Source organism: Companilactobacillus kimchii DSM 13961 = JCM 10707 (assembly GCF_001435445.1).
Lineage (GTDB): Bacteria > Bacillota > Bacilli > Lactobacillales > Lactobacillaceae > Companilactobacillus > Companilactobacillus kimchii.
In genome coordinates, this window is record NZ_AZDH01000020.1 from 1 (window position 1) to 57671 (window position 57671).

Here is a 57671-nt window from a genome sequence, read left to right on the forward strand (position 1 = left end):
GTATAAAAAAATCGTGTCCGTAGAATTAATCTACCAACACGATAAAGTTTAGAACCATTATTCAAAGTCCAATTGATGGTCCCCGTATATTTACCACTGGAAACCGAATCACCATCTGAATGCAACAAGATTCCGGTACTCTTCGACCAATCTTTTGTCACATCAAAAGTACCAGTCTCCGAGTTTTCAATTTCTGAATTACTAATGAGTGTCGGCGATTCCAAATCAGCTACCTCACCCTGATCATCTCGATAAAACATTTCACCGTCAAAAGTTTCATTCTTGTCATTCACTAAAGAAGTAGCGCTGGCTAATAGGGACCACGGTGAATCTTTAGCAATCACATTAACTTGCCAATCGCTATTCCGAATTACATCCCCGGAATAATATGATTGGATATTAGCAAATGAAAAATTACCATCGCCTAAATCAAGTTTCAACGATTGCGCATCAACTGTGACCTTAAAAGTCTTTGTCTCTGACTTATTGTTGTAGTGATCATTGGCCGAGATCGTTATTGTATGTGTACCTGGGCCTAGAATCTCTTGTTCAGGTAAATCATTTCCAGCATCAGAACTACCGTAAAATGGAATTGAAAAATCAATCTTCTTACTATCATCAGTAGCCGTAACCGCCATTTGACTCAAGCTTTTGCCATCGACTGTCACGTTTAGAAGGGCTCCTTCACTCTCAAAGGCACTACCATCGGCATAAGTAAGTGACCCTTTCAAATTAGTGCTAGTAATAGTTGAAATCTCAGTCGATGACAAACTAGCATCCAAATTGAGAGTTTTAATTTTAGGATTACGAATAACAAAATCAGTCGCCATCGCATCACCAATATATGTATCACTGGCAAAATGAGCATGACTAGATGGTACCTTCGTATTATCAGCAACCGTTGTCGGTGTCGTACCAGTTAAAGTAAGTGTTGCCTGATTATTAGTTGTATTCAACACATTCGTAACCAAACTGATTGTGTGGGTCAAAACTCCGGTCTTATTAGCTGTGTCAATTTCTGAATTAGAAATATTTTCCGTATTGCCATTAGCAAATTTAATTGAAGCCCCATAATTTAAAGTAACGTTTTTGGGCACATCAATCGTCGTTTTGATTTTACCAACGTCTTCTTGTCCACCATTATATTTCAAATCATATTGTAGCTTCAGATTATCTCCTGCATTGATTTCATTATAATTAGAAGTCAATTCACGATCATTTTGAGTAGTATCAAAAATTTTAGCACCAACTGAAACATCAGCCAACGAAGATAATTGTTCATAAATCAACTGAGATTCACTTGCTACCGTATTACCAGCACCAACAAAACCCCAAGTAACCTTTTTATCACTGCCTAAATTAAATTTACTCAAGTCGATTTCAACCGTTTTATCTGCCTCGACTGGATTTGTAGCAGAATCTACTCCAGTATTAGTGTTCGGTGTACCATCAATATTCTTATCATTGAATTTATAAGTAACATTAGCTGTCTTACCATCATTATTCGGATTATACAGAATTGAAACATGATGCCAACCGCTATTTGTACCAATCGTCCGATAGATTGGTGACTGATGGATCAATGAATAAGCCCCATTACTCAAAGGTAAATAAGATTGTTCATCATCCGGATATCCTGAAGCAATATGAATTTTGTCACTGCCTAATTGAGTGCTATCCAGACTCGAATCTTTGTCAAAGGCATTATTCACCGTCCCACTAGTATTAGGATAATTATCAAATTCTAGTGCCCAACTATTTTGAATAGCGTTCGCCAAATGGGATGTGTTCTGATCCGCTGCCCAAACACCTAATGTTTCCATCGGTGCCGTCGCATTGCCATTCAAAGTTGACAAGGCATTAGTGCCATTAGGATCGTTTTGCATAACGAATGCTAATCCACCACCACTAGCAGTGTCTACAGGAATTTTTATCCAGAATGAAAAATAAGCATTCTTAGTGACATCCATCTTATTATTCTCATTTGACCATAAAATCCCATTATTATTTTTACTACTCCAAAAAGTCATGTAAACCGTATTACTCAAAGTATTATTAACAACAGCGGCTGCATTCGTTCCACCATTGATCAAACTGGATGGTTTAGTAAAAATACCATCCTTTGCCGGTCTACCTATGATAGAACCGTTCGGTGTATATCCCAAGACATCATCATTACTTAGCCCAGTTGGCGTATCATCAGCTTTAACTGTCACTCCACTAACAAAAACGACCGCAACATTAATAAGAAGGAATAGAAAACCTCGCCAAAGATATTTAGTCTTCAAATTAAACACCCTCTTTCAAACCACTTGTAAACCTTATTATATTCTCAATAAGAAAATATCTCTACTTCATAAAAAAAATAATAAAAAAATACTTCAAGCACTATTCACTTGAAGTATTAATAGTTATTTCTTATGACGAGAGAATTTTTGTAATCTTAAATTTTAGTTTTATTTATTAATCGTCCAGTAATTCGACTTATCAAAAACTCCTTGTTGAACGAGTTTATTATATTTTGCTCGTACAGACACAAATGAATCTAGTTGTTTATTAATACCATCTATATCATTATCATTACTATATTCATATGGAACTGAATCTTTGGATAAATCCTCTTTCAATTGATCTACATTTAATCCCAGCTCTTGAGCCTTAGCGTTATTTACTTGTAATGAACCAATTGACTCATGTGCTTTTGCCAGTGAATCATGCATTACTTTAATGAGTTCATTATAATTATTGGAATTGTATGCATAATCCAAAGCACCATATATTGATCTACCATTGAACTCATCTTTATACTTCAGTGAATTACCAGGTTCAGAATTGAACATACCAGCAGAATAACTAATTGCTAACTTTACATCATTATAAAGGTCTTTTATATCAGACACATCTTTACTCTTTTTTGCCCATACATAAGTTCCTGCCCTATCTGGTGTGTAGTTTGTTAAAAGATCGTCTGAGGTGTAAGTACTTCCGTTATTTATATTATCTCCATTTATATCCTTGACATTTCTCCACTTTCCTAAATAATCACCTGATTCCTTAACAGCAGGCAAACCTGTATTTGATCTAAATTTATTCTTTGATCCAAGAACCAAAGTATTTAATCTAGAGTCATCTTCAAACATTCCCTCCGTTTTACTTACATTAGACATATCAAAACTACTTAAATCTAAATTAGTTAAGCTAAAATTCCACATAAACATATGAGACATATCAGTTACTTTTGATGTATTAAAATGACTCACATCTAATTCATTTAAATCATTCAGACGGCCAAACATATCGGACATATCAGTTACTTTTGATGTGTCAAAATGGCTTACATCCAAATCGGTTAACCTAAACATAGCATAAAACATATCAGACATATCAGTTACTTTTGATGTATTAAAATGACTCACATCTAGATTTTTTAGTACAAATGTATCAAAAAACATTCCACCCATGTTAGTAACATTCGATGTGTCAAAATGACTCACATCCACATACCTAAGTAACCTGTCATCAGTAAACATATCATCCATTCTATTGACTTTAGAAGTATCGAAATGGCTTACATCCAAATTAGTTATACTAGGCATATTAAAGAACATATCACTCATATTAGTTACATTTGATGTATCAAGATTACTCATACCGTTCATAGAGGTGAGACCTGTTAAAGCACTAAATAAATTTTGACAATTAGCAGGTAAGATTAATTTCCCTGTGAAATTAATCTTCTGTAATCCAAAATTGGGTCTATTCCTATTCCATGGCGCATCAGATGCTTCACCTGCTTGGCCTCCACTTACAGTTATTTCGCTAGCATTTTGATCCCAGCTCCAGGTAGCTGTTCCCCAAGTACCCGTTTTGATATTGCTGTTGGTCTGCACCTGATTGTTGGTATTTACCACACTGCTATCACTAACTGTATCCGCATGTACTGTAGATACATTATTAAGAGTGGTTGCTGCTGACATTATTGCTGTTGAAACGGCAGCGACTATTAAAATACGTCCCAATTTGAACCTATAACTTTTCAATATTAATCCCTCCTAAAACATATCGTGATCCCGTAATCGGTTCCATTCTAACACTCAGATATTTAATCGCAAAAAAAGCCCTCCACCTGACCAAACAGATAGAGAGCTAGAACATATTTTACTATTTCTTATAACGTGAAGACCTTGTATTACCGGATCTAGTAGCCTTATTAGGATCATTCTTTGGTTTTCCACCGAATCTCAATCCACTACGACCTTTAGGTCCTTTACCGTTCTTGTTACGTTGTGAGTAGTACAAGTACATCCAAACGACAATTATGATTAAAACAATAATTCCAATGATAATACCAATCCACTGTTTATTATTACTCTTCTGCTTAGGACTGATAGCTTCTTTAACACTATCGACTTCTTTTTGTTGAACCGATATATTTTTATCAAATGATTGTGAGAAACCAGAATCATTTTTCAAAGTAATATGTGCTTTGTAAGTTCCTGATGTCAATTTACTAATCGGAATAAAGTAATTGAATTGTGAATTAGGCGCAATTTGCAAATTGTCAGCGTTGTATTTAATCGTCTTACCATTATGCTTGATACGAGCAGTCAATTTAACTTTATTAATGTTAATTGGAGCTGTGTTATCTAACATGTAAGAAATACCAGTTGACCCCGCTACAGCTCTTGGTGCAGCTGAAGTTAAATGCATACTAGGCATTACTCCGTCATCTTTTGAACGTAAAACGACACCCTTAACGTAACGCACTTGATTCTTAATATTGATATTTTTTGACTTAGTAGGACTGACTGAAGCTGTAGTAGTAACACCACCAAGAATAATTCCAGCGTATTCCGAATCCGGCGACTTAACTTTGAATTCAACTGTCTTATTCTCACCAGTATCCAACTTTACAACTTGCTTTCTCGAACCATCAACCAATGACGTCAATGAAGGAAGTTTTGATTTGTACAATTTAGCATTATATTTGTCATAGCCAATCACACCCGAATCAGCTGTATAAGCATTATTGATTTCGGCAGTGACTGTAATTGGTTTCGTACCAGTATTCGCAATTAAAACTTTTAAGGTTTGTTCCTTCTTAGGAGTTATCTTCAAATCAAAATATGACTCGTTCTTGTCAATCTGATTGTCAGGTAAAATTGCTTGAATCGCATAAGATTTGTCTGGTGCAGCCTTCACCGTTGTCGCTGGTAAAAAGGCAATCAATAACATCAACAATGTTGAGAAAAATAATATTATTCGTTTTTTCATATTTTTAACTCCTACCTGAATACCAAATAGCCCAAAAAATAAGGAAAATCAATGATACTAAGACACAGACAATCAGAATATAAGTTGTAGTCTTGTTATAGATCAAACCTTTACAACGTTTATTAATATCATTTGCCTGATCTTGCGTAATTTTATACGTCTTATGGAAAGTCCACGTGGCTTTTCCACTCCGGGCCGCACCCTTAACAACGTAAGTTCCAGCTTCGATTGGTGTAGTATTTTGATCAAAATCTACTGGAATACGCGAATTAGGAGCGACTTTAGGATAAGTTAAATCTGCGACCATTTCTTTGGGTCCAAGATTAAATCTATCTAGCCAACTTTTACGCTTTACAGTCATATGAATAATAACATTTTTCATCATTCCTGGTTCTTTATTTTGAAGATTTACTATCATATGAGGTTTTTTATCAATAACATCTAGGCCCAAATTACGGAGACTCAAGATTCCCCCGACCGGTTTATTATCATCAGTTATCCATACTGGAACATTAGCATTTCCTGAAGAATTTCCACTAATATCATATACGTTAAATCCACCCAGAATCAAACCATTAATTTTACCCTTAGGTAGTTTAACTTTAAAAGTCAAATCCTTCGTGCTATTTGGTTTGATAGTTATTGTCTGTGGCTTGGTCATATCGGAAAAAGAATACTGTAGTCCATATTGACCAGCTCTAACTACATTTTTATAGACTATTTTCCCATCCATCGAAGTTGTAGCATTGGTAGGTTGGATTCTCAATCTCAACCTTTTAATACCAAAGTTACCAATAGATATACGCAATGTTCTTTCAGAATTTGCTTTACCCACAATTTGGAAACGATCAGTAACACCACTCGAATCGTCTTCAATTAATGGAGTTACCGTGATGCCATCAATATCAGCCTTAGCTGTTTCCTGATCAAAAACAACAAAACTCATTAAACACAGTATAAATGACAGAACAAACATAACTTTTTTATTCATAAACATACCTCTATACTCTATAACATCAATGATACTAAAAAAGCCGCTCCAAGTCTTGGAACAGCTTAATTTATTTTTTTATTATAAATATTAACGACGACGTCTTCTTGAGGTATTGTTTGAATTATTATCTTTATTATTATTTCTTCTATCTAAGTAGATACCCAAACCAAGAATAATTGCTAATGCTAAAATACCAAGAAGAACATATAGCCATAAGTAATTAGGCTTTTGCCCAGCTAGCTTATTATATTTAGCAGCTTGATCGTTGGTAATTGAGAAGTCCTTATTCAAGACCCAACTCTTAAGACCACCGGCTGTTTTGTAAGTAACTTTCAAATGATATTCACCAGATTGAAAGCTTCTCTTACCCCATGAAATCCCTAAATTATAATTGGTTGTTGGAGCAATATCTTGAGCTTCATAATTCTGTTTAATTTTGAAACTTTTGTCACCTTTTTTAGTAACAACAGCAGTTGCACTCAAAGCACCTGCATAACCATTTGTTGAATTATGGACATTGGCATTCACACCTTGATGACTTCCACTTGAAGTAAGTACTAAAGCCGGTCTAACCGTTCGAACAGAATATTTAGGGGCTTCATTCTCTGCACCCTTTTGTTTTATCTGAATTGGAATTGAATAACTAAACTTATTCTTGATTAACGTACCATTGCTTGAAACAGTTCCCTTTGCTTTTTCCTTATATGGTGATACTGTTACACCACCCATTATCGTTCCATTATACTTTGACTTAGGGACTGTAACTTTAAAGGTCAAAGTTGCCGTTTTATTGCCTGGAACTTTGAAAACGGCATCCTTTGGAGTTGCATAATTTCTAAGTGGGTACTTCAATGAAGGATCAGTAACTTTTGTTTTATCAAAAGCTAACGTTCCTTTGTCATTTGTATAGGCTGTAACAACTTGAAATTTAAATTGACGAGTGTCACTAGACTTATTTACTACTAACAACTGAAGATCAACAGTTTGCCCAGGATCACCGGTTACGTAATAATTTCCACCATCTATATTCAAATTATCACTGTTTTGACCACCAACTTTTAAAGCATAGTCACCGGAAGTAGCGGCATTGACCACATTGCCACCAATCCCAAAAGTAAGCAGAGCAAAAATAAACGACAACACTAATAATAAACTCGTTTTTCTTTTTCCCATCATAATCCTCCGATAATACTTTTCTGATAACAGTTACATTATAAAATAAAAACCACTACTAATGTAGTAGTGGTCTTAATTTATAATGTATTATTTATAAAATTAAAGTTCTGCTTAAGGTTCTACTGTAGGTGTAGCTGTCAATGTCCAAGTAATCTTAGCATTATATGACTTAACACTTGGTGTTGTTCCACTAATTTGTGAACCCTTTGATAGATCCAATGAAACATTGTCATCCTTTGGAGCATATGATGCATTAATAACACCAGTCTTATATGTATCCTTTGCTAGGGTTGCAATTGTTCCTGGATCACCAACAGCATCAGCATCTTTACCTGAAATTGAGATTGCATCTGTATTCAAAGCATCATTTGCAGCTGATCCTGTATTAGCAGTTGTAATATTAGCACCATCGCCATCAAGTAAAGCTGTCTTACCTAAGTTCAATGTAAATGGTTGAACTGCAGCTGACTTATCGGTTGATGAGAATCCTGTAATACCTGCTGTTAATTTGAAACCAGCAGCTGACTTACGTGAATCAATAATTTGAACAGCACTGTTATTGTTTGATTCTGATTCTTGATTAGAATACTTGTTTTCTTGTAGATTTACTTTTGAGCCAATTGCAGCTGTACCGAATCCAAAGTCAGGAACTTCATTCAGCATTAGGACACCATCGGCAACCTTAACGTTAGCATTTGAATTCATTGTTGCTTCACTAGTAGTTGTTGTTTTGCCACCATCTTCATAAGCAATTGCCAAACCACCATGTTTAGCAGCATCATCTGCTGTTGCCAAACCTGTAACATTACCGTTATCGTCAACACTACCAGTTGTTGTTGCAGCTTGTGCTGTCAATGCTGGTGCGATTGCTCCTAAAACGATTCCTGCTGTTGCTAATGATCCTGCTAAAACACTCTTAGATAATTTCATGATATATCCTCCCTGATATAGAAAATTATTTTTTTGTTTTTGTCTTTCTTGATTACAATTAGATAATACCAAATTTTACGAACCGTACATCTCATAATTTGTAAAAGATATTTATCGGAATTGAATCATTTTGAAGCTCTTAAATCAGTTGAAACCATTAAGCTTTTGCGGAGCTTATAACCGTAAAAAGCGAATAGACCAATCAAAATCGTAAAGCCGGTGATGATCAATCCGGTATCACTTGCATCGCCTGTCTGCGGATAAGTTGACATATTGTTAACGTTAACTGAGGGAGTGTATCCAGATTCAGTCATCTTTGACTGAGTCCCTGTACTTGTCCCTGTATTATCGCTACTCAATACCACATTAGCATTTGTACCACCGCCGCCATCTACGCCAGATGACTCTGACTTGCTAGCGACGACCGCCATCGGTGCTGATCTGTCAACGCCACCTCCTGTTGTACTGTTAGATTCAGCTATTACACGAGTAAAACCAAATCCTCCAATTACGCCCAACAATATAACGGCAATCGCGAAGAAACCGACTATTCGCTTTTTGACTGTGAGACTTTTTCTAGTTCTCGTTCTTTTTTTCATATAAAAACCTCTCATCAAAAGTCAGTCTATTTTCTCCTTACAAGTAGTATAGTACCATCCGTATACCATTCACTTGCTCCGAAATAATTAAGAATTTCTTACAAAAAGTGAACTATTTCTTCAGAAGGTAATATCTGACTATATTGCTCTGGGTTGCGAATGGAAGCGCTTGGTCGGCACTGTAGATATATTTGAACCCTAATTTCTCTAAAATCTTCTGAGGAACTTGATTTTTCTCTTCAGTGGATGCCCAAACTTCTTTCAAGTGCAACTGGTTGAATCCATAATCAATCACTAACTGCATTGCTTCTGTTGCAAATCCCCTTTGTCGATACTTTTGATCGATAGCAAAACCTATTTCTCTTGTCAGAGCAAGGTCTGCAGACTCTCCACGATGATTGATCTCGATAATTCCTACCATTGTATTATTCTCTACTTCAGCAATGACATTGGCATCATCTCTTTTGCGATACATTTCAAACAATTGATGAACATAATCTGAATCGGTACTGTACTCCAATCCCGCCAATTCATGATTGGCTTTATCACCGACTAATGCTTGAAACTGGGGAAAGTCAGTTTCCGTAAAATCTCTTATCTTAATATCTTTTCCTACTATTAACATGGCACCACCTCAATTTGCAATCTAATTTCTAGGTTTTTATTTTGCCCTACCTTATAATAGGTCTAGCGTCAAAAAAGAAAGGGTGAATATTCGTATGAATTTGGAATTTAAAGGACAAACTGTTGCCACAATTGGTCAACCTCTATCTGTTGGAGATAAGTTCCCTGACTTTACCGTATTAAATAAGAACAATCAAGAAATCAAGCTCAGTGATCTACTAGATAAGCCATTATTGATTAGTGTCGTTCCTAATATCAATACTAGTGTCTGCAGTATTCAAACTAAACATTTCAATGAAGAAGTCGATGGTCATTCAGCTATCAACTTCGTTACCATTTCTACTAACACTGTTGAAGAACAAACTCACTGGTGTGCAGCTGAAAATGTTAAGAACATGCAGATGTTAGCTGATGTCAATCGTGACTTTGGTAAGAAATCCAATCTTTGGATCAAGGACTTGGACATTTTGGCACGTTCAGTCTGGGTAGTTGATCCTAACGGCGAAATCACTTACTCTGAAGTAGTTCCAGTACAAACTGACGAACCAAGTTATGATAAAGTACTGGATCAGATTGACCAAATGAATTAGATTCAACGAACCATTTAACATTTGTAACATTCCTATACAAATGTGAAGAACCATTCCTGATAATAATACATTTCAACAAGAAATCTCGACCAATTTACAATAAATTGACCGAGATTTTTTTAGTTTAACGACGACGATGTTTGACAAAAGTTACAAAGTGCAAGATACAGGCCAGCAAGACAAAGAATATTATCGTAAAACTAGCATAATTCAACCAAAAATTATTACCGATCCATCCCGAGAGTGGTAATTGAATCCCCATTGTTATTAGTGCCATTATGGCAATCATAAAGAATAGCTGTATATATCTTTTCACGGTTGAATCATCCTTTCTCTTTCTGACAGAAATCTTTTTAGCATACTTTTGACACAGTTTCTTCTTATTATATGGAATGGTTTTCATGCCAAAGGTATTAGGTAAAACTATTTCCCCTACTTTAATTACTCCAGCGGCTGACATTACTCGATCAATCGTCTTAAATGAATCGTCGGTCACACCAGTAACAAAGTTTTCTAATGTAGAAACGTAGCAAGAAGAAATACTCAAGTAATGTTTATTCTTGAATGGCCCGGGTATCGTATCACCATTTTGTTTGAAATAGACAAACTTAGGTCGCATACAGTCAAAGAAATTCTTTAGAACCCCTGACAATTCTCGCCAATAAGTTGGTGCAGCAAAGACCCAGACATCACTGTCCATCAGTTTTTGCGCTAACTCGTCCAAAATGGGATTATCTTCATGATATTTATGCGGCGTAATATCATAGTTCTCTAAAAAGATTGTTTCTGTTTCGACTCCACTATCAACATTTTTCAACACTTCATCCAACATTTGGGCATTGAGACCATGTTCTTGATGGGAGGCCAAAATTCCTAATATTTTCATATCTTATTTCCCCTTTGTATATAAGTCTAATATACTCAAATATAAGATTCAAAACACTAGCATTATTAAAAAATTGTTGCTACAGTATGTTTAACTAAGGAGGTTTTGAATTTATGAAAGTTCTTATTATTGGTGCCCATGGTAAAATCGGACACCTACTAATTGGTGAATTACAATCAAGAAACATCGAATTTGTTGCTGGATTGCGTAGTCAAGAACAAATCAAGGCCTACAACGAAAACAATATCGAAACTCAATTTATCGATCTAACAGCTTCTCTAGACGATATTAAGAATTCAATTGAAGAGTCTGGAGCTGACGTTATCGTCTTCTCTGCTGGCGCTGGTGGTGCTAGTGACGCTTTGACAGTTGAAATTGATCTCGATGGTGCTATCAAAACAATGATGGTTGCCGAAGCAATTGGAATCAAACGTTATATTATGGTTAGTTCTGTCTTTAGTGACAATCGAAATAAGTGGGACGCAAGTGGCATCAGGCCTTACATGACCGCAAAACATTACGCTGACGATCATCTGCGTGGCACTAGTCTCGATTACACAATTATCCATCCCGGAACACTAACTAATGAAGATGGAACTGGTAAGATCAAATTATTAGGACCTAATGAAAACGACACAATTCCTCGAGTTGACGTTGCTAAAGCTTTAGCATTAATTATTCAGAATTCATCAACAATCGGTAAAGAGTACACCTTTGCCAGTGGTGATCAGCCTGAAGAAGATATATTTAGTTAAATATCGAAAATAATAGTCAGTGACTCAGCTTGAGTTGCTGGCTTTTTTAAATATAATTCGTTATTTGATTATTCATCATGTACTTTTTAGATAATAATTATAATTATATAGATATAAATACGAACAATTATACGAATTGTAGCTTGAATTAATCGTATTTCACTTGCTATTTTCCATAATTTTTGTAATACTTTCTAAGTAATTAAAAACTTAGGGGGTTATATCATGGAATCATCAACAGATTCAAATCGTAGCTTCATTGAAAAATTATTCCATCTCCAAGAAGCTCAGACTACTGTTAGACGTGAAATTCTAGCTGGTTTGACGACTTTTGTATCAATGGCCTACATCCTCTTTGTCAATCCGCAAGTTCTAGGGGTCGCGGGTATGAACAAAGGTGCTGTCTTCACAGCTACTGCTCTTTCAGCAATCTTAGGTTCTATTTTAATGGCATTATTAGCTAATTATCCAATTGCAATAGCTCCAGGTTTAGGTGATAATGCCTTCTTCACTTACTCGGTTGTACTAGCCATGGGAATCCCTTGGCAAACCGCAATGGCTGGGGTCTTCATGTCCAGTATCCTTTTTCTCCTAATCTCCGTTCTTAAATTACGTGAATTGGTTATTGACTCAATTCCACATGATTTGAAATTGGCTATGGCATCAGGTATCGGACTTTTCATCGCCTTTGTTGGACTACAAGGTGGTGGCCTAGTTGTTGGTAGTAAATCAACCCTTGTCGCTATGGGTTCATTAACAGTTCCCACAACTTGGTTGACTATCTTCGGACTAGTTGTAACTGGTTTACTAATGGCTAAAAAAGTTCCTGGTTCAATCTTTATCGGTATGGTACTAACTACCATTTTAGGATTAGTAACCAAATTGATTCCTTTGCCAAAACAAGTTATCTCTACTATTCCAAGTATGAAGCCAACTTTTGGTGTCAGTATCGCTCACTTACCTGATCTTTCCGATCCAAAACTTTGGGCAGTCGTTCTAGTCTTCCTACTTGTAGCCTTCTTTGATACTGCTGGTACTTTGATTGGTTTAGCCGAACAGGCTGGTTTCATGAAGAACAACAAGATGCCTAGAATTGGACGTGCTTTGATGGCTGATTCAATTTCAATGTTAGGTGGTGCTGTTATGGGTACTACTCCAACTGCTGCTTACGTTGAATCTTCTGCTGGTATCGCTATCGGTGGTCGTACAGGATTAACATCCCTCGTTGTCAGTATCATGTTTGCCATTGCCATGTTCTTCTCACCACTACTGACTGTGGTAACTTCAAATGTTACCGCACCAGTATTGATTATTGTTGGTATCTTAATGGCTCAATCAATGAGACAAATTAACTGGAACAGATTTGAAATTGCTATGCCGGCTTTTCTTACTATTGTAGGAATGCCTTTGACATACAATATCTCTTACGGATTTGCTTTCGGAATCCTCTTCTACCCATTAACAATGTGGGCTGCAGGTCGAGGCAAAGAAGTTACACCTATTATGTACATCCTCTTCTTCGTCTTCGTAGTTCTACTTTACTTTATTAACATTTTGCCAGGTTAAAAAATGAATCTTAGTATGAAAAAGAGGCTCTAATTACGATTAGAGTCTCTTTTTTGTCTTAAATTTTACTATGATTTACTTCTTCAATTATTAGCTCCATAAGATTAGATATTATTGAAAAATTGTTTTCACCTTAAGATCATACCTATTATCCTCAATCAGAAACAACCATCTTTTATTAATTTGATATGCCACAACATGTCATTAATTTAATAAAATTCAAATTATTATAATTTATATCTTATATATAGCATATATTATATTTTGATATTATAATAATCGTGAAAGCTTACGGATAATGTATTTTTAAGGGGAAATTAATATGAATTATCACAAGTTATGGCATAATTTATTACCTATGATTATGTTCTTTTTGACGTTAACAATTTTTTCTATATGTACGACCAATGTTCATGCGGTTGTTGACTTTTCCAATGTGGCACCATCAAATGATTCTGTCCTGAAGGCTGCACCGAATGGAATGAAGATTGGTAATCTGTTTGAATATCCTACGGTTTATTCAGGTTCCAAGAATATCAACAACTCTGTACAAATTCTAAAAGCTGGTGGCTCGAATCCTAATCCTGTCGATGTAATTCAAATGACAGGTAAAGAGGATAATGCAGTAGGCTCTATTTGGGGACGTATGACCAATCCCGATGATTCCACTGAATCATACAACTACTTTGATTTGACTAAAGAACAAACTATCACTGGTTGGATCTACGTTGGACCAACGTTCAATGTTTCTGGTGATGGGATTGCTTTAGTCTTACAAAACGACGATAGAGGTATCAACGCAATTGGACGTTACTATAAAAAGGCTGGGTTACTTTCATTTATTGATCCCGAAAAGAATTATGCAGCTTCTGGTGAATCTCTTGGTGTTTATGGAGGAACTTCTTCACCTGCCACTGTTTCTGACTCAACTGAGTTTGCTGGTAATGCTATTCAGAACAGTTTTGCCCTTGAATTTGATTCTTTCAATAATTCAAGTTCAAGTGCTGGTCTTAAAGATGGTGTTGAACAATTCAATGACAAAAAAACAGATGACCTATTCGATGGTTTATACGATTCTCATCTAACACAAGAAGCTAAAGGCCAACATGTTGCTTGGGCCTATCCAGGTGATCCAGACACATACGTACGAAAGATGGCTCTAACTTATTACTTCTTCGGCATGCACCATAATAATGTTATATTCAACGCCACTATCGGTGGTTATGACTCTCTTACTGGTGCTACAGGTAAAGATGCTTGGCATCACTTTACTTTCACTTACAAGCCTGATAAGGATGATAGTAACTATGGCTACATCAATTACGTCTACAACGATCGTGAAACTGACGGAACTGTTAAGCCATATCATACTTGGGACAAACGTCCTCGTGATATTGATGGTCCCATTAAAATCGATTTGAGAAAGTTTAATTTAAAAGATGGTCAGACTAAGATTCGTTGGGGCTTTACCAGTTCAACTGGCTCCCCTAATTCATTGCCTGGCTATAATGACATCATCCTTGAAAAAATTCCGGCTGTTGCTGATGTTATTGATGCATCCAGTCTTTATGATGTTACTCAAAATCGTGCTATCAAAGATCTTGATCGTCGTGATACAAATCCAACTGATAGTGATTCAGACTATACGGTTGATGATGGCGATAAATTAGCCTTTAATTACAATTTGAAATACAATTCTGGTGCTATTGGTACAGGTGATATTACCGCCGAATTACAACTACCACAACATGTACTTTATCAAAATGATAGTAACAATCGAATCGGTGAAATTACCTATCCCGACAATCCTGATAGTGTTACTTACATCAGTGCTTCACAGTTGACCACGTCTAAAAATGCTGACGGCGATGAGGTTCAAACACTCAATTTGGATCTTGGTGCTCTCTCCAAGAAGAGTACCGAACTTAACATCAAAATCTACGGTACTGCCAACGCACCTACTAGTAATACACTTACTTCAACCACCGTCAATCCTGAACATACTTCCTATAAGAGTGATTACTATAACGCCGATGTTATGAGTTATGGTTTCAAAATAACTAATCAAAAACTACAAATTGCAGCCTCAAAAGACAGCGAGACACAAAAAGTCAAAAGTTCTGATGGCTTCAAACTAGAAGGAACTGCTAGTTACCTATTTAGTTCTAAATTTAGTGGTGACGACCTCTCAGCTTATGGCGAAGTCTTTGATGCCGACGGTAAAACTACAAATATAAAGAGTACTTGGACCGTACCGGTTTCTAAAGATGCCACGACAGGTGACTATTCACTAGATGTTCCCCAAGGCACCTTAGATCCAGGCGATTATAAAATTAAAGTTTACCTAACCGACAGCCAAGGCCTTGTTTCTAATACCGTAACCTATAACATCACCATAACCGATAGTGAACTGGTCATCACTCCTGACAAAACTGATATCACAGTTAATGATAATAAACCAGTCACGCTATCAGGAAGCTACAAATATTCTGATGATTCTCAATTCAAGGATGAAGATGCCACCAAAACTTATGAGATTACCAATCCTGATGGCACCGTCCATAAGATTACCAAAACTGTGGCCCATGATAAAAAGATCGATATTGCTTTGAAGCCAATTGCTTATGATAAGCCTGTCACTCAAACTTTAGATGATTATCTAAAGAATCCTGCTGAAGACAACGTCTTAGCTGAAGGTAAAAATACTGTTAAAGTCACAGTTCAAGATGGAAAATACGCTAGTGCAAGTACAACAATCACTGTCAATGTGCCTAAACTTACGCCAAAAATCACTGCCAAATCTACTGACTTAACTGTCTTAGGTCCTAGCGGTAATGTCTACTTCCCAATAGATTTCACTTACGGTAGTGACTACGCCCTCAACTATCATGATTTAACTGGTATCTTCACAGTTGACGATCAAACACCGATTAATCTCAAATTGCCTAACCCAACTGAAGCTCAAACTTCAAGTTTTGATATGAGTTTCAACTTAACTGGTGATCAATTGAAACTACCTACTACCAAAGATACTTCTGTGGTATCCGTCTACTTCACTGATCCGTATGGGCGAAAGACTAACACAGAATCCTTTAACTTGAAGATTTTAGCCAAAGCTTTGGAATTGGACTTCAACAATTATCGCTTCAAAACAATTGATCCTAAGTCATTTAAACCGGGATATATCGCTCGTTCTGGCAACTGGGATTTGAATGTTACAAGTTACAAATCCGGTTGGATTCTAAGTGCTCAAGCTGGCAATTTAGACTACGCATCAACTGACGAGCAATCTGGTCTCTCGATGGCATTCGTCAATAAAGATGATTTAGCTACTCCATTGAGTATGAATCCTATGATTGCTAAAGACAGCAGTTTAGCAGCTCATACAGTTGATATTAGTGATCAATGGAAATCTGATAACGGCATTCTTTTGAAAGCTAACACTGTGCCAAGAGCTGGTGATTATAAAGGTCAAGTTCACTGGAATTTAACTGAAAGTCTATAGAAAAAGAGACCCTTGCGGGTCTCTTTTTTGTACTCACTATTAGTTATCAAAATTGATAAATTGTAATCGAATCGCATTTAGAACAGCTATGATTGTTACCCCAACGTCGGCAAAAACGGCTTGCCACATGTTGACCATCCCTAAAGCCCCTAATAATAGGAACAAAATCTTGATAATCAGAGCAAATGAGATATTTTCAACCACGATACGACGAGTCTTTTTAGCTATCTTCATGGCTTCAGAAACTTTTGATGGTTCGTCACCCATGATGACAATATCAGCAGCTTCAACGGCCGCATCTGAACCTAATCCACCCATTGCAAATCCTACATCGGCGGTTGCTAAAACGGGAGTATCGTTGATTCCATCACCAACAAAGGCGACTTTTTTGTTATTTTTATGTGATACTTTCAATAAATCATTGATAATTTCAACTTTATTTTCTGGCAAAAGGTTCGTATAAACGGCGCTCATCTTCAATTTCTGAGCCATTGTCTGACCAACTATTTGATTATCCCCGGTCAACATGACATTCTTGTGAATTCCTCGATTGTTCAATAATTGAATTGCTTTTTGAGCATCACTCTTAGGTACATCAGCAATCACAATATCACCCCAGAATTGATTGTCGACAGCCACGTAAACGACTGTTCCAACGGCATCTGTTTCAGTAAAAGTAATATTATTTTGTTTGAGAGCTTTGGCATTTCCAACGATAACTGATTGACCATTTACTTGAGCTACCAAACCATGTCCGGCTTTTTCATCGGCTTTAATAACAGTCAACAGCTCGCCTTCATAAGCTTGAAGAATTGATTTAGCAATCGGATGAGTCGAGTTTTTCTCGACACTAGCTGCCATCTGTAACAATTTTTGTTTCGAAACATTTACCGGATTGACTTGCACAACTGAGAATTGACCTTTAGTTAAAGTTCCTGTCTTATCAAAAGCTACTGTATCCACGTCATTCAAGGCTTCTAAGTAGTTACTCCCTTTAACCAGGATTCCTTGCTTGGATGCTGCACCGATACCACCGAAGAAACTTAATGGCACCGAGATAACTAAGGCACAAGGACAAGAAATTACTAGAAAAATTAATGCTCGGTAAATCCAAGTATTCCAATCACTCGTCATAAGAGATGGTACGATTGCCAAGGCTACCGCTAGAAAGACTACGATTGGCGTATAAATTTTAGCAAACTTGGTGATAAACTTTTCCGTATCGGCCTTCTTGTTGCTAGCATTCTCAACTAAATCCAAAATCTTAGCTACGGTCGAGTCATTGTAAAGCTTGGTAACTTTAATTTGTAACGTTCCAGTTTGATTGATCGAACCACTCAAAGCGGTATCGCCCACCTTGATTGATTGCGGCATTGATTCACCAGTTAGAGCTGATGTATCAACTGCTGAGCTGCCTAAAACAACGGTCCCATCCAATGGAATCTTCTCCCCCGGTTTAACCAGGATTGTTTCACCAATCTGAACTAGATTAGGATCAACATTTTTGTTCTGATTGCCTGAAATCAAGGTTGCGTAAGCTGGCTTCACTTCTAGTAGAGCTGAAATAGAACGTTTTGATTTATTGACGGCGATATCTTCAAAAACATTACCTAACTCATAGAAGAGCATAACCGCAATGGCTTCAGGATATTGCTTAAGGATGATTGCCCCAATCGTGGCGATACTCATCAGGAAATTCTCATCGAAAATTTCTCCGTGAAAAATATTCTTGATAGCTTGCCAAACGATCCGTGCCCCAATAACTAAATAGGCTCCGACTAATAAGACAATACTAAAAGGTTCCGATACAAAGGAACTGGACCCAACTATCAACAAAATGAAAGCAATCAATAGTCGCGTGATTGTCAGTTTTGTTTCCGAACTCATTTCATTTTTTACTTGTTTAGCTTTCTTTTTAACTTTGTAATCAGTTTGGACATTATATAATTTCATAACGTTGTCCTCCTTGAAAGAGTTTACATGTTCAAATGAATATATGAGCATTCATTCATATATGAATTATAATATAATGAAGTATCAGTTTGCAACCTAATTTTGATAAGAGGAACAAAAAATGTCAGAACAAAATTTTGAGATGGAACATCAACAAGCTCTCCATAATTTAAAACAAGGTTTACCCGATGATACCGATTTGGAAGCCATGGTCAACATCTTCAAAGCTTTCGGTGATATGACCAGAGTTAAGATCATCTTAGCTTTGTCTGAAACACCTTTAAGTGTCGGTGAGATTGCTGATACCTTGGACATGAGCCAGTCCTCCATCTCCCACCAACTCAGCATTTTAAAACAACTAAACTTGGTCTCCAACGCCAGACGTGGTAGAAATATTCATTACCGTTTGAGTGATCAACATATTATTACCATCTTCAATCAAACTAAGGAACATATTATTGAGGATGACAATGACTTTTAACGCAAAAAAATTCCACTGAAATAACTTGATTAGTTATTTAGTGGAATTTTCGATTTTCTACGATAATGACTGTTGAGAATAGAACTACTATGACTCATTTCCCAAAAGATACTTACCTATTTCTTCTTTTTGAAAAGAATTACGATATTTTTTTATCACCTTTTTATCTTTAAATGGGTTCAAATGTTTTGGAATATAAATGATTTCACCGTTATTTCCCTAGTGAAATCATAAATGTCTGCTTGAGGTTTTATATAAGAAGGGACAGTTAAAACGGTTGAATGCCCAGACTTTCTTATTTTTACAGTTCTATCATTAGACATAATTGTTACTTTCCTCTCTCAAAAATATTATATCTTACACTATCATTAGTATTATAGATAATATAAAGTCATGACTTGAAGAAATCTTGTTTGAACAATCGTTCTCATTATTCTATTCCAAACACATTTTCTGGATAAAAGTGTTCTAAAATGATGGTATGTCATTGAAAAATAGCTATATAATTAAAAATAGTGTTTTTAATAGCAAAAAGGAATATTAAAATGACAAATAGACTAAGGTTACTAGATATCAGAATACGAAATTATCCTTTATTTGAAGAAAAAATTGATTTTTCCCTATTAACTTCAAGCTGTGTCGCTCGGGACAAGGCTGATTCTCTTAATCATTTATACGGTAATAATTACACAAACAATTTAACAACAATTGTAGGAAAAAATGCTACAGGTAAAACAACGATTATGAAATTAGAAATGGGAATTTTATATTTATTGTTTGGTAACAAATCAATTAGTGAAACAGGTCTAAATGAGGTATTATTCGACAATTCCACGGTAGATTTTGATATTTTCCTATACGGAACTGACAGCATACTAATTAAAGATGAACTGAGCATTTCACAGGTTATTAACAACGAACAACCAGAATTTGTAATAAGCAAAGAAAAGATTTACACGAAAAAAGCATTACTATCTGAGAGTAAAAAGAATTTGTTGAATTTCAAAAAATCAAAACTTGTGCTAGATAGAAATAACTTAAAACCTGAGGTCTCGTCCATTTTATCACCTGATGACTCTCTGTTTAAGTCATTGATCAGCAGTCATAAATATCAAGCACCAAGAATAACAGATAATACTATTTTCACCAATCCTAATAGATCTGTATCTAATTTGGGAAATGTACCCACAGAAATTCTGAATTATTTGGATTCTTCAATTGAATATTTAAAGAAAGAAACCATAGAAGGTTCTGGTACTAATCAAGTATTCTTTAGATTAAAATTCAAAGGTCAAAGAGAAATTTCTGATGGAAGTTTCTCAGTAATTAATTCTTATTTGTCATCTGGGACGACAAAAGGTATTTCATTATATACACAGATTTTATCAACTCTAAAAGATGGTGGAATAATATTTGTCGATGAAATTGAAAATCATTTTAATCATGCTATAACCAGAACCTTCTTAAATTACTTTAAAGATCCATTTATTAATATAAATAATGCAAAATTAATATTCACTACACATTATCCTGAATTCTTAGATGACCTTGATAGAAACGACCAAATTTATATTGCGAGGAGATTCGATAAAATATCGTTAACTCGTTATTCAAGTGCTAAAGTTAGAAGTGATATTTTAAAGTCAGACGTCTTTATGTCAAGTACAATTTCGGGAACCGCTCCTGAGTATGATGCTTATATGGATCTAAAGAAAGCAACCATTAAAAGTATTAAGGAATTTAAAAGATAAATAACTACCTATCTCATGGATTCAACCTAAGATAGGTAGCTATTTATAATAAATATATTACGATAAAGCTTGACATGCTAGGGTTATTGTAAGATATTCAACTTTTAGTATTTCAGGACAAATATTTTCTCCAAGGCCAAAGGAATAGGAGTCAGAATTGTAAAAATTACAATCTTGGCTCCTATTTTACCTTATTTATTCTTTTATGAATAAATTGAGTTAATTTTTATTTTCTGATTTTTTTTCATATTTTCTTTTGAAAACATTATATATGTCCAATTGATTAGGATAATCCAATGTATCTGCAGTAATTTCACTTATTGTTTTACTTATAGAATTCATAATTGGTTTTACCAAGGTAAATAAATTTTCATTCACAAATACATTAAAATCATCAATATTCTTAATATCTTCCTCTGATTCCATCAATGATTCAAATTTTCCCAGTATCGAATAATAATTCGGATCAGACCTATAATTTCTCTTATACGAATACACGAAGGCCACATTAATAAATAAGTGTTTACCATCATTATTCCCGAGAACACCTAAATTAAATTGAGCACTGTTATCTGATTCTTTTTCTTCTACTTTGACTTTTGATAATACTTCATCATTCAACATCTTTTTTATATCATCGACATATTTCTTTGGCCCATTAAACAGATAATCCTGTTTTACACTAATTAATTCTATGTACTTTTCCTTCATATTTATACTGATGCCTCCATAAAAGAATTTTCTTTTATTAAAAAATCATCTGATTTTCTTTTTATAATATGTACTAAAGTTTCTTGTCTTCTTTTATCTTCATTACTATATAAGGTTATATTTCTAAATTTCCACATATCTAATTTTTTCGAAGTTAAATCCTCAGGATTTGTTGAAGTAGTTAAAATACCAAAGTTTATATTTAATTTCTCTGTTGAGGTATCAAAAGACATATTTAATATCTCTAATGAATTATCAGATGGGGCATCTCTCAATTCATTCAAATATTCTTTTAAAGTATCTATATTTAACTTGCCTGATCCGCTTTCAATTTTAATATAATCTTTAACGTTCATATTTAGACGATTTGCTACATCTTCTTGTTCCAATCCTTTTTGTATTCTAAAAGATAAGAATTCATCTCCTAAATAATTTTCTTCAGAATTATTAATTTCTTCAAAATTTTTATAATTTGAATCTTCCCTATATCTTTTTAGAAACTCTTCATTAAAATTGAATTTCAACTATCTCATCTCCCCTACCTAAATATTTTATTCTATTCTGTTTTTTATCACTAATTGCTTTAATTAGCATCTCACTTTCCGAAGCCAAATCGTTTATTTTTTCCATAATACCATCTATCCCTTTTGTCTGAGGCCTTTTAGTAACGCCAAAAGTCATTACTGTTTGTTCATCGTATATAGTAAACAATATTCTGGGATAAATATTAGCCCCATCTAATCTTATTTCATAAATACTTTTATGTCCTGAGAGCCGTTTGACAATAATTAAATCCATATATTCATTATTTAATTTATTAAACAGTCTAGTTGACCATTTATTTTTTATCAATTTATTTTGACTTTTACTATACAATTCATTATTTTGATTCAAATTAAGATTAGAAATAATAACCTGTGCCTTATGTAACATTTCTCTGTAGTATATATCAATATCAAATAAACGAAATATATACCTTAATGCCATATCATTTTCGAATTCGTTAGAAAAACATTTTATAATAAATTTACTACTTCTTTTTACCATCACTACACCCTAATCATACTATATTAAGTGATTCATCAGATACTTCTTTATCTTAATAGATAAGCATTACAAATTAAAATTACGTAAATACTCTAAAAAAGAGTTCATGAATTTATTAGCTATTAAATCTAATATATCCATAAACTCTTTTATTCACCATAACCTGATGATGCATAACCATTATTTACATCACTGCTAGAACTGTCAGTAGATGCTGATGAACTGCCTCCATATGAGGATTCACCACTGTTACTTGAAGAACTGCCGCTACCAGCTGTTGAACTGGAGTTTCCGGTATTAGATGACGAACCGCTGTCTGTACTTCAGCGTTATCTTTAGTAATAACGGAATATCCCTTTAAGGACAACGGTATCATTGCAAGGTCCACTATTCTAACTTTTTGAAAAATGGGAATGTAAAAACTCAAACCAGCGTTAACTTCACGCTTGTATCTCCCCAAAGTTTCAACCAATCCTACATGATTTTGACGCACTACCTTAAATCCAAACATTATTCCCCGCCTACTTTTCTATTTTAATTCCTGTATTGTCAGGATATTACCATTTGCTTTAATAACCTGATAATTACGTTGGGTGTTAACTGAATCGTTTGCCAGTAAATCATAGCGATAGTAGATACCTTTAACCTCGACCAAGTCGTTTGCCATGTTGATCTTATCCCCTCTGACGATAGACCCTACAATTTGGCGCTGTTCGAGGTTATTTGTAGGTACAGCTTCACTCAATTTGGTGACAATATAATTATTAACACTACGATTCTCACGACCTGCATCTTCCGCTATTCGGTCATACAAATCTTTATCTAGTCTTAATGCAATCATCTTATCTGCCATATCTGTATTATAGCACCTTTATATCAGAGTGATATCACTTTGATATAAAATTTAGGTGAAATAAAAAAAGCCTACTAATGTAAGCTTTTGGCAACATGTGCATAATGTTTGTACAATCCGGAGAAGCGTTCTTTGTAGTCGGACTTCCAAGGCTTATCTCGTCCACAAAAATGCAGGATTGAGGTATGTTCAATTACCCAATCAATATCCCAGACGCCATTACTCTTGGTGTAATAGAGTGGATTCATTCGAGCATCGTAATTGTAGAGTTCATCGGGAATCTTTTTGATATGCTGTCCATAGAGTCCATTCAAGATATCTTGGTCTGGTAAGAACAGTGCTAGATTCTTAATCCTGATGTAACCATAAATATCTTCGGCTTTGACGTGTTCTCGTTCTTCAGGCAGGTTCATCAAAATAACTCCAGAATTGTAGTAGCCATCGGTATCAAAGTTACCTAAACGGATCTTATTTAATGAATCGGTTACATCTAGTGCGATGTGGCTAGCAGCTGCGTACCAGTAACCATCGAAGTCCATGTTATATAACTTTTTCAAATCATTGATCACTAAGACGTCGGTATCGAGGTAGAGTACTCGCTTCAGATTCTTGGGTAGATATTCGTAGGCCAGCAAGCGATAATAAATGGTCTTCGGATAGCGGTCAGTCACTGGTGCCTTATCGAAATGTGTATTGGAAACGATAATTGGATGATAGGTCATTTTGAGTCTCTTGCAGACTTGGATAATCCTTTGAGTATGAGTTAACTTCTTATCTTGAATCACGTATACGGAAAAACTGGTTGCGGAGGTATTACGTTTGATTGAGTATAAGACTGTTAGTAGTTGATCGACGACACGATCATCAATCGCAAATAATAGATTCATTGGTTCCACGCTCCTCTGAATTGATTAACTACCTTCATTATAGCCGTTTGTTGCTTGAATCTACTATCTTTCATCGCTTATAATGAGAACATTCTATTCTAGGAGTTTAATTATGATTAAACCAATAAACCACGACCAAGCACTGCTCAGCCAAAAATCCGAATTAGCTACTAAAAATGATTCTCAAGTCGTTCAAGATTTGCTCGACACTCTACAATCCCATTCCGAAAACTGTGTCGGTATGGCAGCCAACATGATTGGCGTCAACAAGCGTATCATTGCCTTTTCCATGGGAATAATGAACGTTCCTATGATAAATCCTTCTATTATAAGTATGCAGAATCCCTATCACACTTCTGAAGGTTGTCTTTCTCTTGACGGCGAACGTCCTACTAAGCGTTTTAAAAATATTACAGTTAAGTATTTAGATGTTAATTTCAAAGAACATACACAAGAGTTCTCTGACTTCATTGCTCAAATTATTCAACATGAAGTTGATCATTGTGATGGTATTTTGATTTAAAGACAATGTCTCTTGTCACTCACAATAGAGGCTCCAATCTATTAACGACTTTATTAAGGCTTCTCATTTCTTTAGCAATTCTAAGCAACTTATTCGTATCTTTATTAACGATTTTTAAATATCGCTTATAAGCTGTGTTAACAAGATTAGTATCTAGGACATAAGGTTCTCTCAAAATCTCAACCAACGTTTTTTCCATACTAAAAAGACTTATTCTATATTCTGTTCCCTCAACCTTCAGCTCAGATATTTGATCCTTAAGGTATTGCTTGTTTACTTGTCTGGGACTAACATTACTTGACCATTCAGTATAGGTTCTAGGTAACTTGTATCCCATTTTGAACGTCATATAGACCGTATATGGAAATTCATCACTCAATCCCCACAAATACAACGCCGTAGGTCCCGAATATACTCCTTGACCAAGAGTAAGTTGTCTCAATAGGAAATCATTTGGTATCCAATCAGAATTTATTATAACTTTACCAGATGCATACTCTAAAGAGCCTGAATCAATCAGTGATTGAACATACAATTTCTGATACTCATTTATATCACCCTTAAGCAGAATATTGTCCTTTTCCAATTTATTATTTATCTCTTGTAACGAGTTCAATTGCTTATTTTTAAAGTCTGAAAAAGCCTTATCAATTTTTATACCAGTCATAACTTGTCTCCTTCACAATATCAAGCACATTAATTTCTGTCATTGATATTTTAAAACTATCAAGTAAGAATAATTTTATCATTGATATTTTAAGATTATCAAGTATATTAATTTGTATCATTGATATTGTAGAAATGTCTGGTATATTCTAAATTACGTTTAATATGGACAACAAAAAACTAGAAAATTTCCTTTATTGGAATTTTTCTAGTTTTTTTGGTTTTGTTTTAGAAATAATTTTGACTTTTCCTCTTTAATAACCATGGTTCTTGGCAATATAGTGGAAACGAGCTACGTAGACCAATTTCTTCCGGTTTGCTACAGAACTGAAATCATCCGCAAGTACAGCGGCTAATTCCAATTCTTAGGCAAATCCTCGGAAATTCCCAGGCCTACTTTGCTCTCTATCTTTCTTCCACTGCTTCTTTATCGAATTCAGCTTCTGAACCGGCTTCTCTTGATAGTTTAGCTAAGTGTTCATATGTTGATGATACGTGTTCACTTGCTAATTCTGTCTTCAATCTTTCATTACCTTTATGCATATCAACCAATGTCCATACTAGTAAGGCTACTACGGCTACGATCAATACCCAGGCAATAATGTCGGCTTGTGTTGATTGTGCTACTGTGATTCCATCTCCATAGAAAGCTTTGATTTGGTCTGGCAATCCATAAAGGTTTAATCCTGTTAGGGCTAGAACTGAGAACCAACCGAATCCTTTGACCCAAATTGCATTCTTAAACTTCTTACCCATTTCTGTAACACTGTCTGTCATTAATAGTAATGGCAACATTGAGAATGGTAAGGCGAAGGCTAAGAAGACTTGTGAGTTGTTCATTAAATCATTCAAGGCCACATGCTCATCAATTGAACTCTTACCGCTTGTTAACATAACACAGATTAGAACTGGGATAACTGATAACAAACGTGTTACTAAACGACGTAACCATAGAGGCATCTTCATATGAACGAAACCTTCCATGATAACTTGTCCTGAAAGTGTACCTGTAATTGTTGAATTTTGACCTGAAGCTAATAAAGCTACAGCGAACAATGTTGAAAGGATACCTGATTTAGCAACGGCAATCAAAACGCCATTACTTAATGTAGATGTATCTGATAGAGCTTGGTATAAACCGAAGAATGATGGATCTTTAACGGCACCACTCTTGAAGACGGCAACACCCATGATCAATAGCAAAGCATTAACAAAGAATGCGGCTGTTAATTGAATATTTGAATCCCAAGCTGAGAAACGTACGTTTTGTGCAACTGATTTTTCATCAGCATGATCAACTTTTCTTGTTTGAGAAATAGCTGAATGTAAGTATAAGTTATGAGGCATAACTGTGGCACCAATGATTCCTAGAGCACCTTGTAATGGTGATTGTCCACCAATTGTTGGATGTGTAGCAAAGGTCTTGCCTGTTGGAACTAATCCAGCAAAAGCAGCACCCCAGTTAGGATTTGATAGTGCAACTTGATATACGAATACGAATAAAATGACAAGAATTAAACATACAACGATAGCTTCAATTTTTCTGAAACCGATCTTAGTTAATAATAACAATACTAAAACATCACCAACGGTAATAAATACGGCGATTACTAATGGAATATTGAATAATAGATATAAAGCAATCGCACCACCGATAACTTCGGCAATATCTGTCGCCATAATAGCGAACTCAGTTAAAATCCATAAAACAATTCCTAATGATCTACTTGTTCTAGCACGAATTGCTTGTGCCAGATCCATCTTACTCACGATGCCTAGTTTAGCAGCCATATATTGTAACAACATGGCAATTAAACTAGACAAAAGAATAACTGACATTAATAGGTATTGGAAATTTTGACCACCGGTGATTGATGTTGACCAGTTACCTGGATCCATGTAACCAACGGCAACTAAAGCCCCTGGACCTGAGTATGCAAGTAGAGTTTTGAAAAAGCCCTTGTCCTTTGGAACATCGACTGTACCATTGATTTCTTCTAGTGAAGGACCATTGGCATATTGGATTAATTTACGCTTTTCAGCCATATTAATCTCCCCTTATATTTGAATTTGGTTTTAGCGAATAATCATAATTGAAATAGGTGAATATTTCGCCATATATGCGGCTTGAGAACCGAAGTACTTTCTAATCCCCTTCTTAGATAGCGAACCGATTACTAATAGGTCGGCTTTGGCAGCAGGAATGATATCTTTCACGATTGTCTCGCCAGGATCTCCTTCACCAATTACAAGTTCTACCTTTTGGACTCCAGCATCCAAGGCAATCTTACGATACTCTTGCATATGCTCTTCTAGATCCTTACGTTCACCGTGAACATAATCTCTAGTTAAGGCTTGATATACATTCATATCTCCGCTTTCCAATATGGAAGTAATGATCAAAGTTGAATTGTCTTTGATGCAACGATGCATGGCATATCTAAATGCTAATTGAGCATCAGCTGAATCATCAACACCAACCAGGACACGTTCAAATGTGTTGTTTTGCTTTGACATTGGTTTCTTTCCTCCAATTAATTTTTACCAGACAAGTAAGTCTCACTCGTCTTTCCAAGGACCATTCTACCGCTTTTTAAATCTATGTAAACTATTTTTTAAGTCCACCTAATAAAAAAGTACAAGTGAAGATTTTTCTTTAAAAAATTCAGAAAGCGATTACTTGCCCATTATATAGACTTTTCCGGCTACCTAATGTGATATAAAGAATTATTCTTAAACTCTGCTTAACTATTTCAAATAAAATAATTATGTTATATTAAAGGCGTTAACAACCGAATTATAGCAATTCATGAATATAACTATTTGACAATATGTCCATACAATAGTCTTTATATTTATGTTTAACTATTTTTATTAGTTTAGACTAATAAAATGTTCTTATTCTTATTAATGGAGGAATATCATGCGTAAAGAAACACATCAAGAGGTAATCAACGAAGTCAATGACGAGGAGTTCTTAACCAATAACTGGTTAACTTCTGAGGTTCTAGTTGGTATGTATTCAAGGATTTTTACCAATTCCCTACTATTAGATGACATGATTTTTAAGAATCGCAGAAAATAGGTTGAAAGAACCTTATTAAGAAAAAGTGGTGAACGATTTTGAACGACTTGAATTTTTTAAGACTTATTTTCGAACTCGGTGGTAGCTTTCAAAACGTTAATAATATCGACCTAGCTATCAAAGCTAATGTCAGTAAAGCTTCCATATCTGACCGTACCCAACATCTTTCAAAGTTAGGTTTGGTTAAATATACGAAATACTATGGCAGCAAACTAACTAAGAAAGGTTTAAATGATGTCATCCCTTTGGTTCAACAACATCGTTTAATCGAGACTTGGCTCTATGAGAAATTAGATATCCCGTTGAGCGACATTTACGATAAAGCTACAACTTTATCAGATCATCCCGATTTATTATTGATCGACCGTTTGAACATCCACTTGGAATATCCACAAACTTGTCCACACGGCAACATTATCCCAATTAATTCCGCAATTCCTATCTATTCCGCGGACTCTTTATTAGCCAGTCAGAATATTTCTGATACGACTTTCAAAATAGTCAATTTTACGGAAGATTCCTATTTATTCAAAATTTTAAGTAACATTGATGTCAAACTTTCTGATTCTATCAAGATTCTCAATATCAACGATTACGATCACTCAATGGTCATTTTGAACCTGCGTAACAATTTAAAGCAGATTCTCCCCAAGAACATCACTAAGATGATTCACATTGAAAAAGTTAAAGAGACACAAAAGAGCGTTTGAGTAGGCATGATTGTAAAATCACGCGTTGTCAAACGCTCTTTTTATTTGCTGGCCTCTTTGATCCAACGTGGTGAATAGCCATACTTTCGCGATAACATCATAACTTGATTCGATTGCACGTCCATTGTTTGAAGTTTTTTACGTAATTTATTAGCGTCATAGAGTCGCATTGGCAGTTGTAGTTGCATACCACAATAGTTATCACGAATTTTTAACATCGCTTCAACTCCAATAACTTCAGCTATCCCCTTATATGATTCATTTAAAATATCATAGTCTACCTTTTCGGCCATAATTATCACCTAATTCTCCTTAATACAGTAATTTTATTTTCAAAATTACTTTATAATAATAGGTAGATGAATTCTGTCTACTTATGCAGAAAGAGGAAAAATTTTGAACACATCCGAGCGCCGTTTCGCTATTTATATAAAACTACTTGACAATCAAATCTTGAATAAGAACGATTTGGCACGTGAATATAATGTGACCCCACGTGCCATTCAACGGGATATCAGCCAGATTAATTTAACCTTCGAAGACATCTGTCTGCCCTACAGAATCCAGTATGAGAGAAGCAATTCCGGTTATCGTATGCACAGTGATCAACACATTCTTAATGCTCAGGAAATTCTCGTTTTGGTCAAAGTTTTATTGGCTAGTCGTGCGCTTAATCAACGTGAATTAATTCATACAGTCGATGGACTCTTAAACTTGGCAAATAGTCAAATTCGTAGTCAAGTTCGTCCTTTGATCCAAAATGAGATCTTCAACTATACTCCCTTACATCATCAACAAAACTTACTAGATAAAATTTGGACTTTAAGCAAATACATTACACAGAAAAAAGCTATCGAAATTAGATACCATCGTCAACATTCAGAAACGGTCATCCGTAATATTTTGCCACAAGCAGTGATTTTCTCTGAATATTATTTCTATTTAGTCTCTTACAATCCAGACTATAAGGATAATTTGCTTTACCGAATTGATCGAATCGAAGACTATCACGTAACTGGCAAGATTGATTTAGCCTATAAGGACCGTTTTGAAGAGGGGAAATTTCGACAAAAAATTCAATTCATGTATCCTGGCAAATTAATTCATCTAAAATTTCAATTCTGGGGTATCGTTGAAGCTGCACTCGACCGTATTCCGACAGCTAAAGTTGTAGCACACTGTGATGCCAATGGAAATCTGCTTTCAGATCATAGTTCCAAACAACCACAAAATGGTGGTAGTGTCATTATTGAAGCCGATACTTTTGGTGAACGTGGCGTTATGATGTGGCTCTTGAGTCAGGGACAAAATGTAGAGGTTCTAGCACCAAAAAGTTTAGTCACCAATATCAAAAAGGAAGCTCAATCCATACTACAACGGTATGAATAAGCTTCCTTTTTACTTTTCAATTGGTTCAACAATAGTTGAAACGACTGCTTCAATGGAATAAACTAGCGGACTATCCTTTTGAATACCAGCTTTAACAAACCGGTCTTCCCACCATTGACTACGAATCTTTTGAACTTTTGTTACAACCTGCTTGCCTTCTTCAGTCAAATTGAGAACTTTAGTTTTACCAGCTCCATCTGACTTAGTTAAGTAATTTAATTGATTCATTTTATTGATTTCTCGAGTTGCTAACCCCTTATCTATTACTAGAGAGCGGGCCACTTGATTCTGACTGATGTTTTCATAATCACTTACAGCCAATAAAATACAAGCTGCGGTCGGATTTAAGTTGATTTGGTTGAATTCTTCCCTCGTATCCTTGTAATATTGACGATGTAAGATAGAAATATCTTGTGCTAAGTATCCAATGTTTTTCATTAACTTTCACTCCATGAAAAGATTTACGTGTTGACAAATCAACACAAATGCCTTATTTTTTTCTTATAAATAATTATAGAACAAATCTACACAAAAAAGAGGTTAGATACAATGACAAAAACTAATGGTGCTCAAGCTTTGATCCAATCGATGATTAATCAAGGCGTTCATTACGTCTTCGGATTACCTGGTGCTAAGATTGATCGACTCTTCGAATCACTTGAACATAACGATGATCCAAAAACTCCTAAATTAATTGTTACTCGTCACGAACAAAACGCGGCTTTCATTGCTGCAGGTATTGGTCGTCTAACTGGTAAGCCCGGTATTGTGGCTACTACCTCAGGTCCTGGTGTCTCCAATCTAGCTACTGGTCTAATTACCGCTACTTCTGAAGGTGACCCTGTGATTGCTTTAGGTGGTCAAGTTCCCCGAAACGATATTGCCCGTTTAACTCACCAAAGTATTTCTAGTAAGGAACTTTTATCCGCTGCTACTAAGGATAGTGTTGAAGTTCAAGATGCCAACAATTTGTCGGAATCCTTTGCAAACGCTTACCAAAATGCTGTATCACCTAAAGCTGGAGCAACTTTCATGTCCATTCCTCAAGATGTCTTGAATGATGACGTAACTCGCCCTGTTATCAAGCCATTACATAAAGTTGAACAAGGTGGCGTTGATTCAGAAACCCTTAACCAAATTATCGAAAAAATTGAAAAAGCTAAGTTACCAGTAATCTTGGCAGGTATGCGTTCTTCTACCAATGAAGTTACCGACGCTATCCATAAATTTTTACACAAGTTCTCGATTCCAGTTGTGGAAACCTTCCAGGGTGCTGGTGTCATATCGCGTGATTTGGAAAAAAATTACTACGGCCGTGTCGGCTTGTTCCGTAACCAAATCGGTGACACTATCCTCAAGGAAAGTGATTTGATCATCGCGGTCGGCTACGATCCTATCGAATATGAGGCCCGTAATTGGAATATTGGTCGCACAGGGAAAATAATTAATCTCGACAGTATCAAGCCAGAAATCACCAATGATTATCAACCTGACTTGATTGTGAACGCTGATATTGCTAAGACTCTTAACGAAATCAGCTCTAACTTACCGGATGACATCGATCTAGGCTCTGATATGCACAAACATCTGGCTGACCAACAAGAGAAATTTACTAAGAAGGATGCTATTCCTGCCAATCATTCAGATAAGAACGGTATCCATCCCCTAGCTATCATCCACGCTTTGCAAAACCAAGTTGAAGATGACACAACTGTCACGGTTGATGTTGGTAGTCTCTACATCTGGATGGCTCGTCACTTTAGAAGTTATAAACCACGTCACCTATTATTCAGTAATGGTATGCAGACGCTTGGTGTCGCACTCCCCTGGGCAATCGCTGCTGCATTGGAACGTCCTGAAAAACCAGTTGTTTCAGTTGCTGGTGATGGTGGTTTCCTCTTCTCTGGTCAAGAACTAGAAACAGCTGTCCGCTTGCATCTCAATATCGTACAATTGATTTGGGACGACGGTTACTATGACATGGTTCGTTTCCAAGAAATCGCCAAATACGGTCATGATGCTGGAGTTAAATTAGGACCAGTTGATTTTGTTAAATATGCTGAAAGTTTTGGTGCCACTGGTATGCGTGTCGAGAGAACTGAAGATCTCGAACCAATGCTAGCCAAAGCTTTTGACACTAAAGGACCAGTTATCTTGCACATCCCCGTTGATTATTCAGACAATATTCAACTAGCATCCAAGTTGGTTGACGACGTCTTGAACTAAGATAGAAAGAAGGATTTCATGTCAAATACAAACATTCTTTATCAACACGGAACATTAGCTTTATTAGTCCCTGGATTACTCGACGGAACTATCACTATGAAGGAATTGTTAAGTCATGGCGATACGGGAATCGGTACTGGCGAAGGTCTTGATGGCGAATTGGTCATTTTAGATGGCACACCTTATCAAGTCGACAGCAACGGTAATGTTAATATCGTAAAAAATGATTTCACTTTGCCCTTTGCTAACATTCATTTCGGCAGTTATCAGCCATTAACAAACGTTGATGGTATCAGCCAAAAAGAGCTTGAAGAGAAGATCCTATCTTTAACAAGTGCTAATACCTTCTTCTCAATTGAGTTACACGGTCAATTTACAAATGTGAAAACCCGTGCGGTGAAGAAATCACATAAACCTTACGATACTCTAGCCAAAACAGCTGAAAGTCAAAGTATTTTTGAAAAAGACACCGTTACAGGAACTTTGTTGAGTTACTACTCACCTGAAATCTTCGATGGGGCAGCCGTTGGTGGTTTCCACCATCACTTCTTATCTGATGAACACGACTTCGGTGGCCATCTGTTATCATTTGGTACAGCGAGTGGAGATGTAAAACTCCAACAATTTGACACCTTGGAACAACATTTGCCCGTCAAGAATCAATCTTACATGGATTTTGATTTTTCCGGTGAAGATATTCTAGGCGATATACATAAATCAGAATAGAGAAAAGCAAAAGGACGAATCCATCTGGACTCGTCCTTTTTTTATCCTATTTGGTGTTTAATTTGGTCATACCATCTCAAATCCTACGTAATTTTATTTATATAGTAATAGCAGTCATAACATTTTACACACGTGTTAAATACGTATATTATAAAAGACGAAGGAATTTGAAATGAATCAAAAAAGATTGCTCAAGCTTTTAAGTAAAAAAGGTTGGTACTTATATCGTCATGGTAATAATCATGACATTTGGACAAATGGTATTGAAAAAGAACAGATTCCTAGACATAGAGAAATCAATGAATTATTAGCAAAAAGTATAATAAAAAAACATCATTTGGATGATGAGGGAGACTAAAAATGAAAATCGTATATCCAATTATAATTTCAAAAACAAGTGATCAAACAGTTCCCTACTTTGTCAGCATTCCTGATATTGAAGGCATGACTCAAGGCAAAGATATTGATGATGCTATTCAAATGGCTCGTGATTACATCGGATTGAATATTATTGATAGACAAGATAACAATTTAGACGTGCCGAATTCAAATTACACACTTCCTAGTGCAGAAAATGGTAACGTTGTTACCTTGGTTGATGTCGATATTGATGAATATCGTCGTAAAAATGACTTCAAGACTATCAAAAAGACTTTGACTATCCCCAACTATCTCAACAAGTTGGGAAAAGATAACAATATTAACTTTTCTGAATTACTGACAACTGCTTTAAAGAAGGAATTAAATGTTTAAGTGATCAAAAAAATCCTATTTCATATGGAATAGGATTCTTTTTGTCTACTCATTTTGCAAATCTTATTGAAACCCAAACACTAGTCAAAATCAAAGCTGTACCTGCAGCAAAGCCCCAAGTTAGACCTTCTCCTAAAATCAACCAGCCTAATAATGTACCAACGATTGGTTGTAACAAGTAAATCAATCCTGAAACACTGGGACTGACCATTGTTAAACCTTTATTCCACATGACAAAAGCCATGGCTGTGGATAACGCTCCAACATAGAATAAACAGGCAATGATCTTAGGATTGAAGAAATTAACGTTTGATAACGATGCTAAATCTCCCATCACAAATGGTGTTAAACAAATCATAGCAACAATGGTTGAGATTATCGTTATCTGTAAAGCTGAATAGTCTGACAACAATTTAATCATGACAGACATAAATGACCAACTTAATGCGGCTAGTATCAAGAATAAGACGCCAATTAAAATATGTTTGCCGGTCAAATGGACACCGACAATCATCACTACTCCAAGTGTCGCCATCACCAAAGAAATGACTTTAACGCGATCTAATTTTTCCTTTAAAATTAACCAGGCAAATATCACCATAAAAGTTGGTGTTGAAGATGTCACCACTGCCCCTGTTTGGGCGCTGGAAAACCACGTTCCAGTTTCTTGGGCCACTAATGAAAGAGCGTACCCTGTCAACCCTGACAAGATAAACCATTTCAAATCTTTCCTTTTCAAATGCCACTTTTCTCGCTTGATCAATGAGAAACCGACTAAAAAGATTAACGCGACTAAATATCTTAGCCAAACCAATTGGAGTGGATGAATCTGTCCCACTACCATTTTCACTGCAACGAAAGTCCCACCCCAAATGCTGGCGGCGACTCCTAAAAGAATAGAACCTAATACTTTGTTAGAATTCATAATACTTAGTCCTTTTAGCTATTGGTCTCTCCGGAACGAAATTTATAATTAAATAAATTCTTTTGAAATCTTATTTTTGTAAAAAATTATAGCATTATCGAATCCAATTGGAACTGAAAATACTAAAAAAGGCAAATCCATTTTGGATTTACCTTTCTAATTTATCTAATTGCGTATAATTAATTCCCTTTACTACATAATTTATAGTTTCTTCTTCAAGCAAATGAACCTTTTCATCATCAAACAAAACTAAATCTTTTGTATCATTGTCAATTGTACTTTCGTATATAATTCCATCAACATTATCCATATCCTTGATCAAATCACTCATGTACTCCGTTGGTACATAAGCAATTTCAGATCTATTTTTATTGCTGATTTCCCTCATAACAATATCAATTTGTTTTAAAATATCGAAATTCATTAAATAAGTAATTTTATCCTCAAAAGAAAATATACTTAACACAGAAATTTGAGACAAATCTACTAATTTTAATTCTTCCGAGATTTCAAATGAAGCAACCGTACAAACATCATTTAAAGAAGCCTTTATTTCACCCAGTGCCACCTTATAATCTTGACATAAATAAAGGTATCCTATTCCAGAAGCATTCAGTCTCCCTGGGGTCGACAATCCTAATGGTACGGCTCCCATATTCTCATTAGAAATCGGCTTACCACTATCACTAATTCTTGCTCTATAAAATCGTTTACTTTTTCCAATATTTACAATTAAATTATTAAAAAATGCTTCTAATATCTTTTTGTTTGCCATATTAGAATGGAATCTATTAATATATTTAATTCTATTTTCAAAGGCCTTCCATCCTTTTCCACCAAAGATACCATTATTCTTTTTCAACTTATCATCCAATAAATATTCCGGTATTACAAGATCCTCAAATAACTCATTATTTTTGCCGTAATATTCAGCTAGCAAAGACTTTAATAATTTAGATATTTTATTTACTTCTAAATTGAAGATATTGGTATTAAAAAATAATTGTTCACTCAATTTTCTAGCATCATCAGAATACCTTTGATAATCTTTCTGTTTTCGATCATATACTGTGTAAAGATCTAACAAATCATTAAAATCTGCAATTATGTTTTTCGAATAGTCATTGTTTTTTAACGCTTTATCAATATCAAGAACGTAGACATCGTTTGACTGACAAAAATCACACTGGCCTTTTTCATTTATGGCCTTAATACGTTCTTTTATATCAACATCTTTAAAACAGTTTTCGCAACATTTCATTAATCTTTATCCAAATACCTTCCCATGATTTCAAAATGATGTTTTATAGATAATTTCTTTATATATCCCAAGCCTGAATACTTATCGATTTTATACAATTCTTCAAACTCCCTTAGAGCTTCAGAATCATTCTTCGTTTTATCAAAGCTAGGATTAGAAACAAACTTAACCAATTTTTCCAAAGCTTCATGAGCTTTTAACGCTGGATTTTGTATATTATCATTAGAATCTGAAACAAAGTGATGAACACGTAATTCATTATTCTCATCAAAATACACTAAGTGAATTGCTACTGCTTTGGCTGCAAAGCCAGCGCTACTGTAATCACTTCCAATTACTGAATAATCGCTAAACCCATAATATCCGTCTTCTTTATAATACAAATGCTCCGTTGAAAATAATTCATCAGTCTTGGATAAATAATCTACATTTCTATCTTGTTTATTGAACTGGTCATGCATTTCCACTAAAAAGTCTGTACTGTTTCTCAATTTTCTAACAGCCGATCTATTATTTGGTTCAATCACTAAATACGTATTACCATCAATCAATGATGAATCGTTAAAGTCTGATTTTTCACCTATAATGGCCATTTTATTAATATTGGAATAATCAGAAAGAGATTCATTATCTGAACCTTCCAATACTAAAGCCGGAACGAAATTATCCTTTGACTTTATTTCACTTATATCAGCATCCTTGAATCCTTCGTAATCAGCAACTGACGAATTTTGGATAACAGCAATTTTCCTATTACTGTCAGAAAAAGACTCCAATAATATTCTAAATGTAGATGAAGGACTTACCGGCTCTATGATTGGCAATATTTTCTTACTTAAAACGCCGTCATTCAAAAGTTCTCTTAAAGCCAACAATTCATTTTGCTTACCCCTCAGTATGGGAAAATACATAATACACGCTTCCTCTCAATATTTAGTATTCAAGAATTCTTGCAACACATTATATTCCTTGATTTTATAGTCTGAAAAATACACTAGGGCTTTAAGTTCCTTAGGAATGTCTTTGAAGTAACTATAATTTTCTTGATTAATTGAAGTTCTCTTTTTTAACTCATCTAACATAAACTTCTGAGTTTGTTTTACTTCAATGGTTTTAAAAAGTTCAAAACACTCTTGATAATATTTTGACTGACCAACCTTTGGTAAATAACCAAAGTTCTTCTTTATAATATTCTCAAACTCACTTTTTCGAAGTATCCTAAATATTTCTTGGCTATTCAACTTATCATTGTATTCACTTGGTGACTTCTCAACATGGAGTGTACCCCGACTAGTCAAAAGTATTATTCCCGTTGGCGTATCACTAAGTAACTCCTTCAAATCATCCAGATGACTTAAATCAGTAACAACATTACAATAAGAAAACGCCATATAGTAAGCATTAAGTTGATCTTTCAATCGATTTAGATTATCAAGTCCGGTCTTTATTTCATACACCTGTCCAATACCATTTATTATCAATAAATCTAATATATTATTAGATATTGGTAATTCTCTTATAGCTGTTGAAGTTCTCACACTATGCCTACCAAGCAATATCTTATTTATTAATGTATTTTTATAAAAATATTCATTTCTATGAGACTTATACATATACTTGTACATATTCTTAATAGCATCTAAATTTGTCTTAATTTCACCATTACTTATACTTAATGAATTAATAGTTTCTTTGTATAAGTCACCATTTTTATTATTCACAGCTTTTCTTAAAGAATTAACTGTGAATATCTTGTTTAAAAGGACATCTGCTGTCATTTTTGCACTACCACCAATACTCAACATTAACAAAAGTATAGCATGAGTTTAACCATCATTGTTATTGCTGTATATTTAAAATTACGTATAAAAAAAGGCAAATCCGTTTTGGACTTACCTTATTAATTATTATTTACTCTCAAATTTGACTGAAATCCAGACACTGCCGATAATCAGTATTGCTCCTATAAAGAATCCAATTGAAACTGATTCCTTCAAAAATAGCCACCCTAGCAGAGTCCCAACAATTGGCTGTAATAGGAAAAATAGTCCTGAAGAACTTGAATTAACCAAGGTTAATCCTCTATTCCACATAACGAAAGCCAACGCTGTCGAAATAACTCCTAAATATAGCAAACTGAGAATTATTTTAGGTTCTAAGAAATCAATATTTACTAGGCTTGCAGTATTGGTAAAAACTACTGGTGTCAGACAGATAATTGCAATAATTGTTGACATAATTGTAATCTGCAATGAACTGTAATGATTAACCTTTTGTATCAAGACTGACATTAGGGCCCATGTTAAGGCTGCAATAATCAACGATAATACTCCCAGCAAGATACTGTTACCTTCCAAATGAATTCCAACAATCATGACCACACCGATTGTTGCCATCACTAAAGATACAATTTTAACACGAGTTATTTTTTCCTTAAAAATCAACCAAGCAAAAATTACCATAAACGATGGAGTCGCCGAAGTAATCACTGCTCCGGTTTGAGCACTGGATAACCAAGTACCGGTTTCTTGAGCAACTATTGAAATAGTATTGCCAATCAGATCTATTATGACGATTAGTCCTATATCTCTTTTATGAATGCTCCACTTTTCTCTTTTTAAAATAGAAAATAATATTAAAAATACTATTGCCACTAAATATCTCAACCAGACTAACTGTAGAGGATGAATAACACTAACTACATCCTTTACCACTACAAACATTCCACCCCAGATACAAGCAGATAAACTAAGTAAAATTGATCCTAAAATCTTCTTTGAATTCATAATATTTCCTTCCGTTATTTAATTTCACTCGAAATTAATCAACGGAACTATCCGTTGATTAACGGATAGCTGGAACATCACATTCATTTAATGGTGAATAAATCATTTTTACACCTTCTTTTTTTACAATCCAAATATTATATCACTAAAAAAAGGCAAATCCATTTTGGATTTACCTTATTAATTATTATTCAATTTTAATTTTGCGTTCAATTTTGCAGGTCGTGTTCTTTCTAAACGAGTCTCATTCGATGATGATCCATCAAATTTAACTGAGATCCAAACACTGGCTAAAATCATGGCTGAACCTATGATAAAACCAACTGAAATTTGTTCACCGAGTAACAACCAACCTAAAAATGAGCCTACAATTGGTTGAATCAAGTAGAACAAACCAGATGAACCGGCACTAACGATTTGGAGACCACGATTCCACATTACATAGGCTACAGCTGTTGAAACCGCACCGATGTAAAGTAGACTAAGAATAATTGTTGGGTCAGCAAAGTTAATACTTGTAAGTGATGACATATCACTCAAAATAAATGGTGTCAGAGCAACGACTGCTACTACGGTTGACATAATAGTAATTTGTAAAGAACTGTAAGTTTTAACTTTTTTAACTAAGACTGACATCAAGGCCCAGGCGATTGAATCAAGGACTAGAAGCAAAACTCCTAAAATAACATTAGTTCCTGACATCTTCAAACCGACGATCATAACTACTCCAAGAATAGCAATCACTACGGAAAGAACCTTGATTTTATCCAATTTTTCTTTAAGAATCAACCATCCAAAGATAATCATAAATGCAGGAATAGTTGAAGTGATAACCGAACCTGTTTGGGCATTTGATAAACCTGTACCCATTTCTTGAGCAACTAACGAAATGGTATTTCCAATGATTCCGATCCAAAAGATTAATTTCAAATCAGACCAATTGATGTGCCATTTCTCTTTTTTCATTATTGAAAATCCAATTAAGAATACTAATGCGATTAGATATTCCAACCAAACTAGTTGAATTGGATGTACCTCATTCACAATAATTTTTACAACTACAAACATTGCTCCCCAAATAATTGAAGCAATGGTTAAAAACATGGATCCGAGAACCCTTTTAGACTTCATGAGTAATATTTCCCTTCGCTTTGATTTCTTATGAATTCATTGCTACGCTACCCTCGCGAATAGCCGAAATATTACTGCTGTCAACTAACGATAAATACTCACCTTCCTTATGGTTAACACAATTCAGTATAACAACGCTAAATAATAAAACAACCAATCTAGCGTAGTAAACGTTTTCAAGGTAAAATTAACTTAAAATGTCCGGAAAACGATTAGTATATCTTTATACAAATAGAAAGGTGACACTTAATGACAACAATTTATGACCTAGCAAAAAAGACTGGGATCTCCAAATCGACTATTTCTCGAGTCGTGAGCGGCAACGGTTACGTAAGTGAAGTCAAACGCAAAATAGTTCTCGATGCAATGCACGAAACGAATTACATCCCTAATCAAGTCGCCAAGAATTTACGAGAAAAACGAACAAATACGATTGGATTTCTTACTAAAGAATACTTCCCTTTAGTTGGAGATTTCCTTAATTCATTTACAAAAATTGCTGCGGAACATGGTTACAGCGTCAATGTTTACTTCACTCAAACAGCAGACAATGAGTTAAAGACTCTCAGATTGCTAACAACCCACGCCTTAGATGCTGTCTTCATTCTCACTAGAATCAATTCATGGGATACCATCAGTTCTTATGCAAAATTTGGTCCCATATCGACTTGGCATCGGGTCAACCGCCCTAATATCTATTCCAACTTCATTGACCACTACCCTATTTATTATCACGTAATGAACCATCTTTACGAAAACGGCCATAAAAATATCGGACACGTCTTATCTAGTTTGAGAAACGCCAATACACGGGCTCGGACTAGAGCTATTGATGATTTCAAAGCTTCTCATCCTGACAGTAATCAAGATTTTCAATTGTTCTACCATACCCAAACTGGAACTGGCGAAGATGCAGCTCAAAAATGGTTGGCTGCTAAAAATAAACCCTCCACTGTTATTTTTTATGCCGACTTTGTGGCTGCAGAATTTATTTCCACTTTACGGAAAAACGGCAAGAAGGTTCCTGATGACTGCCTCGTAGTCGGAAGTGACAACAGTGAAATTGCCCATATGATGAATATGCCCACCATTGACCTCTGCTTTAGAAATCAAGCACATAATGCTTTTATCTATTTATACAATGAATTAAATCCTGATCGTCTACCTTACGAAACTCAAAATCCACATTGGGTCGATGCTTATTGATTTTTTCAAATTTATGCTTGACCTGGGACCAATCCCACATCGTATTATATAAATGTACTAAGGAAGAGGTCATGACAAGCCCTAGTTTTCAGTGATTCAGTGGAATAATCATTGTAAGCAGGTTATCGTTATAACGTGACTTCCGATAGTTGCAGATAACCATAAGAATAAATACCCCTTTATTCTAAAAATTCAAAAAGTTACTAAGTAGATTAATACCATCTGTAGCTATCAAAATCCATTAATATATATAAAATAATCAGGCATTAATGTATACAGCCAATACATCGATACCTGATTATTTTTATTGAAAATTTTCGTAGTTAAAGTTGTCTATTGAATGTTTTGTGGATTATTTCTATATAATGGAATTATTAAATTTACTGTTGGAGGTTTTTATGACTGACTTATTTGCAGATGGAGCTATCTCTATCCATGGAGCTCAAGAGAATAATTTAAAGGATGTCAGTTTGGATATTCCTAAGCATAGAACGACTGTTTTTGCTGGTCTTTCTGGGTCTGGTAAATCTTCTTTAGTTTTTGATACACTGGCCACTGTTTCTCGACGTGAATTGAATGAAACTTTTCCTAGCTTCACTCAACAATATTTGCCTAAATACGGTCAACCTGAAGTAAATCGCATTGACAATTTACCAGTCGCTATCGTAGTTGAACAAAAACCTATCGGTCGTAATTCTCGATCTACTTTGGCTACTTATACTGGTATCTATTCTGTTTTACGTCTGATGTTTTCAAGAATTGGGCAACCTTGGGTTGGTTATTCTGAATGGTTCTCCTTTAACCTACCTCAAGGAATGTGTCCAAAATGTCAGGGATTAGGATTTGTCGATGACGTAGATGAACGTCAATTAATTGATCCTAATAAATCACTCAACGAAGGTGCAATGACTTTTGCCGGCTTTCAACCTGGGACTTGGCGTTGGAAAGAATATGGTAACAGTGGTCTATTTGATTTAGATAAAAAGATTAAAGATTACACTGATGAAGAATACGACTTATTTATGCATGCTCCCCAACAAAAATTGAAAAATCCACCAGCAAATTGGGGCCGTACAGCACTATATGAGGGACTGGTTCCACGTATGCTTCGTTCTGTTATTCACAGTGCTTCTGGTCGGCATCATGAAGCTGCTTTGTCAAAAATTGTCACTCGTAAATCTTGTCCAGTCTGTCATGGAACACGGCTGAACAAAAAGGCTCTAACTAGTAAAATTGCTGGCAAGAATATTGCCGAAGTCAGTGATATGGATTTGGTAAGTGTTCTGAAATTCTTGAATAATATCTCAGATCCAAAAGCTAAAACAATGGTACGCGAATTGCGTAGTAAAATCCAAGCCTTGGTTGACATCGGTTTAGGATATCTTTCACTTGGTCGTGGAACTGATACTTTATCCGGTGGCGAAGCTCAACGAATTAAAATTGCTAAGTATTTGACAAGCTCTTTATCTGATTTAGTTTATGTGCTCGATGAACCAAGTGTGGGACTGCATCCTCACGATATTAAATTGATTACGCAATCCTTGAAAAAGCTTAAAGAACACGGCAATACAGTTATTCTAGTCGATCATAATCCTGCCATTATTTCCACAGCAGATTACGTTGTAGAAATGGGACCACAAGCTGGCAAAAATGGTGGTCAGGTGACTTTTACCGGCACCTACAACGAATTATTACAATCAGACACAATCACAGGTAAAATGTTGCGAGAAAAAATTACTTTCTCTCAACCTCGTGAGCCTCAATCTTGGTTAACCGTTAAACATGTAACTTCTCATAATTTAAAAGACGTGTCTGCCAAGATTCCTCAGGGTGTAATGACAGTGATATCTGGACCCGCGGGTTCTGGAAAAAGTACCTTAGTTCAAGCTTTCAAACAACAAGTTTCTGACCAAGATTACATTGATTTGAGTCAGGATTCAGTGGGTTTGAATATTCGTTCAACACCTGCAACTTACTTAAACATTCTAAATCCCCTACGAAAGCTTTTCAGTAAAGCCAATAACGGCGTTTCAACACAATTATTTAGTTATAACGGTAAAGGAGCTTGTCCTCGCTGTAAGGGCAAGGGCGTGATGATTACCGAGATGGCTTTCATGGATCCAATTGTCCAAGAATGTGAACTCTGTCATGGGAAACGTTACAGTCAAGAAGCATTGCAATACACTTATCATGGCAAAGATATTTCCGAAGTCCTAAATCTTTCAATCAACGACACACTCGACTTTTTCAAAGATGTGCCAGATATCTACAAAAAAGTTAGTCTACTCCATCAGGTTGGACTTGGTTATTTGAATCTTAGCCAATCGATGACCACTTTATCTGGTGGTGAAGTACAGCGTGTTAAGTTGGCAATGGAATTGAACCATACTGGTCGAATCTACTTCTTAGATGAACCAACAACGGGATTACATTTACAAGATACTCAACGGTTGATTGATCTATTTGAAGGATTAGTTGACAAAGGTAACACATTAATTCTGATTGAACATAATCTAAAATTAATTTCACAAGCAGATTGGCTGGTCGATATGGGACCTGATGCTGGTAAGTTCGGCGGTCAAGTTTGTTTTGAAGGTCATCCCCAAGATAGTTTAAACGACAAAAACTCTCGGACTGGTGCTGCCTTGGCGGCTACCATTTCTTAATAGATTCAAAAAGACCACTTCATTTGAAGTGATCTTTTTTATTTATCTATTCTTTGAATTTGCATTGTCATCAACATCAATTCTTCATCTGTTAATGGTTCACCAAATTTAATTTTTATATAATCCGAAACTTTCTGAGCTATTTGAAATGCCTGTTCATCCTTGCTTTTCACGATAGCAAATATCGCTGGATCAGCATTCTCAAACATATTATCAGCTATTATCCGTTCTACTAGAAATTTAATATGTACAACACATCGTTGAAAATTAGGAGCTGAATCATTAATTCCACCTTGAAATTGATACTTGATAATATTCACGATCCGACCAATGATTTGACTGGCCTTCAAAGCATCCCGGCGGTCATCACTACCATTTTCCGCATTAATGATATGAGCAGCAATATTAGAAGCTTCTTGATCCGAGAACTTGGTTCCCATTTCTTGATTCAGCAGTTTCACTGCATACGTTCCCACGGAAAACTCTTTAGAATAATAAGTCTTAATTTCCCAATAGACTTTATTCGTTATAACGATACCATGCTCTTCACGTTCCAAAGCAAATTTTAGATGATCTAACAAGGAAACGTAGAGTGCGTCGCTTAATTTTGTATTCAAACTTTCAGTAGCGTAATTAATGATTTTTTGGGCAATCTCAATTAATTTCGGAGACGATTGGGCAATTGATGTCAAAAGTTGTTCAACGTTGCCATTACTGACTGGTACGAAAACTTGATTATAAGAATCACTTTCAAGGGTCGTTCCAGTTTTCTTACCATAACCTATTCCCTTGCCTAAGAGGATAAATTCCTGATTCTGATTATTCACAGCTAAAACAACGCTTGAATTCAAAACTTTCTTAATTTTCATCCATATCCCGCCTCCTTATTTTTAATCTAAATCTTGTCCATTTGTGGCAATAACGTGTTGATACCAACTAAATGAATCTTTCTTATAACGATTCAGGGTTCCCTTACCTAAGTCGTCCTCATCCACGTAAATAAAACCATAGCGCTTTGACATTTGTGAAGTAGAGGCACTGACTAAATCGATTGGAGCCCAACTAGTGTAACCCATCAAATCAACTCCAGAATCAACTGCCTTAATCATCTCACGGAAATGTGCTTTAAAGTAGTCAATTCGATATTGATCATGAATTTTTTTGTCAGCTGTTAAAGTATCCTTAGCCCCCATACCATTTTCAACAATGAACAAAGGCTTATGATATCTATCATACAATTGTAAAAGTGAAATCCTCAAACCAATTGGATCGACAGTCCAACCCCAATCTGTTGTCTCCAAATGAGGATTCTTTCCACCGACAATAGTATTACCGGCTGTCAATTCAAGATTGTTCTCATCATAAGAGGAAACCATCGACATATAGTAACTGAATGATACAAAATCAACTGTATTATTCTTTAAAATTTTTAAGTCATCCGATTCCATTTCAATCTTAATGTGATTCTTTTTGAAGAAATCCAAAACTAAGGCTGGATATTCACCGAAAACTTGTACATCTCCAGGAAAATAATTCATCGTATTCTTATTAAATGATGCCAAGACATCTCGTGGATCTGAAGAATTAGGATAATCGGTTAATTTAGTCAGCATACATCCCACTTGACTACCGAGAATAATCTCATGACAGTCCTTGGTAACTAAGGCAGAAGCAACAAATTGATTGTGGAAAGCTTGATATCCATCTTGTAACAAATTATCTGATTTGTCAGGAATAATTCCAGCTGAAGTAAATGGATGGCGTGTGACACTATCAATTTCATTAAAGGTTAGCCAATATTTAACATCATCTTTAAATTCTTTAAAACAAGTATCACAAAATCTTCTAAACATATCGACAACACGACGATCGACCCAGCCATTATATTTAATTGCTAAATTTAATGGCATTTCATAGTGAGACAGTGTCACTAAAGGTTCAATGTTATTCTTATGCATCTCTTTGAAAACATCTTTATAGTAATCTAATCCCTTTTGATTAGGTTCAGTCTCTTCACCAGTTGGAAAAATTCTAGTCCAAGCAATCGAAATTCTTAGCGTCTTGAAGCCTAATTCACCGAATAATTTCATATCTTCCGGATAACGGTGATAAAAATCAATTCCATGACGTTTAGGATAATAGGTTGTATCGTCAGTCTTTAAAGCCTCTTGAATACTTTCTGAAGTGACACCAACTTGTTTACTGTAATCTTTTACATCCACTTTAGGTTTATATGTCGCAACGTCAGCAACTGATGGTCCTTTACCATCAACATTCCAAGCACCTTCAACTTGATTAGCAGCAATGGCGCCGCCCCATAAAAAATCTTTTCGTAATCCCATTATTAAACTCCTAACTTAGCAATATTCATAACTGGTTGAATCTCTTCATCTTCGGTTTGATTCTCAATTTCAGCATCAACTGAATAATCATTTTGATTAGTAACAATCATCATTGTAATTGGATTAAATCCAGCTTCTTTGATGGCTTCCAAATCAAACGTTTCTAGCAAGTCACCTTTTTTAACTTTTTGGTCCTTTTCTACTTTAACATCAAAATACTTACCATTTAGTTGAACTGTATCTAAACCTATATGGAACAACACTTCGGCACCTGAATTAGTCTTCATACCCAGTGCATGCTTCGTATCAAAAATCATTTCTACAGTACCATCTGCGGGAGCATAAAGCTTACCCTCACTTGGTACGACGGCAATTCCTTTACCTAATAAGCCCTGAGAAAAGACATCGTCCGGAACTTCTGATAAAGCCACTACTTTACCGGTAACTGGAGCATCTAATTCTTCAGAAACATTCTGATTAGATTTAACATCTTCTTTACTCTCATCAGTTGATACTTCATTCTTCCATAGGAACAATCCAGCAACAAACGAAACCGCAAAAGAAATTCCAAATCCAATAAAGGCCTTTATCAAATTCATAGGATCACTTTTATCAACAAACATTGGCATACTTGCTAATCCTGGTCCAACTAGTGTGAAGGCATTGATTCCAACAATACCAATATACGTACCACCGACAACACTACCAATAATTACACTTGATAAGGCTCTTTTATGTTGCAAAGTGACACCATACAATGCTGGCTCTGTGATACCAAAGAAAGCAGAAATACCAGCTGAAATAGCTGTAGATCTAAGCGTCGAATCTTTAGTTCTTAAAGCAACAGCAAAACATGTACCACTCTCAGAAATATTGTGTGCTAATGAGGCTGGTAAATAAAGCGCCTCTTTACCCATCGAACTAAATGTTGCGACAACGTATGGAATCATCGGCTTATGCATTCCTGTTGCAACCATGAATGGAAGAACTCCGGCTAATAGAGCTGTAGCAAACCAGCCAAGATGCGTATTCAAGAACAAAATAACGTTAACAAAGTATTGACCAACGACATACCCTAGAGGGCCTAAGAAAAGCAGTGTAAGTGGTGCTGTAATCAACATTGACATCATTGGTACAAAGAAAATTCTAATTGGTTTTGGAGAATATTTTGTAAAGAATTTCTCCATTACTGCATATAACAAAACACTTAAAATAGCTGGAAATACTTGTGAACTATAAGTAACATTCAAAACATGTAATCCGAAAATTTCTGTTCCCTTAGATAACATTGTTGCTATATCAGGTAAAATCAAAACACCTACAACCGATATAGCGACTAACGGATTAACGTTTAATTTCTGAGCTGCCGTAACAGCAACCAATAACGGCAATAAATAAAGTGGTGCTCCACCTATCAAGTTCAACACTTGATAAGTTTGACTCTTATCACTCATCCATCCAAACATTGCTACCAACATCAAAATAGCCTTTAAGATACCGCCACCAGCAATTGCTGGAACCAATGGTTGAAAAACGCCAATAATAAAATCTAATACAACATGTCCAATTGACTGTTTGGGTTTATTTGCTGAAGTATTCCCTTTAAAACCTTTGCCCAAAACATCCTGAACAGCATCAAACATCTCTACGACATCGTTACCAATGATAACCTGACATTGACCACCAGCAACAACTGCTCCTAACACGCCTTGAACTCTTTTAATTTTATCTAAATCCGCTTTATCAAAATCATTCAAAGTAAATCTCAATCTTGTGGAACAATGGATCAAAGTATTGATATTATCTTTTCCACCAACATACTTAACGATTTGACTTGCACTATCTTGTATAGCCATTGCGTTCACTCCTCTCAGACATAAAAAAGACAGCACCTAAAAAATCCAGATTTTACTCTGATTCTTTTAGATCCTGCCTGCTTTACCAGTTACATGTCTAATTTATTTTTCTTAACGGTTATTAATGTAAGCCCTTTCTTAAAAATTGTCAAGAAAACTTTTAAAAAAAAATCATAACTGATACCACTTGGCATTAGTTATGATTTAAATTTTTATTTATCCAAGGAATTTCATCATCTGGAGCCAGTTAAAGGCCAACTCAATCCACTTAGCTGTCCAAGAATTTAAGTATTTCTTTTTACCTGGTTTCTGAGTCACATAGGTCCCAAAAGCTAGTCCATGAATTCCGGAACCAAAAAGATGATACTCGACTGGAACGTTCAAATCATTCAATCGATCGACATACTTGATTGTATTGACGACTTTTACCAATTCATCGGTCTGCGTCTGCCAAACAAATGCCGGCTTGGATTGTGAATTCAACAGTTCCTGAGCTTTCCACAGACTCTTATCTGCGGTAATTTGATTAAGCACTTTATCATCATTAGGGAAACTACCCTTTACCGTCATATCGATGACTGGATAGCCTAGAATAACAGCTGCGTGTTCTCCTTGATACTTATCCAAATGATATTTTTGACGCAACTCGGAATTTGTTGCAACGCCGTTATAAGTAGCTACAACGTTTCCTCCAGCCGAAAATCCTGCTAAAATTATTCTCTTTTTATCAATATGACGAGCCTCTGCTTGTTCGGTAATCCAATCAATCGTTTTAGCCATTTCTTCTAATGCCGTCGGATAAACTGGTTCATTACCAATCAATTGGTACTCCAAAACTACTGCATGCATACCATAAGAGTTAAATCTTAATGCTATTGGTTCTTCCTCTCTTTGTGAATGAAAGGTAAAACCACCGCCTGGGCAAATAATCACTATCGGATAATCAACTTCTTGTCCAAAATCATCGACTTGGTCAAGCCAATACCCTTTAACCTTAAAATCGTGATCAGAGATAGTGAGATTGTATTGATTCATCTCCATATCTTCACGTTCTCCTTAACTTATTAAGCTATTTTTATATTCAAATTCATCGGATCGGTTTTCTTTGCCAACATTTTGTCGGTAAAACCAAATAGATAAACTAACATGACTGAGATTACAAGCGTACCATAATGTGAAATCAAATATCCATAGAAATTACTACCAATACCAACGCCTGGTGTGATAAAGGCCGGGAATCCAATTAAGGAACCCGATAAGGCATAGTTATTAACCTTCAAGAAACCGGTCAAAGCACCACCTAAAGCACTGGCAATACTGGAAACAATAAAGATTCGTTTGTACTTCAAATTAACACCATATAACGCGGGTTCAGTTACACCACAGAAAGCTGAAATGGCCGCAGCCAATGATACTTCCTTGAGTTTCTTATTCTTAGTCTTCAAGAAGACAGCTAATACGGCTCCTCCTTGTGCAACCATTGTGATAGAAACAATAGCATTAATATAACTATGGCCATTAGTTGCAATATCGTTGATGATAATAGGAATAAGTCCCCAATGTAGTCCAAAGATAACCATTGTTTGATAAACGCCACCAAGTACTAGACCTGAAAGTGTTGGACTGAAACTGTAAATAGCAACTAAACCGTTTGATAATCCTTTACTCAAGATAGTAATAACTGGCCCTACTCCAATAATGATTACTAAACTTAGAATTAATGCCTCAATAATTGGCACAAAAACACTTCTGAGATATAACGGTATAATTTTTTTCAAAAACTTTTCCACATATTTTCCTAACCATGCAGCTACAATAATCGGGAAAACCGAAGAAGTGTAAGAAACCAGCGTTGTGGGAATACCTAAAAAAGTCGTGCTAGCAGTACTAGCCTTACTTGCCATGGTTACAAGGCTTGGATAAATTATAATTCCACCAACAATAGCTAGCACAATCGGATCTGAACCTAATTTTTTAGCCGCAGTAAATCCTAAAACAACTGGTAAGAAGTAAAAGGTTGCATCACCGATCGCATTTAAAATAATATATGTACCACTAGTTGTGGCTAACACTTTGAAGCCAGTTAAAGCTGCTAAGATTCCTTTTAAAATACCGGCACCAGCTAGAATTCCAATAATAGGAATCATTGAAGCCGTCAAAACGCCAATAAAATTACTAATACCACTTTTAACTTTTGACCACAGATTCTGAGAATGATTGGCTTCCTTAGTAGTTTGAGCAACTGCCTCAGCCGTAGCTGAATTGTTAGCATATTCTGAGCCAATTTGCGATATAACGGCGTCATAAACATCAGTAACAGCTTGTCCAATAACAACTTGATACTGTCCACCCGCCTTGGCAACACTGATAACACCATCCATATTTTCTATCTTTTGATCATTAGCTTTGGCGTCATCTTTCAAATAAAAACGTAATCTAGTAATACAGTGGATCAAACTATTAATATTCTCTGTTCCACCAACATTCTCTACAATATCAGCTGCTAATTGATCGTACTTGCCACTACCAACTTTATTTTTCTTCTTAACAACTTCATCGATGGAAGCAACAGCCACGGTTGTACCAGCCGTGACATTCTGGTCAAAATTACTGGTCATCAATTGCTTTAAAATATCATTACTATTAGTAATTGCTAAAATAACCGTGTTTTGTTTTCCGGCATCTGCAATCATTTTTAAATTCATTTTAACAACCGTTTGACCAGCCTCGATCTGATCGCCTTGATTGATTAAAACAGTAAATGGTTCTCCCTTTAACTCAACAGTATCAATTCCCAAATGAATCAGAATATCTGCTCCATCCTGAGTTTTAATACCAAAAGCATGTTTAGTTTCTGAAACAAGCGTTACCGTTCCTGTAACTGGCGAAACAATGTCACCGTTTGTCGGTTCAATAGCAAATCCTTGTCCCATTAGTCCTTGAGAAAAGACAGGATCTTTAACTTGAGAAAGTTGTATAAGTTTCCCGTCAACAGGAGCCGCCAATGAAATCAATACTTGATTATTCATAACGTTCAGTCCTTCTTAAAAATAATTCCATTATTTGAGTACGCTTTCATTATATAGAGTGCTTTGGGGGTAGTCAATATTTATGCGAATAAATTTATTAACTAATGACGAACTTATGTCTCATTAGCTTTCTCATTGGTAGAAGTGCTTATTTTACTAATATAAAAGGATATAACAATAGTTATCTTATATTGGTATATCCTTTTATATAGCGAGATCAACATAAAACACGTCACAATTTATATCATTATTTAGATTTATTTTTTAAGAATATTAGTAAAATACATTTTTTAAATTTATTTTTAAATACTAGAATTATTTATCAACTGTCATTTTGAATATAAAACACCTAAATATCGAGGTATACTTGTGTAGTTTGTGTCCTTAATACAGGAATAAGGAGGTAGCAAGGTGAATTTAGCGTTTTTAGAAATGGTTTTATTACGTCTTACCTTAATAACCCTAGTTATTTTTATTATCACCATTATTATTTATTATTGGAAATCTAGAAAAACAAGTAATAACTATTTAGAAAATAAAAATTTTGATTTAAAGTATTTTATTCAAAAACAAGTCGACCATAATGGAAAAACTATCGGCTATGAATGTCTCTTACGTCAACAAAATACTGATGGATCATGGACTCTTCCCAAACAACTCGATTCACTACCTTTACAACGAGTTGTCTTTCTCTTGGAGGATACTTTTAAATCATTACCTACTGAAAAAATTCGTCTCTCAATTAATCTTGAATATAATCAAATAATTAGTACAGATTTTCAATATTTTGTTCGCTGGGCCATTTCTAAAATCGAGCCTATGCAACTTTCCGTTGAATACACTTCCGCTTACGGCCCTAAACATGTCAATCATTATTTATTTGAAAGCAGAATTAAAGATGCCAAAAGGTACGGTATGGAATTTAGCATTGATAACGTTGGTTCTGAAATGAAAAGTCTCAAACAAATCGAATGGATGTTGCCTTTTGTCGATTCGATTAAATGTTCCATGCGTAACTTTCGAAAAGAAGATCCTAATGCATGGCTGGATTTGAATTTACAATCATGGAATAAAATCTCTAAAGAAAATAATATTGAGTTAATTCTAATGGGAATTGAAAATGAGGACGATGAAAATTTGGCAAAGTTCTTAAAAATCAAGACCCGACAAGGATACCTCTTCGGTCATCCCGAAAATCCCAAGAAAATACGAGCAAAAACTGATGTCCAAAAAACAAAAAAATAAACAACAATTATATACTGATGAATACTTTGAAAAGGGTCATTGGCTACTGAAAATCCGTCAGACTTTAATGAGTCTAATAGGTTGGTTAGCGGTCATCATTCCAATCGTTATAACGGTAACTTCCTTCTGGGCTAGTTTTAATCCCAAGGTTCCTCATATTTGGTCCTATCCAGAAGGTATCTTAGAAATAAAATTTATTGGTGTTATTTTACTTTTCGCCTTTGTCATGTCGGGAATCTTCTCTATCAGCATGACTATTATTCAGAATCGAAAACGTCAGAGATTAGTTCAACAATGGCCCACCTTTAATCCTATCAATCAAAAGAAACGTGAAAACACAATTGATATCTTTATCGATAAACGTTTTGGCAACAAAGAATTCCGTGAAAACGTGCGAACATATAACGTCCAACCTGAACAGAACCTCGATACTGATGAAATACATAAATTATATGATGAACATCATATTAACGATTTAGATTAGGAGAGCAGCATGTATAACATTTTTATTGACCATTTGTTTGAATCCACAACTTTAGGAACAATTCTAAACATCTGTCTTCTAATTCTTTGTCTCTATCCCATTACCGGCTCATTTTTATGGTTCTTTGGGGCAATGTCTTACCGTTTCATCAAAACAGATAAAGAGGATGATGCTTGGACAACTATTCCTCCTAGCAAGCAACCAATGATAACTATAATGATTCCTGCTCACAATGAAGAAGTCATGATTGAAGAAACAATTACCTATCTTTTTGAGAATTTAAATTACAGTAATTATGAGATTTTGGTCATGAATGATGGCTCTACTGACAAAACCGAGGAAATAATCCAACGTCTTCAGGAAAAATATCCCCGTCTACGCACAATCAATATCATCAAGAATAAAGGCAAAGCACATGCCTTCAATATTGGAATGCACTTTGCGAAGGGGGAATATATCTTAAGTAACGATGCCGATACAATTCCTGAACCAGACGCTTTGATGAAATATATGAATTTCTTCATCCATGCACAAGATATGAACACTTCTGCAGTTACTGCCAATATGGATGTTCAAAACCGATCATCACTTTTAGGTAAATCACAGACAGTTGAGTTTTCCAGTATCGTTGGTGTTATCAAGCGGAGCCAAAGTTCTATCAATGATTCAATGTACGCTTACAGTGGAGCTAACACTTTATACAAAAAAGATTTTCTAATTGATGTTGGTGGTTTCCGTCAAAATCGTGCCACTGAAGATATCAGCATCGCCTGGGATCATCAAACTATCGGTGCTGTACCAAGATTTGCTCCTAACATAGTTTTTCATATGAATGTTCCTGAAACAATCCATGATCTCTATAAACAACGTAAACGCTGGGCCCAGGGTGGTACAGAAGTCTGGTTAACTAATTTAAAAAAATTTATTCTTCATCCTATTAAAAGGCGCTATCAAATGTCGATGTTTTTGGATTCAACTTTGTCGATCATTTGGTCATTCTTTTTTGTCATAACTTCATTTGCCTTCATCTTCTTAATGATTTGGTTTGCTATTCATGGAAATTACGAGCGGATCTACCATGCTTTCTCAATCTCTTTCATTTTCGTTAGTTTTGAAATAGTGGCGGGCCTACTGCAGCTTATCACTGCATTATTACTCGACCATCACGCAGCAAAACTGAAATACGTTCTATTTGCCCCACTATATATTCTTTTTTATTGGATGGTCAATCCCATCACAGTTGTTATGACCTTCATTCCAGCTATGAAAACTATTTTAGGTTTTGGCTCTGGAACTTGGGTCAGCCCCAAACGGAAAAGTTTACAGAATAAATAATTTTTTAATGCTGAGATAAAAGTAATAGTCGTTTAAAGACGTAATACAATAGGTTCATTCTGATTAGAATTTCAACTCAAAAGAACAGCTTCCATTAAGTATTCAAGACATATGTTATGTATTTGAATATCTCTTAATAGAAGCTGTTCTTATTTAATTATTTATATTTTACGATACGCTCCCTAAAAAGAGTCAATATTGGACTTTTAGTCATGAAACATTTATCATAACTAGGAAATTTCAATGATTCTAAAGGAGTATTACTTATATGAAACGGAAATCATGGATATGGCTATTGATCTTAGCCTCAGTCGTATTAGTAATCACTAAGAATCCTAAACTGATACCCCAAGTTAAGGAGCAAGTTCATGAAACTAACATTAAACTTCAGCCTTATCTTTACTCCTTACAGGCGTCTGTCGATCGTAAATTAAGTGGCAAGACCAAAACTACCGATAATAAACAGGTCGGTAAAACTACTACTCCTATTGAAAGTCCCTTAAAAAATGTGACAACCTCGGATACTTACTACTTTCACTTTAAAAAGAATGTTCCCCAATCAGTTCGTGATGTGTTCACTACTGCTGTTAATACCTATAATGATACCGGTATTGTTCGTTTAATTCCGGGAAGTGCTGAAACTAATAAGAATAGCATTACCTTCTTTATTTATCACAAAAAAATAGAAAACATTGCTTCTAATACCGTTGAATTGGGAAACGGCGGTCCTTCAGCATTAGTGATCAATCACTACGCTATCAATAGCGGCCAAGCTGGACTGAATCTAGATTATCCTAACTTATCTGTTAAAGAATCAGTTGCACTTCATGAACTAGGTCACGCTTTAGGTTTAGCCCATAGTTCAGATACCAATTCAATCATGTATCCCATTGATCAAGGTGTCACAACCTTATCTAAAGGAGATATCGAAGGTCTAGAAAATATCTATAATCAATAAAAATTCCACTAACTCATTTAGAATTAGTGGAATTTTTTTACGCTTTTTTCTCTCTAATACCTTTGATCCAACGTGGTGAATAGCCGAACTCTAAAGATATTTCTTGGTTCGTCATATTGTCTAATTTGCCTTCATGAATAGCCTCTTTCAAGGCAACTCGATCATACATTTTCATAGGCAACTGCAACTGTGTCCCCCTAAATAGCTCATATATCTTCAATAAGTTATCTTCTCCAACTATGTCATACAAAGCTTTATACGTCGGATGTAACATATCATAATTTAATTTGCTGCGCATTTGCACTCCCTCCACAACGATATTTTTTTCTAACATCATTAAAATATCAAAAAATGCACAGCACTAAAAATACATTATACATGTAAGACTACATGCACAATTTACTGTGCTTTTAAAGTGAAAGTAACGTTATATCCAACATTTTATCAAAGCTATCCCGCGCTGACATTAGCTTATTGTTAAATTGACCATTTTCTATGTGAATAATTTCTCCAATAATTAAATTATGTAACATTCTAGAAATTATTAGTTGTACTTTTTGATCCTCAATGAGAGGATTAAGTAATTTTATCAAGATTTCATGAATCACTAAAAGTCTATTATCCAAAACTTTATCCTGTAATCTATCCGCAGGAATAACTAAAATTTGTTGAGCCACCAAAAAATGACTCAACGCAAATTGAACACTAACATTAGCAAAAGACTTTATCGCCTGTTTTCCAGATAATCCTAAAAGATCGATCTGCAGACGCTGTGTCAATTGATCATAAAAATTATCCACCACAGCAACTTTTAATGTCAATACATCTGGAAAATAATTATAGATAGCCTGTGAACGTGTCCCTAATATTTTACTTAATTTTGTAAAGGTCAATTTTTCCTGATCATTTATAATTTCAATCGCCGCAGCGACAATTTTTTCTCTTGATAAAGTACGTGAAGTCAAATTTTGCCTCCTACTTAAAATCTACAAAGTATAAAGCATTATCAATATTAATTTTAATTAACTTCAATAAATTCTACAATTAAGAACCATTATTATTTTATCGTTCTTTTTCTAATTTTAATTCCAGATATCTAATTTCTCATTCTTATAAAAATAATCATGATCATGCTGGCCAATTGGTCTCAATACTTTACAAGGTGTCCCTACTGCTACAACATCTGCCGGCAAATCCTTTGTTATAGTACTGCCTGCACCGACAACTGTATCATCACCGATAGTTACGCCAGGTAGAACAGTTACATTTGCACCTAGCCAAACATTTTTACCAATGTGGACTGATTTATTGAATTGATAATGTTCATTAGCTCGCAATGGTGGGTAAATCGGATGTCCCGCAGTTGCAATTGTCACATTAGGACCGAACATCGTATTATCTCCTACAAAGATTTCTCCATCATCGACTAGAGTCAGATTAAAATTGGCATAAATACCACTACCAAAATGAACATGTTGTCCACCCCAGTTTGCATAAAATGGAATTTCAATCATACAGTTTGTTCCCATCTCAGCAAACATTTCTTTTAATTGATGCGTACGCCCTTCAAAGTCACTTCTCTTTAAGGCGTTATAAGCATCATTCTTTTCTTGCGCAATAATCTGTTGTTGCATCAATTCTGGTTCATCGGGGTTATAAACTTTCCCCTGTTGCATACGTTCTATATTTGTCATTTGTCTCCTCACATTTGTAAGCGATTACTCCGATTATAACAAAAAAAGGCTTTATATTTACAAAGCCCTGCGATTTAAGTGTTCACGTCTGAA

The 57671-nt window shown here is 35.2% G+C and carries 55 protein-coding genes and 1 pseudogene (1 of these 56 running past the window's edge); 20 read left to right on the forward strand and 36 right to left on the reverse strand.

Annotation, left to right across the window (positions count from 1 at the left end):
- The 8 genes from FC97_RS10290 to FC97_RS10325 all read right to left on the reverse strand — a co-directional run.
- On the reverse strand, positions 1 to 2288 hold a 2288-nt coding region (locus tag FC97_RS10290), incomplete at its 3' end, for an L-type lectin family protein (RefSeq protein WP_056968195.1).
- A gap of 168 nt (positions 2289 to 2456) precedes the next feature.
- Positions 2457 to 4040 (reverse strand): BspA family leucine-rich repeat surface protein, encoded by a 1584-nt coding sequence (locus FC97_RS10295; RefSeq protein WP_054643843.1) that lies wholly within the window; start codon positions 4038 to 4040, stop codon positions 2457 to 2459.
- A 121-nt stretch (positions 4041 to 4161) separates the two neighbouring features.
- The gene (locus tag FC97_RS10300; RefSeq protein ID WP_054643842.1) at positions 4162 to 5274 is read right to left on the reverse strand and encodes a DUF916 domain-containing protein; all 1113 of its coding nucleotides are present in this window, start codon (positions 5272 to 5274) and stop codon (positions 4162 to 4164) included.
- 4 nt (positions 5275 to 5278) lie between these two features.
- Complete coding sequence (locus FC97_RS10305) at positions 5279 to 6265, reverse strand: WxL protein peptidoglycan domain-containing protein (protein ID WP_054643841.1); 987 nt, start codon at positions 6263 to 6265, stop codon at positions 5279 to 5281.
- Positions 6266 to 6355: 90 nt separating this feature from the next.
- Entirely contained in the window at positions 6356 to 7444 is a 1089-nt protein-coding gene (locus tag FC97_RS10310; protein WP_082397603.1) for a DUF3324 domain-containing protein, read from the reverse strand.
- A gap of 111 nt (positions 7445 to 7555) precedes the next feature.
- Complete coding sequence (locus tag FC97_RS10315; RefSeq protein WP_054643839.1) at positions 7556 to 8374, reverse strand: WxL domain-containing protein; 819 nt, start codon at positions 8372 to 8374, stop codon at positions 7556 to 7558.
- 125 nt (positions 8375 to 8499) lie between these two features.
- The gene (locus FC97_RS10320; protein ID WP_054643838.1) at positions 8500 to 8973 is read right to left on the reverse strand and encodes an LPXTG cell wall anchor domain-containing protein; all 474 of its coding nucleotides are present in this window, start codon (positions 8971 to 8973) and stop codon (positions 8500 to 8502) included.
- A gap of 112 nt (positions 8974 to 9085) precedes the next feature.
- Entirely contained in the window at positions 9086 to 9598 is a 513-nt protein-coding gene (locus tag FC97_RS10325) for a GNAT family N-acetyltransferase (RefSeq protein ID WP_054643837.1), read from the reverse strand.
- 94 nt (positions 9599 to 9692) lie between these two features.
- Between FC97_RS10325 and tpx the strand changes: the two genes are divergently transcribed.
- Positions 9693 to 10187: a thiol peroxidase gene (gene tpx / locus FC97_RS10330; protein WP_025085618.1), complete on the forward strand. Its 495-nt coding sequence runs from the start codon at positions 9693 to 9695 to the stop codon at positions 10185 to 10187.
- 124 nt (positions 10188 to 10311) lie between these two features.
- Here the strand turns inward: tpx and FC97_RS10335 are convergent, their stop codons facing one another.
- A complete protein-coding gene (locus tag FC97_RS10335; RefSeq protein WP_054643836.1) occupies positions 10312 to 11073 on the reverse strand; it encodes a flavodoxin family protein in 762 nt (253 codons plus the stop codon).
- Between the two features lie 113 nt (positions 11074 to 11186).
- Here FC97_RS10335 and FC97_RS10340 point away from each other — a divergent pair, with 113 nt between their 5' ends.
- The 3 genes from FC97_RS10340 to FC97_RS10350 all read left to right on the forward strand — a co-directional run bounded on the left by FC97_RS10340 (position 11187) and on the right by FC97_RS10350 (position 16899).
- Entirely contained in the window at positions 11187 to 11828 is a 642-nt protein-coding gene (locus FC97_RS10340; RefSeq protein ID WP_054643835.1) for an SDR family oxidoreductase, read from the forward strand.
- Positions 11829 to 12053: 225 nt separating this feature from the next.
- Entirely contained in the window at positions 12054 to 13394 is a 1341-nt protein-coding gene (locus FC97_RS10345; protein ID WP_054643834.1) for an NCS2 family permease, read from the forward strand.
- 322 nt (positions 13395 to 13716) lie between these two features.
- Positions 13717 to 16899, forward strand: a complete 3183-nt coding sequence (locus FC97_RS10350; protein ID WP_056968197.1) for an L-type lectin family protein — start codon at positions 13717 to 13719, stop codon at positions 16897 to 16899.
- Between the two features lie 39 nt (positions 16900 to 16938).
- On the opposite strand, the gene FC97_RS10355 is transcribed toward FC97_RS10350, so the two are convergent.
- A complete protein-coding gene (locus FC97_RS10355) occupies positions 16939 to 18852 on the reverse strand; it encodes a heavy metal translocating P-type ATPase (protein WP_054643831.1) in 1914 nt (637 codons plus the stop codon).
- A gap of 121 nt (positions 18853 to 18973) precedes the next feature.
- Here FC97_RS10355 and FC97_RS10360 point away from each other — a divergent pair, with 121 nt between their 5' ends.
- Together FC97_RS10360 and FC97_RS10365 are read left to right on the forward strand one after the other, a co-directional pair.
- Complete coding sequence (locus FC97_RS10360) at positions 18974 to 19333, forward strand: ArsR/SmtB family transcription factor (RefSeq protein ID WP_054643830.1); 360 nt, start codon at positions 18974 to 18976, stop codon at positions 19331 to 19333.
- A gap of 545 nt (positions 19334 to 19878) precedes the next feature.
- Entirely contained in the window at positions 19879 to 21084 is a 1206-nt protein-coding gene (locus tag FC97_RS10365; RefSeq protein ID WP_054643829.1) for an AAA family ATPase, read from the forward strand.
- Between the two features lie 219 nt (positions 21085 to 21303).
- Here the strand turns inward: FC97_RS10365 and FC97_RS10370 are convergent, their stop codons facing one another.
- The 6 genes and pseudogenes from FC97_RS10370 to FC97_RS10395 all read right to left on the reverse strand — a co-directional run bounded on the left by FC97_RS10370 (position 21304) and on the right by FC97_RS10395 (position 24582).
- Complete coding sequence (locus tag FC97_RS10370; RefSeq protein WP_054643828.1) at positions 21304 to 21795, reverse strand: hypothetical protein; 492 nt, start codon at positions 21793 to 21795, stop codon at positions 21304 to 21306.
- Between the two features lie 2 nt (positions 21796 to 21797).
- A complete protein-coding gene (locus FC97_RS10375) occupies positions 21798 to 22319 on the reverse strand; it encodes a helix-turn-helix domain-containing protein (protein ID WP_054643827.1) in 522 nt (173 codons plus the stop codon).
- Positions 22303 to 22842 carry a hypothetical protein gene (locus tag FC97_RS10380; protein ID WP_054643826.1) on the reverse strand — a complete coding sequence of 180 codons (540 nt, stop codon included), beginning with the start codon at positions 22840 to 22842 and terminating at the stop codon, positions 22303 to 22305. The genes FC97_RS10375 and FC97_RS10380 overlap by 17 nt, the downstream gene beginning before the upstream one ends.
- Before the next feature lie 307 nt (positions 22843 to 23149).
- Positions 23150 to 23353 (reverse strand): annotated as a pseudogene (locus tag FC97_RS13290) (SPFH domain-containing protein); the annotation flags it as partial.
- 18 nt (positions 23354 to 23371) lie between these two features.
- Positions 23372 to 23683 carry a toxin-antitoxin system HicB family antitoxin gene (locus FC97_RS10390; RefSeq protein ID WP_235628562.1) on the reverse strand — a complete coding sequence of 104 codons (312 nt, stop codon included), beginning with the start codon at positions 23681 to 23683 and terminating at the stop codon, positions 23372 to 23374.
- An 86-nt stretch (positions 23684 to 23769) separates the two neighbouring features.
- Entirely contained in the window at positions 23770 to 24582 is an 813-nt protein-coding gene (locus FC97_RS10395; protein WP_054643823.1) for a glycosyltransferase family 8 protein, read from the reverse strand.
- 112 nt (positions 24583 to 24694) lie between these two features.
- Here FC97_RS10395 and FC97_RS10400 point away from each other — a divergent pair, with 112 nt between their 5' ends.
- Positions 24695 to 25105 carry a peptide deformylase gene (locus FC97_RS10400; RefSeq protein ID WP_054643822.1) on the forward strand — a complete coding sequence of 137 codons (411 nt, stop codon included), beginning with the start codon at positions 24695 to 24697 and terminating at the stop codon, positions 25103 to 25105.
- A 19-nt stretch (positions 25106 to 25124) separates the two neighbouring features.
- Here FC97_RS10400 and FC97_RS10405 read toward each other — a convergent pair whose 3' ends face one another.
- From FC97_RS10405 to FC97_RS10415, 3 genes are all read right to left on the reverse strand, one after another.
- On the reverse strand, positions 25125 to 25772 hold the full coding sequence (locus FC97_RS10405; protein ID WP_054643821.1) for a type IV toxin-antitoxin system AbiEi family antitoxin domain-containing protein: 648 nt from the start codon (positions 25770 to 25772) through the stop codon (positions 25125 to 25127).
- 404 nt (positions 25773 to 26176) lie between these two features.
- Complete coding sequence (locus FC97_RS10410) at positions 26177 to 27817, reverse strand: Nramp family divalent metal transporter (protein ID WP_054643820.1); 1641 nt, start codon at positions 27815 to 27817, stop codon at positions 26177 to 26179.
- A 30-nt stretch (positions 27818 to 27847) separates the two neighbouring features.
- Positions 27848 to 28288: a universal stress protein gene (locus tag FC97_RS10415; RefSeq protein WP_054643819.1), complete on the reverse strand. Its 441-nt coding sequence runs from the start codon at positions 28286 to 28288 to the stop codon at positions 27848 to 27850.
- Positions 28289 to 28694: 406 nt separating this feature from the next.
- On the opposite strand from FC97_RS10415, the gene FC97_RS13430 reads away from it, so the two are divergent.
- Positions 28695 to 28856, forward strand: coding sequence for a hypothetical protein (locus FC97_RS13430; RefSeq protein ID WP_156314125.1), 162 nt, complete (start codon positions 28695 to 28697; stop codon positions 28854 to 28856).
- A 38-nt stretch (positions 28857 to 28894) separates the two neighbouring features.
- Positions 28895 to 29566 (forward strand): metal-dependent transcriptional regulator, encoded by a 672-nt coding sequence (locus FC97_RS10420; RefSeq protein WP_054643818.1) that lies wholly within the window; start codon positions 28895 to 28897, stop codon positions 29564 to 29566.
- A 41-nt stretch (positions 29567 to 29607) separates the two neighbouring features.
- Here the strand turns inward: FC97_RS10420 and FC97_RS10425 are convergent, their stop codons facing one another.
- The gene (locus FC97_RS10425; RefSeq protein ID WP_054643817.1) at positions 29608 to 29859 is read right to left on the reverse strand and encodes a Mor transcription activator family protein; all 252 of its coding nucleotides are present in this window, start codon (positions 29857 to 29859) and stop codon (positions 29608 to 29610) included.
- A gap of 103 nt (positions 29860 to 29962) precedes the next feature.
- On the opposite strand from FC97_RS10425, the gene FC97_RS10430 reads away from it, so the two are divergent.
- Positions 29963 to 30955, forward strand: coding sequence for a helix-turn-helix transcriptional regulator (locus FC97_RS10430; protein ID WP_082397601.1), 993 nt, complete (start codon positions 29963 to 29965; stop codon positions 30953 to 30955).
- A gap of 9 nt (positions 30956 to 30964) precedes the next feature.
- Here FC97_RS10430 and FC97_RS10435 read toward each other — a convergent pair whose 3' ends face one another.
- Positions 30965 to 31393 carry a MarR family winged helix-turn-helix transcriptional regulator gene (locus FC97_RS10435; RefSeq protein ID WP_054643816.1) on the reverse strand — a complete coding sequence of 143 codons (429 nt, stop codon included), beginning with the start codon at positions 31391 to 31393 and terminating at the stop codon, positions 30965 to 30967.
- A 111-nt stretch (positions 31394 to 31504) separates the two neighbouring features.
- Between FC97_RS10435 and alsS the strand changes: the two genes are divergently transcribed.
- The 4 genes from alsS (at position 31505) to FC97_RS10455 (ending at position 34660) form a co-directional block, all read left to right on the forward strand.
- Entirely contained in the window at positions 31505 to 33181 is a 1677-nt protein-coding gene (gene alsS, locus FC97_RS10440) for an acetolactate synthase AlsS (protein WP_054643815.1), read from the forward strand.
- Between the two features lie 18 nt (positions 33182 to 33199).
- Positions 33200 to 33907, forward strand: coding sequence for an acetolactate decarboxylase (gene budA, locus FC97_RS10445; RefSeq protein WP_054643814.1), 708 nt, complete (start codon positions 33200 to 33202; stop codon positions 33905 to 33907).
- A 172-nt stretch (positions 33908 to 34079) separates the two neighbouring features.
- Entirely contained in the window at positions 34080 to 34265 is a 186-nt protein-coding gene (locus FC97_RS10450; RefSeq protein WP_025085345.1) for a type II toxin-antitoxin system HicA family toxin, read from the forward strand.
- Positions 34266 to 34267: 2 nt separating this feature from the next.
- On the forward strand, positions 34268 to 34660 hold the full coding sequence (locus tag FC97_RS10455) for a type II toxin-antitoxin system HicB family antitoxin (RefSeq protein WP_054643813.1): 393 nt from the start codon (positions 34268 to 34270) through the stop codon (positions 34658 to 34660).
- A 49-nt stretch (positions 34661 to 34709) separates the two neighbouring features.
- Here FC97_RS10455 and FC97_RS10460 read toward each other — a convergent pair whose 3' ends face one another.
- The 6 genes from FC97_RS10460 to FC97_RS10485 form a co-directional block, all read right to left on the reverse strand.
- Positions 34710 to 35585, reverse strand: coding sequence for a DMT family transporter (locus tag FC97_RS10460; protein WP_054643812.1), 876 nt, complete (start codon positions 35583 to 35585; stop codon positions 34710 to 34712).
- A 148-nt stretch (positions 35586 to 35733) separates the two neighbouring features.
- Positions 35734 to 36846, reverse strand: a complete 1113-nt coding sequence (locus FC97_RS10465; protein ID WP_054643811.1) for an RES family NAD+ phosphorylase — start codon at positions 36844 to 36846, stop codon at positions 35734 to 35736.
- Entirely contained in the window at positions 36846 to 37757 is a 912-nt protein-coding gene (locus FC97_RS10470; protein WP_054643810.1) for a sce7725 family protein, read from the reverse strand. Before FC97_RS10470 ends, FC97_RS10465 begins: the two co-directional genes overlap by 1 nt.
- A gap of 15 nt (positions 37758 to 37772) precedes the next feature.
- Positions 37773 to 38651, reverse strand: coding sequence for a sce7726 family protein (locus FC97_RS10475; protein WP_143442716.1), 879 nt, complete (start codon positions 38649 to 38651; stop codon positions 37773 to 37775).
- 102 nt (positions 38652 to 38753) lie between these two features.
- Complete coding sequence (locus FC97_RS10480) at positions 38754 to 39632, reverse strand: DMT family transporter (protein ID WP_054643808.1); 879 nt, start codon at positions 39630 to 39632, stop codon at positions 38754 to 38756.
- A gap of 180 nt (positions 39633 to 39812) precedes the next feature.
- On the reverse strand, positions 39813 to 40763 hold the full coding sequence (locus FC97_RS10485) for a DMT family transporter (protein ID WP_054643807.1): 951 nt from the start codon (positions 40761 to 40763) through the stop codon (positions 39813 to 39815).
- 249 nt (positions 40764 to 41012) lie between these two features.
- Between FC97_RS10485 and FC97_RS10490 the strand changes: the two genes are divergently transcribed.
- Together FC97_RS10490 and FC97_RS10495 are read left to right on the forward strand one after the other, a co-directional pair.
- A complete protein-coding gene (locus FC97_RS10490) occupies positions 41013 to 41969 on the forward strand; it encodes a LacI family DNA-binding transcriptional regulator (protein ID WP_054643806.1) in 957 nt (318 codons plus the stop codon).
- A 398-nt stretch (positions 41970 to 42367) separates the two neighbouring features.
- Complete coding sequence (locus FC97_RS10495; protein ID WP_054643805.1) at positions 42368 to 44635, forward strand: ATP-binding cassette domain-containing protein; 2268 nt, start codon at positions 42368 to 42370, stop codon at positions 44633 to 44635.
- A gap of 38 nt (positions 44636 to 44673) precedes the next feature.
- Here the strand turns inward: FC97_RS10495 and FC97_RS10500 are convergent, their stop codons facing one another.
- From FC97_RS10500 to FC97_RS10520, 5 genes are all read right to left on the reverse strand, one after another.
- A complete protein-coding gene (locus FC97_RS10500) occupies positions 44674 to 45504 on the reverse strand; it encodes a PRD domain-containing protein (RefSeq protein ID WP_056968201.1) in 831 nt (276 codons plus the stop codon).
- Between the two features lie 21 nt (positions 45505 to 45525).
- Positions 45526 to 46977, reverse strand: coding sequence for a glycoside hydrolase family 1 protein (locus FC97_RS10505; protein WP_054643803.1), 1452 nt, complete (start codon positions 46975 to 46977; stop codon positions 45526 to 45528).
- Positions 46978 to 46979: 2 nt separating this feature from the next.
- Positions 46980 to 48833 carry a PTS beta-glucoside transporter subunit IIBCA gene (locus FC97_RS10510; RefSeq protein ID WP_054643802.1) on the reverse strand — a complete coding sequence of 618 codons (1854 nt, stop codon included), beginning with the start codon at positions 48831 to 48833 and terminating at the stop codon, positions 46980 to 46982.
- Between the two features lie 216 nt (positions 48834 to 49049).
- A complete protein-coding gene (locus tag FC97_RS10515) occupies positions 49050 to 49874 on the reverse strand; it encodes an alpha/beta hydrolase (RefSeq protein ID WP_054643801.1) in 825 nt (274 codons plus the stop codon).
- A gap of 23 nt (positions 49875 to 49897) precedes the next feature.
- The gene (locus FC97_RS10520) at positions 49898 to 51862 is read right to left on the reverse strand and encodes a PTS sugar transporter subunit IIABC (RefSeq protein WP_056968203.1); all 1965 of its coding nucleotides are present in this window, start codon (positions 51860 to 51862) and stop codon (positions 49898 to 49900) included.
- Between the two features lie 411 nt (positions 51863 to 52273).
- Here FC97_RS10520 and FC97_RS10525 point away from each other — a divergent pair, with 411 nt between their 5' ends.
- The 4 genes from FC97_RS10525 to FC97_RS10540 all read left to right on the forward strand — a co-directional run bounded on the left by FC97_RS10525 (position 52274) and on the right by FC97_RS10540 (position 55884).
- Positions 52274 to 53107: an EAL domain-containing protein gene (locus FC97_RS10525; RefSeq protein WP_054643800.1), complete on the forward strand. Its 834-nt coding sequence runs from the start codon at positions 52274 to 52276 to the stop codon at positions 53105 to 53107.
- On the forward strand, positions 53085 to 53591 hold the full coding sequence (locus FC97_RS10530) for a hypothetical protein (protein WP_054643799.1): 507 nt from the start codon (positions 53085 to 53087) through the stop codon (positions 53589 to 53591). Before FC97_RS10525 ends, FC97_RS10530 begins: the two co-directional genes overlap by 23 nt.
- A 9-nt stretch (positions 53592 to 53600) precedes the next feature.
- Complete coding sequence (locus FC97_RS10535) at positions 53601 to 54926, forward strand: glycosyltransferase family 2 protein (RefSeq protein ID WP_054643798.1); 1326 nt, start codon at positions 53601 to 53603, stop codon at positions 54924 to 54926.
- A 268-nt stretch (positions 54927 to 55194) separates the two neighbouring features.
- Positions 55195 to 55884 (forward strand): M57 family metalloprotease, encoded by a 690-nt coding sequence (locus FC97_RS10540; protein WP_054643797.1) that lies wholly within the window; start codon positions 55195 to 55197, stop codon positions 55882 to 55884.
- Positions 55885 to 55921: 37 nt separating this feature from the next.
- On the opposite strand, the gene FC97_RS10545 is transcribed toward FC97_RS10540, so the two are convergent.
- The 4 genes from FC97_RS10545 to FC97_RS10560 form a co-directional block, all read right to left on the reverse strand.
- The gene (locus FC97_RS10545; RefSeq protein WP_054643796.1) at positions 55922 to 56182 is read right to left on the reverse strand and encodes a hypothetical protein; all 261 of its coding nucleotides are present in this window, start codon (positions 56180 to 56182) and stop codon (positions 55922 to 55924) included.
- Between the two features lie 112 nt (positions 56183 to 56294).
- On the reverse strand, positions 56295 to 56849 hold the full coding sequence (locus FC97_RS10550) for a TetR/AcrR family transcriptional regulator (RefSeq protein WP_054643795.1): 555 nt from the start codon (positions 56847 to 56849) through the stop codon (positions 56295 to 56297).
- 117 nt (positions 56850 to 56966) lie between these two features.
- On the reverse strand, positions 56967 to 57578 hold the full coding sequence (locus FC97_RS10555; RefSeq protein ID WP_054643794.1) for a sugar O-acetyltransferase: 612 nt from the start codon (positions 57576 to 57578) through the stop codon (positions 56967 to 56969).
- Positions 57579 to 57635: 57 nt separating this feature from the next.
- A protein-coding gene (locus FC97_RS10560; protein ID WP_056968204.1) for an MFS transporter crosses the window boundary here: on the reverse strand, positions 57636 to 57671 show its end. It continues 1437 nt past the right edge of the window; the window shows 36 of its 1473 coding nt (coding positions 1438-1473); its start codon lies beyond the right edge, outside the window — the gene reads right to left on this strand; its stop codon occupies positions 57636 to 57638.

Bases quoted from the DNA above. Each gene is read 5' to 3' on its own strand.
- FC97_RS10300 (WP_054643842.1), bottom strand. From the start codon at position 5,274: ATGAAAAAACGAATAATATTATTTTTCTCAACATTGTTGATGTTATTG.
- FC97_RS10305 (WP_054643841.1), bottom strand. From the start codon at position 6,265: ATGAATAAAAAAGTTATGTTTGTTCTGTCATTTATACTGTGTTTAATG.
- FC97_RS10310 (WP_082397603.1), bottom strand. From the start codon at position 7,444: ATGATGGGAAAAAGAAAAACGAGTTTATTATTAGTGTTGTCGTTTATT.
- FC97_RS10315 (WP_054643839.1), bottom strand. From the start codon at position 8,374: ATGAAATTATCTAAGAGTGTTTTAGCAGGATCATTAGCAACAGCAGGA.
- FC97_RS10320 (WP_054643838.1), bottom strand. From the start codon at position 8,973: ATGAAAAAAAGAACGAGAACTAGAAAAAGTCTCACAGTCAAAAAGCGA.
- FC97_RS10325 (WP_054643837.1), bottom strand. From the start codon at position 9,598: ATGTTAATAGTAGGAAAAGATATTAAGATAAGAGATTTTACGGAAACT.
- tpx (WP_025085618.1), top strand. From the start codon at position 9,693: ATGAATTTGGAATTTAAAGGACAAACTGTTGCCACAATTGGTCAACCT.
- FC97_RS10335 (WP_054643836.1), bottom strand. From the start codon at position 11,073: ATGAAAATATTAGGAATTTTGGCCTCCCATCAAGAACATGGTCTCAAT.
- FC97_RS10340 (WP_054643835.1), top strand. From the start codon at position 11,187: ATGAAAGTTCTTATTATTGGTGCCCATGGTAAAATCGGACACCTACTA.
- FC97_RS10345 (WP_054643834.1), top strand. From the start codon at position 12,054: ATGGAATCATCAACAGATTCAAATCGTAGCTTCATTGAAAAATTATTC.
- FC97_RS10350 (WP_056968197.1), top strand. From the start codon at position 13,717: ATGAATTATCACAAGTTATGGCATAATTTATTACCTATGATTATGTTC.
- FC97_RS10355 (WP_054643831.1), bottom strand. From the start codon at position 18,852: ATGAAATTATATAATGTCCAAACTGATTACAAAGTTAAAAAGAAAGCT.
- FC97_RS10360 (WP_054643830.1), top strand. From the start codon at position 18,974: ATGTCAGAACAAAATTTTGAGATGGAACATCAACAAGCTCTCCATAAT.
- FC97_RS10365 (WP_054643829.1), top strand. From the start codon at position 19,879: ATGACAAATAGACTAAGGTTACTAGATATCAGAATACGAAATTATCCT.
- FC97_RS10370 (WP_054643828.1), bottom strand. From the start codon at position 21,795: ATGAAGGAAAAGTACATAGAATTAATTAGTGTAAAACAGGATTATCTG.
- FC97_RS10380 (WP_054643826.1), bottom strand. From the start codon at position 22,842: ATGGTAAAAAGAAGTAGTAAATTTATTATAAAATGTTTTTCTAACGAA.
- FC97_RS10390 (WP_235628562.1), bottom strand. From the start codon at position 23,683: ATGATTGCATTAAGACTAGATAAAGATTTGTATGACCGAATAGCGGAA.
- FC97_RS10395 (WP_054643823.1), bottom strand. From the start codon at position 24,582: ATGAATCTATTATTTGCGATTGATGATCGTGTCGTCGATCAACTACTA.
- FC97_RS10400 (WP_054643822.1), top strand. From the start codon at position 24,695: ATGATTAAACCAATAAACCACGACCAAGCACTGCTCAGCCAAAAATCC.
- FC97_RS10405 (WP_054643821.1), bottom strand. From the start codon at position 25,772: ATGACTGGTATAAAAATTGATAAGGCTTTTTCAGACTTTAAAAATAAG.
- FC97_RS10410 (WP_054643820.1), bottom strand. From the start codon at position 27,817: ATGGCTGAAAAGCGTAAATTAATCCAATATGCCAATGGTCCTTCACTA.
- FC97_RS10415 (WP_054643819.1), bottom strand. From the start codon at position 28,288: ATGTCAAAGCAAAACAACACATTTGAACGTGTCCTGGTTGGTGTTGAT.
- FC97_RS13430 (WP_156314125.1), top strand. From the start codon at position 28,695: ATGCGTAAAGAAACACATCAAGAGGTAATCAACGAAGTCAATGACGAG.
- FC97_RS10425 (WP_054643817.1), bottom strand. From the start codon at position 29,859: ATGGCCGAAAAGGTAGACTATGATATTTTAAATGAATCATATAAGGGG.
- FC97_RS10435 (WP_054643816.1), bottom strand. From the start codon at position 31,393: ATGAAAAACATTGGATACTTAGCACAAGATATTTCTATCTTACATCGT.
- alsS (WP_054643815.1), top strand. From the start codon at position 31,505: ATGACAAAAACTAATGGTGCTCAAGCTTTGATCCAATCGATGATTAAT.
- budA (WP_054643814.1), top strand. From the start codon at position 33,200: ATGTCAAATACAAACATTCTTTATCAACACGGAACATTAGCTTTATTA.
- FC97_RS10450 (WP_025085345.1), top strand. From the start codon at position 34,080: ATGAATCAAAAAAGATTGCTCAAGCTTTTAAGTAAAAAAGGTTGGTAC.
- FC97_RS10455 (WP_054643813.1), top strand. From the start codon at position 34,268: ATGAAAATCGTATATCCAATTATAATTTCAAAAACAAGTGATCAAACA.
- FC97_RS10460 (WP_054643812.1), bottom strand. From the start codon at position 35,585: ATGAATTCTAACAAAGTATTAGGTTCTATTCTTTTAGGAGTCGCCGCC.
- FC97_RS10465 (WP_054643811.1), bottom strand. From the start codon at position 36,846: ATGAAATGTTGCGAAAACTGTTTTAAAGATGTTGATATAAAAGAACGT.
- FC97_RS10470 (WP_054643810.1), bottom strand. From the start codon at position 37,757: ATGTATTTTCCCATACTGAGGGGTAAGCAAAATGAATTGTTGGCTTTA.
- FC97_RS10475 (WP_143442716.1), bottom strand. From the start codon at position 38,651: ATGTTGAGTATTGGTGGTAGTGCAAAAATGACAGCAGATGTCCTTTTA.
- FC97_RS10480 (WP_054643808.1), bottom strand. From the start codon at position 39,632: ATGAATTCAAAGAAGATTTTAGGATCAATTTTACTTAGTTTATCTGCT.
- FC97_RS10485 (WP_054643807.1), bottom strand. From the start codon at position 40,763: ATGAAGTCTAAAAGGGTTCTCGGATCCATGTTTTTAACCATTGCTTCA.
- FC97_RS10490 (WP_054643806.1), top strand. From the start codon at position 41,013: ATGACAACAATTTATGACCTAGCAAAAAAGACTGGGATCTCCAAATCG.
- FC97_RS10495 (WP_054643805.1), top strand. From the start codon at position 42,368: ATGACTGACTTATTTGCAGATGGAGCTATCTCTATCCATGGAGCTCAA.
- FC97_RS10500 (WP_056968201.1), bottom strand. From the start codon at position 45,504: ATGAAAATTAAGAAAGTTTTGAATTCAAGCGTTGTTTTAGCTGTGAAT.
- FC97_RS10505 (WP_054643803.1), bottom strand. From the start codon at position 46,977: ATGGGATTACGAAAAGATTTTTTATGGGGCGGCGCCATTGCTGCTAAT.
- FC97_RS10510 (WP_054643802.1), bottom strand. From the start codon at position 48,833: ATGGCTATACAAGATAGTGCAAGTCAAATCGTTAAGTATGTTGGTGGA.
- FC97_RS10515 (WP_054643801.1), bottom strand. From the start codon at position 49,874: ATGGAGATGAATCAATACAATCTCACTATCTCTGATCACGATTTTAAG.
- FC97_RS10520 (WP_056968203.1), bottom strand. From the start codon at position 51,862: ATGAATAATCAAGTATTGATTTCATTGGCGGCTCCTGTTGACGGGAAA.
- FC97_RS10530 (WP_054643799.1), top strand. From the start codon at position 53,085: ATGTCCAAAAAACAAAAAAATAAACAACAATTATATACTGATGAATAC.
- FC97_RS10535 (WP_054643798.1), top strand. From the start codon at position 53,601: ATGTATAACATTTTTATTGACCATTTGTTTGAATCCACAACTTTAGGA.
- FC97_RS10540 (WP_054643797.1), top strand. From the start codon at position 55,195: ATGAAACGGAAATCATGGATATGGCTATTGATCTTAGCCTCAGTCGTA.
- FC97_RS10545 (WP_054643796.1), bottom strand. From the start codon at position 56,182: ATGCGCAGCAAATTAAATTATGATATGTTACATCCGACGTATAAAGCT.
- FC97_RS10555 (WP_054643794.1), bottom strand. From the start codon at position 57,578: ATGACAAATATAGAACGTATGCAACAGGGGAAAGTTTATAACCCCGAT.